This is a genomic window from Georgenia phoenicis, from assembly GCF_047302425.1.
GTDB lineage: Bacteria > Actinomycetota > Actinomycetes > Actinomycetales > Actinomycetaceae > Oceanitalea.
Genome location: NZ_CP154855.1, coordinates 2759885 through 2817288, shown reverse-complemented (window position 1 = coordinate 2817288; position 57404 = coordinate 2759885). Strand labels below are relative to the sequence as shown.

Below are 57404 nucleotides of genomic sequence, written 5' to 3'. Positions count from 1 at the left end.
CGGCGATCCACTCGGTGGCCGGCACCTTCGACGCCGGCGGGGGGCTGCTGCGCCGCCCGCCCTTCGAGGACCCGCACCACACGGCCACCGCCCAGGCCATCGTCGGGGGCGGCTCGGGGGTGCCCCGTCCCGGCGCCGCCTCCCGCGCCCACCGCGGGGTGCTCCTGCTCGACGAGGCCCCGGAGTTCGCCCGCCGGGTGCTCGACTCCCTGCGTCAGCCGCTGGAGCACGGGGAGATCGTCGTCCACCGTGCCCGCGGCGCCGCACGCTACCCCGCCCGCTTCCAGCTCGTCCTCGCCGCCAACCCCTGCCCGTGCGGCAAGGCCACCGGCAAGGGGCTGGCGTGCACGTGCACGCCGCTGGAACGGCGCCGCTACCTCGCCCGGCTCTCCGGCCCGCTGCTCGACAGGGTGGACCTCCAGATCGACGTCCCCGCCGTCACCCGTGCCTCCGCGGCGCTGGGCTCGCTGGGCGAGAGCAGCGACGTCGTCTCCGCCCGGGTCGCCGCGGCGCGCGAGGTGCAGCGCCGGCGGCTGGCGGGCACGCCGTGGCAGAGCAACGCCGAGGTGCCCGGTTCCTGGCTGCGCGCGCCGGAGCAGGGCCTGGGTGCCCGCCCGCGGGCCGTCCTCGAACGCGCCCTCGACTCCGGGACCCTGAGCCTGCGCGGCATGGACAGGGTCCTCAAGATCGCCTGGACGCTCGCCGACCTCGCCGGGCGTCCCCACCCCGACCTCGACGACGTCGGGACCGCCATGAGCTTGCGCACCCGAGGAGGCACCGGTGCCTGACCTGCCCTTCGACACCACCGACGTCCGGTTCGCCGCGGCCGCGTGGACCCGCGTCGCCGAGCCGGGGGACCCCGTCGCCGGCGTGCTCCGTGCCCGCCTCGGCCCGGGCCCCGCGCTCGAGTGGCTCTGCCACGTCCGGCGCTCGGACGCGAGCTCACCGGTCCCGCCCGGCGGGCTCGACGACGGCGTCACCGCCGACGAGTGGGGCAAGGCCGTGGCCCGGTGGGTCCCCCGCCTCGAGGACCTCGACATCCGTCGCGAGCTCGCCGTGCTTGAGGCTCTCGGCGGTCGCCTCCTCCTGCCGGGCGACGCCGAGTGGCCCGCCCCGCTGGGCGACCTCGGCGCCCGCGAACCGGCGGCCCTGTGGCTGCGGGGCAACGGGCGCCTGGACCACCGGCGCCCCACCGCCGCGATCGTCGGGATGCGGGCGAGCACCGGGTACGGGGAGACCCTCGCCGCCCAGATGGCCATCGAGCTCACCGAACGGGGCGTCGTCGTCGTCTCGGGCGGCGCCTACGGGATCGACGCCGCCGCGCACCGCGGCGCGCTCAGTGGCGACGGCGTCACGTGGGCGGTGCTCGCCGGGGGAGTGGATCGCCTCTACCCGGCGGGCAACACCCGCCTGCTCGAGGCGGTCATGGAGGACGGCGTCGTCCTCTCCGAGCCGGCGCCCGGGTCCGCGCACAGCCGCCACCGCTTCCTCGACCGCAACCGGATCATCGCGGCACTCGGGCGGGTGTGCGTCGTCGTCGAGGCGGGGTGGCGGTCCGGGGCGCTCAACACGGCCCGCCACGCCGAGGACCTCCTGCGCCCGGTCGCCGCCGTGCCCGGGGCGGTGGGCTCGATGTCCTCGGTCGGGTGCCACCGCCTCATGCGCGAGCGCGGCGCGGTCTGCGTCACCGACGCCGCGGAGGTCCTCGAGCTGCTCGCCCCCAGCGGGGAGGACCTCGCCCCGGACCGGCCCGTGCAGCCGGGGCTGCTCGACGGGCTCGACCCCCTCGGGGCCCGCGTGCTCGACGCGCTGCCGGCGAGGTCGGGGGCCTCCCTCACGAGCCTGGCGCGCGCGGCCGGGCTGAGCGAGCAGGAGGTGCGCGCCGGTGTCGGGCGCCTCGAGCTGAGCGGCCACGCCGAGCGCAGCGGCAGCGGCTGGCGGCGCAGCCAGAGGTCTACGTGAGCCGCGTCACAGTGGGGTAGCGTGGCGGGACGACGACGTCGTCGTCCGGCCGCTCCACCGACGCGACGTAGCGCCCGCGGCCGGCTCAGCACAGAAGGGCAGGAACATGGCAGGAAACCGCGCAGTCGCCTACAAGGGACCCGGCAAGGTCGAGGTCATCGACACCGAGTACCCGACCTTCGAGCTGCAGGACGGGCCGGGCGTGAACCCGGCGAACGTGGGACGCCAGGTGCACCACGGCGTCATCCTCAAGACGGTCGCCACCAACATCTGTGGCTCCGACCAGCACATGGTCCGCGGCCGCACGACCGCGCCGAGCGACCTCGTCCTCGGTCACGAGATCACCGGCGAGGTCGTCGAGGTCGGCCGGGACGTGGAGTTCGTCAAGAAGGGCGACCTCGTCTCCGTGCCGTTCAACATCTCCTGCGGCCGCTGCGTCAACTGCAAGAAGCGGCGCACCGAGATCTGTCTCAACGTCAACCCCGACCGGCCCGGCAGCGCCTACGGCTACGTCGACATGGGCGGTTGGGTCGGCGGGCAGGCCGAGTACGTGCTCGTGCCCTACGCCGACTGGAACGCCCTCGTCTTCCCGGACAAGGACCAGGCGATGGAGAAGATCCTCGACCTCGCGATGCTCTCCGACATCCTGCCCACCGGGTACCACGGTGCGGTGAGCGCGAAGGTCGGGACCGGCTCGACCGTCTACGTCGCCGGAGCAGGCCCCGTCGGGCTCGCCGCCGCGGCCTCGGCGCAGCTGCTCGGGGCTGCCGTTGTCGTCGTCGGCGACTTCAACACCGACCGGCTGGCCCAGGCCCGCAGCTTCGGCTGCGAGACCATCGACCTCAGCAAGGGGGAGCCGCACGAGCAGATCGAGGACCTGCTCAAGGTCCCCGAGGTCGACGCCGCCGTCGACGCCGTCGGCTTCGAGGCCATGGGCCACGGTGGCAAGGAGGCCCCGGCGACGGTGCTCAACAGCGTCATGAGGGTGACCTCGGCTGGCGCCTCGGTCGGCATCCCCGGCCTCTACGTCACCGGTGACCCGGGCGGTGTCGACGAGGCGGCCCAGCGCGGGGCCCTGTCGATGGACTTCGGGACCGGCTGGGCGAAGGCCCTCACCTTCGTCACGGGCCAGACGCCGGTGATGAAGTACCACCGCGGCCTCATGCAGGCGATCCTCAACGACCGGATCCACATCGCCAAGGCCGTCAACGCCGAGGTCATCAGCCTCGACGACGCACCGCGCGGCTACGAGGAGTTCGACAAGGGTGCGGCGAAGAAGTACGTCATCGACGCCCACGGCTCCATCCGCTAGAGCTGCGACGCGCCCGGCGGTGAGGCTTGCCCTCACCGCCGGGACGCGCCACGGTGAGCGCGTGCCCGACTCCGACGCGCTCCTCGACGCCTTCGGGCGGCACCTCTCCCTGCAGCGCGGGCTCTCGGAGCACACCGTGCGCGGCTACCTCTCCGACGTCCGCTCCCTCCTCGACACGCTCCGCGACGAGGACGACGGCGACGACGTCGACCTTGCCCGGCTCGACCTCACCGCGCTGCGCGCGTGGCTGGCCGGGCAGGCGCGCGAGGGGCGCTCGCGGGCGACGCTCGCGCGACGCTCGGCGGCCGCCCGCACCTTCTGCACGTGGGCCGTGCGCCAGGGCCACCTGGCCGAGGACGTCGGCGTGCGCCTGCAGAGCCCCCGCGCCGACAAGCGGGTGCCGCAGGTGCTCGCCGTCGACGAGGCGAGCGTCCTGCTCGACCTCGCCGAGCAGGTGGCCGACGACGGCGACCCCGCCCACCTGCGGGACTGGGCCGTCCTCGAGATGCTCTACGCGACCGGGGTGCGGGTCGCCGAGCTCGTCGGCATCGACCTCACCGCCGTCGACCGCCGCGAGCGGACCGTGCGGGTCCTCGGCAAGGGCGGTGCCGAGCGCATCGTCCCCTTCGGCGTCCCGGCCGACCGGGCGCTGGGGGAGTGGCTCGAGCGCGGCCGCCCGCAGCTGCTGACCCCGACGTCGCCGCCGGCCCTCTTCCTCGGGGCACGCGGCGGCCGGCTGGGCGTGCGGGCGGTGCGGGAGCGGGTCCACCGACTGACGGCGCTCGCGGGCGTGCGGGACCTCGCGCCCCACGGCCTGCGCCACAGCGCCGCCACCCACCTCCTCGCCGGCGGCTCGGACCTGCGCACCGTCCAGGAGGTGCTCGGCCACGCGTCGCTCGCCACCACCCAGCGCTACACCCACGTCACCCCCGAACGCCTCCGTGCCGCCTACACGCAGGCCCACCCCCGCGCCTGACCCACTCGCCCCGTCCCGCCCCCTCGCCGACAGCACACTTACCGCCGACAGCGCACTTACCGCCGAGAGCGCACTTAGCGTCGACAGCCGGATTCTCCAGGTCGGAGGCTCACCCGTGCCGGGGAAGCAGCCGGATGACGACGTCCTCGGCGAGGAGGCTCAGCGGGTCGACGTAGTCGTCCTGGCCCCGTCGCGCTCCCCAGTGCAGGCACGGCTCGTCCGGGCAGTGGTGCCCGGCAGGCTCGAGCACACCGACCACCTGTCCCGCCGTCACCTGAGCGCCGCGAGCGACCGTCGCCTCGACCGGTTCGTAGGTGGTGCGGAGCCCGTCGGCGTGGTCGACGGACACGACACCGCGGCCGGCGACCCGACCGGCGAAGGCGACGACGCCGTCGGCGGCTGCCCGGACGTCTGCGCCTGCCGGGAGGGCAAGATCGGCGCCGCGGTGGCCCGCCAACCAGCGTTCCGGCGGCGCGGCAAAGGGGCGGACCAGCTCGGCCGGGGCCCCTGTCGGCCACTCGTACCGAACCCGACCGGCCGACTCGGCTGCGCTCGTCGCGACGACTGTTGGCGGCGCCGCCGGCTGCGGTGCCAGGAGAAGTGCACCGCCCAGGACGGCGAGCACACCCGCCGTCGCCACCGCACCGCTGCTCAGTCCCATGGCACCAGGCTTCCGGGAGCACGTCGGTGTCGTGGGACGCCGGACGGTTCCTGGGGACGGCGGTTCCGCGACGGTGACCGGTGGACCGGAAAAGCCGACTGTCGGCGGTAAGTGCACTGTCGGCGGTAAGTGCACCCTCGGCGACAAGTGCACTCTCGGCGGTAAGTGTGCTGTCGGCGATAAGTGCACTCTCGGCGGTGGGTGTGGTGTGGGCGGGGACTCGGTTGTCGGCGACGAGTCGGTTGTCGGGGGTGCGGTAGAGTTGTCCCCGCAACCGGAGCGATCTGGTTGACATCGCGTGCCCACATGTCGCAGTCGCAGTCCTCGGACCCAGTGACGCGAGGCAGCCGGCGCGGTCCCGCCCAGGCGGGTGCCGGCAGTCGTGAGCACCAGGAGTGGCGGCCACCCGGTCGACCACTGGACAACCGAGTAGCGGACCAGGCAGCGGCACGCCCGCGCCTGCCCGCCCGACGTGCGGAGCACCCGCACCGGAAAGGACGAGCCATGGCCGTCGTCACCATGCGCCAGCTCCTCGAGAGCGGCGTCCACTTCGGGCACCAGACCCGTCGCTGGAACCCCAAGATGAAGCGCTTCATCTTCACCGAGCGCAACGGCATCTACATCATCGACCTGCAGAAGTCGCTGACGGACATCGACCGTGCGTACGAGTTCGTCAAGGAGACCGTCGCCCACGGCGGCAGCATCCTCTTCGTCGGCACGAAGAAGCAGGCCCAGGAGGCCGTGGCCGAGCAGGCCGCGCGCGTCGGCATGCCCTACGTCAACCAGCGCTGGCTGGGCGGCATGCTCACCAACTTCAGCACCGTGCACAAGCGGCTCCAGCGCATGAAGGAGCTCGAGCAGATCGACTTCGACGACGTGGCGGGCTCTGCCTTCACGAAGAAGGAGCTGCTCATGATGCGCCGCGAGAAGGAGAAGCTCGAGCGCACCCTCGGCGGCATCCGCGACATGGCCAAGCTGCCCTCCGCCGTGTGGATCGTCGACACGAAGAAGGAGCACCTCGCGGTCGCCGAGGCGCGCAAGCTCAACATCCCCGTCGTCGCCATCCTCGACACCAACTGCGACCCGGACGAGGTCGACTACGGCATCCCGGGCAACGACGACGCCATCCGCGCCGTCGGCCTCCTCACCCGCGTGATCGCCGACGCCGCCGCTGACGGTCTCGTCACGCGTCACGGTGGCGGCTCGGGCAACGCCCCGACCGAGGCCGAGCCGCTGGCCGAGTGGGAGCGCGAGCTCCTCGCCGCCAACGAGGCCGACCAGAGCGCCCAGGCCTCGGCCGTCGTCGCCGACCAGGGTGACGCCGCCGTCGACGCCGCGCAGCACGCCGCGGGTGTCACCAACGACGCCGAGCAGGTCGCGGCCGCCGCCGAGGCCGGCGAGGAGTCCGCTCCCGTCGTCAGCGGCGAGGGCCCCGACACCACGCAGGTGGCCGACAACGCCCCCGCGACGGACGCCCCCAAGGCGGACGAGCCCCCCGCCAGCCAGGCCTGATCCCCGCAACTAGGAGACACACACATGGCGAACTACACCGCCGCTGACATCAAGGCGCTGCGCGAGAAGACCGGCGCCGGCATGATGGACGTCAAGAAGGCGCTGGACGAGGCCGACGGCGACGCCGAGAAGGCCATCGAGATCATCCGCGTCAAGGGCCTCAAGGGCGTCGCGAAGCGTGAGGGCCGTGCGGCCTCCGACGGCCTCGTCGCCGTCGAGGTCGTCGCCGACGGCGAGGGCGAGACCGGCGTCATGGTCGAGCTCAACTCCGAGACCGACTTCGTCGCGAAGAACCAGGTCTTCATCACCCTCGCGGAGAAGGTCCTCGCGGCCGCCGTCGCCTCCGGCGCGGCCGACGTCGAGGCCCTCCTCGCCGCCCCCGCGGGCGACACCACGGTCGGCGCCCTCGTCGACGAGCACGCCGCGACCCTCGGCGAGAAGCTCGTCGTGCGCCGCGTGGCCCGCCTCTCCGGCGCGAAGGTGGCCCACTACCTGCACCGCACCGCCAAGGACCTGCCCCCGCAGGTCGGCGTGCTCGTGGCCACCGACGCCGCCGGCGCCGAGGTCGCGCGCGACGTCGCGATGCACATCGCGGCCTACAGCCCGCAGTACCTCACCCGTGAGGACGTCCCCGCGGACATCGTCGCCAACGAGCGTCGCATCGCCGAGGAGACCTCCCGCAACGAGGGCAAGCCCGAGGCTGCGCTCCCGAAGATCGTCGAGGGCCGCATGAACGGCTTCTTCAAGGAGTCGGTGCTCCTCGACCAGGCCTACGCCCGCGACCCGAAGACCACGGTCGGCAAGGTTGTCGAGGGTGCAGGCGGCACGGTGACCGGCTTCGTCCGGTTCCGCGTCGGCGCCTGACCCCACGTAGTCCGGTGGCCCCGGCCCGCAAGGGCCGGGGCCACCCGCACACCATCACCCGGAGGTCTGCATGAACGTCCCGTCCGACTCTCACCAGACCGGGGCCCCGCCCCGGCGGGTGCTCCTCAAGCTGTCCGGCGAGGTCTTCGGCGGCGGCTCCATCGGTCTCGACGCGGACGTCGTGGCCGGGGTCGCGCGGCAGATCGCCGAGGCCAACGCCGCGGGCGTGCAGATCGCCATCGTCGTCGGCGGCGGCAACTTCTTCCGCGGCGCCGAGCTCTCCCAGCGGGGCCTGGACCGCTCCCGCGCCGACTACATGGGCATGCTCGGCACCGTGATGAACGCCCTGGCCCTCCAGGACTTCCTCGAGCAGGCCGGCGTGCGCACCCGTGTGCAGACCGCCATCACGATGGGTCAGGTCGCCGAGCCCTACATCCCGCTGCGCGCCGTGCGCCACCTGGAGAAGGGGCGCGTCGTCATCTTCGGCGCCGGCGCCGGCATCCCCTTCTTCTCCACCGACACCGTCGCCGCCCAGCGCGCCCTCGAGACGCACTGCGACGAGGTGCTCGTGGGCAAGAACGGCGTCGACGGCGTCTACACCGCCGACCCGCGCCTCGACGAGACGGCCACCCGCCTGGACCACGTCACCTACGGCGACGCGCTGCGCCAGGGACTGCGCGTGGTCGACGCGGCGGCGTTCTCCCTGTGCATGGACAACGGCCTGACCATGCGCGTGTTCGGCATGACCACGCCCGGCAACGTCACGCGTGCGTTGATGGGTGAGAAGATCGGCACACTGGTGACGGTCGACGGCGGTGGCGACACCCCGGCGCCCGGAGACGACATGAAGGAGACACGGTGATCGACGAGATCCTCCTCGAGGCCGAGGAGAAGATGGACAAGGCTGTCGAGGTGGCCGGCGAGAACTTCGCCTCGATCCGCACCGGCAGGGCGAACGCGGGGATGTTCTCCAAGATCCTCGTGGACTACTACGGCGCGCCCACGCCGCTGCAGCAGCTCGGCTCCCTGACGATCCCCGAGGCTCGCACCGTCCTCATCCAGCCCTACGACCGCGGCGCCTCGAACGCGATCATCAAGGCGCTGCGCGAGTCGGACCTCGGCGTCAACCCCACCGACGACGGCAACGTCATCCGCGTCGCGCTGCCCGCCCTCACCGAGGAGCGCCGCCGCGACTACGTCAAGCTCGCCAAGACGCAGGCCGAGGACGCCCGTATCTCCATCCGCAGCGTCCGCCGCAAGGCCAAGGACGAGCTCGACCGGATGAAGAAGGACGGCGAGGTCGGCGAGGACGAGGTCGACCGCGCCGAGAAGGAGCTCGAGGCGCTGACGAAGAAGCGCGTCGACGCCGTCGACGACCTCCTCGCCGGCAAGGAACGAGAGCTGCTCGAGGTCTGAGTGGGCGCTACCGGCGGTGACCCTCCGCTCACCCGCCGCCAGATCCGCGAGATCCAGGAGGGGGCGCGGCGCGCCATCGTCGCGCAGCCGCCCCCGAAGCCCGGCGGTCGCGCCGGGCGCAACCTGCCCGCGGCCATCGCGGTCGGTGTGGGGCTCCTCGGCCTGCTCCTCGTGTGCCTGTTCGTGCGCGAGGAGGCCTTCGTCGTGCTCGCGCTCGTCGCGACGAGCGGTGCGCTGTGGGAGTTCGCCCGCGCCGTCGGCACCCGCGGGGTCGCGATCCCGCTGCTGCCGCTGTGGGTCGGCAACGCGGGCATCCTCGTCTCCGCGTACGCGGCCGGGCCCGGCGCGATGCTCGTCGCCTTCTTCCTCACCGCGGGCGGGGTGCTCGTGTGGCGGGTGCTCGACGGCGGTGGGCCCGACGCCGTGCGCGACGCCTGCGCCGGCATCCTCGCCTCCGCCTACGTCTCCTTCCTCGCCGGCTTCGCCGTCCTCCTCCTCACCGAGGACCGCGGCCCCTGGCTCGTGCTCACGCTCGTGCTGTGCGCCGTCGCCAACGACACCGGCGGCTACGTCGCCGGGGTGCTCGTCGGACGCCACCCGATGGCCCCGTCGATCAGCCCGAAGAAGTCCTGGGAGGGGGCGGGCGGCTCGCTCCTCCTCGCGGCCGCCGTCGGCGTCGGGCTGGCCCTGCTCGCGCTCGACGCGCCGTGGTGGGTCGGCCTCGTCCTCGGTGCGGGCGCCGTCGTCACCGCGACGGTCGGCGACCTCGCCGAGTCGCTCCTCAAGCGTGATCTCGGACTCAAGGACATGGGCACGCTCCTGCCCGGCCACGGCGGAATCCTCGACCGGCTGGACTCCCTGCTCATGACGGCGCCGGCGAGCTACCTGCTGCTGACGACGTTCGTCAGCTGATTCCCAGGAACGTCTGGAACAATCGGCCCCGACATGTCGACGACCGCACCCCTCCCTCCGACGCCAGGCGCTGCCGGTGAGCGGCCCCAGCTGACCTTCACCGCGCGCCGCCGCGGCAAGCCCCCGCGCCACCTCGCCGACCTCACCCGTGAGGACCGCGCCGAGGTGCTGCGCGAGAAGGCGCTGCCCGCGTACCGCGCCGACCAGCTCTCCCGCCACTACTTCAGCCACCTCACCCGCGACGACGCCGCGATGAGCGACCTGCCGGCCAGCGGCCGCGGCGAGCTCGTCGCCGAGCTGCTGCCCGAGCTCCTCACCGAGGTCCACACCCTCCAGGCCGACGACGGCGCCACCCGCAAGGCGCTGTGGAGCCTCTTCGACGGCGCCAAGGTCGAGTCGGTGCTCATGCGTTACTCCGAGCGCGCCACCCTGTGCGTGTCCTCCCAGGCCGGCTGCGGCATGGCCTGCCCCTTCTGCGCCACCGGCCAGCAGGGCCTCACGCGCAACCTGTCGACGGCGGAGATCGTCGAGCAGGTGCGCGTCGCCGCCGCGGCCTGCCGCGACGGCCTGCTCACCGGGGGCCCGACCCGCCTGACGAACGTCGTCTTCATGGGCATGGGGGAGCCGCTGGCGAACTACCGCGCCGTCGTCAACGCGGTGCGCCGGATGGTCGAGCCCAGTCCCGCGGGCTTCGGGCTGTCGGCCCGCAACGTCACCGTCTCGACGGTCGGCCTCGTGCCCGCGATCGACAAGCTCGCCAAGGAGGGCCTGCAGGTGACGCTGGCGGTCTCCCTCCACGCCCCGGACGACGGCCTGCGCGACGAGCTCATCCCGATCAACTCCCGGTGGAAGGTCGGTGAGCTGCTTGACGCGGCCCGCCGCTACTTCGACGCGACCGGCCGCCGGGTGAGCATCGAGTACGCCCTCATCCGCGACATCAACGACCACCAGTGGCGCGCCCAGCTCCTCGCCGACGAGCTCCTCGCCCGCGGCAAGGGCTGGATCCACGTCAACCCGATCCCGCTCAACCCCACCCCCGGCTCGAAGTGGACGGCCTCGGACCCGGACGTCGAGGACACCTTCGTCCGCACCCTGCGCAAGGCGGGGATCCCGACGACGGTCCGCGACACCCGCGGCAGCGACATCGACGGCGCCTGCGGCCAGCTCGCCGCCGAGGTGCTCGCCACGTCCGCCCCCAAGGTCGGTGTCCCCGAGGAGACCACGCGATGAGCACCCTGTTCCCGGTCGTCGGACGCATGAGCACCGGCTACGACCGTGAGCAGGTCGACGAGTTCTTCGCCCGGGCGCGGGAGGCCTACGAGGCGGCCCGCGCCGGGAACGTCGGGGCGCTCACCGAGTCCGAGGTCCGGCAGGTGGCCTTCGACCTCGTGCGCGCCGGCTACGCGACCGGCTCGGTCGACTCCGCGCTGGACCGCCTCGAGGCGGCGCTCGTGCAGCGCCGCCGCGACGTGTTCATCGCCGCCCACGGGCAGCAGGCCTGGATGGACCGCATCGCCGAGCGCGCCACCACGCTCTACCCGCGTCTCGTCCGGCCGGCCGGGGAGCGCTTCGCGCCGCCGGAGCGCGGGCACGGCTACGACCGCCGGGCCGTGGACGCGCTCATGGACCGGCTCGTCGCCTACTTCGACGCCGACGGCGACCTCACCGCCGCCGAGCTGCGCTCGGTGACCTTCCCCTCCGCCCGCCGCGACAAGGCCTACGCCGAGGGCGTGGTCGACGCCTACCTCGACCGCGCCGTCGAGGTCCTCCTGGCCGTCGAATGACCACGCTCACCCTCCTCGGCTCGACCGGGTCGATCGGCACCCAGGCCCTCGACGTCGTCTCCCGCGGCGGCTACGAGGTCACCTCCCTCGCCGCCGGTGGCGGGAACCTGCGCCTGCTGGCCGAGCAGGTCCTCGACCACGAGGTCCCGCTCGTCGCGGTCTCCCGCGGCAGCGCCGCCGAGGTCCGCGAGGCCGTCGCCGCCGTCGCGGACGAGCGGGGCGTCCCCGTCCCGCCGCTCGAGGTGCTCGTGGGGGAGGACGCGGCGACCGAGCTCGCCGGCGCGGGCAGCGACGTCGTCCTCAACGGCATCACCGGCTCGGTCGGCCTGGAGCCCACGCTCGCGGCCCTGCGCGCCGGGTCGAGCCTCGCGCTGGCCAACAAGGAGTCGCTCGTCGTCGGCGGCGCGCTCGTGCGCGCGGCGCGGCAGCGGCCCGACCAGATCGTCCCCGTCGACTCCGAGCACTCCGCCATGGCCCAGGCGCTGCGGTCCGGCACCCACGCCGAGGTCGCGCGGCTCATCCTCACCGCCTCCGGCGGCCCCTTCCGCGGCAAGCGCCGCGAGGACCTCACCGGGGTGACCGCCGCCGAGGCGCTCAAGCACCCCACGTGGGCCATGGGCCCCGTCGTCACGGTCAACTCCGCCACCCTCGTCAACAAGGGCCTGGAGCTCATCGAGGCCCACCTGCTCTTCGACGTCGCGGTCGACGACATCACCGTCGTCGTCCACCCGCAGTCGATGATCCACTCGATGGTCGAGTTCGTCGACGGCTCGACGATCGCCCAGGCCTCCCCGCCCGACATGCGCCTGCCCATCGCGCTCGCCCTGTCCTGGCCGGCGCGCCCGCAGCGGGCCATCGCGCCGTGCCGCTGGGACGAGGTGACGAGCTGGACCTTCGAGCCGCTCGACGAGGACACCTTCCGCGGGGTGTGCCTGGCCCGGCAGGCGGCCGCCGCCTCGGCCACCCACCCGGCCGTCCTCAACGCCGCCAACGAGGAGTGCGTCGCCGCCTTCCTCGACGGCCGCCTCGGCTTCCTCGCCATCACCGACATCCTCGAGCAGGTCCTCGCCGAGCACGACGGCGCCGCCGCCGACCGCCTCGACCTCGCCACCGTCCACGCGGTGGAGGACTGGGCGCGGCGGCGGGCCCGGGAGCTGGCAGGCGCGCGATGAGCTTCCTCGTCGGCGTCCTCGTCCTCGTCGTCGGGCTCGTCGTGTCGATCGGGCTCCACGAGGTCGGGCACCTGCTGCCCGCCAAGCGCTTCGGCGTCAAGGTCAGCGAGTACTTCGTCGGCTTCGGCCCCACGCTGTGGTCCAGGCGGCGCGGGGAGACGGAGTACGGGGTCAAGGCCGTGCCGCTGGGCGGCTACGTGCGGATGGTGGGCATGTACCCGCCCGCGCGGGCCGGGCGGACCGTGCGCCGCCGTCGTGACGGGCGTGCCACCCTCGTCGAGGAGGCCCGCGAGTACGCGCTGGCGGAGGTCGGGCCGGGGGAGGAGCACCGCACCTTCTACGCCCTGAGCGTGCCCAAGAAGCTCGTCGTCATGCTCGGCGGCCCGGTGATGAACCTCGTCATCGCCGTCGTGCTCCTCGCCGTCATCCTCGTCGGCGTCGGTGTGCCCACCTACACGGCCACGCTCGGCAACGTCCAGGAGTGCCTGCCGGAGGACCCCGCCGCCACCGAGTGCACCGCCACCGACCCCGCCGCACCGGGCTCCGTCGCCGGCCTGCAGCCCGGTGACACGGTCGTGTCCTGGGGCGGGACGCCGGTGGAGAGCTGGGACGACGTCCGCGCCGCCATCGCGGCGTCCGGGCCGAGCCCGGCGACCGTCGTCGTCGAGCGCGACGGGCAGGAGCGCACGGTCACGGTGACGCCCGCGATGAGCGAGCGGCCCGTCGTCGAGGACGGCGAGGTGGTGACCGGCGAGGACGGCGAGCCGCTGACCGAGCCGCAGCCCTTCGTCGGGATCGGCCCGGTGGCCGAGCTCGTGCCGCAGCCGGTCACCGCGGTGCCCGGCCGCGTGGCCGAGGCGCTGGGCGCGACCGTCAACGTCGTCCTCACCCTGCCGCAGCGGCTCGTCGACGTCGCGCAGGCCGCCTTCGGCGAGGAGGAGCGCGACCCGGGCGTCGTCGGCCTCGTCGGCGTGGGCCGCTTCGCCGGCGAGATCGCCTCGATCGAGAGCGACCGGTACGGCGTCGTCGAGCGGGCGGCCGACCTCCTCGGCCTGCTCGCCTCCCTCAACCTCGCGCTGTTCGTCTTCAACCTCATCCCCCTGCTCCCGCTCGACGGCGGGCACATCGCCGGTGCGCTGTGGGAGGGGCTGCGGCGCCGGGTCGCGGCGTGGCGCGGGCGCCCGGACCCCGGCCCCGTCGACGTGGCGCGGATGCTGCCGCTCACCTACGTCGTCGTCGTCGCGATGGTCGGCATGAGCCTGCTGCTCGCCTACGCCGACATCGTGCGACCTGTCACCCTGACCGGCTGAGCCGTGCACACAGGCGGTGCGGTGGGCGATACTGGCGGGGTGAGTACTCCGATCTCCCTCGGCATCCCGACCGTCAAGGAGCAGCCGCCCGTGCTGGCTCCCCGTCGGCCCACCCGCAAGATCCGGGTCGGCAACGTCGAGGTGGGTGGTGACGCGCCGGTCAGCGTGCAGTCGATGACGACGACGAAGACCCACGACATCAACGCCACCCTCCAGCAGATCGCCGAGCTCACCGCCTCCGGTTGCGACATCGTCCGCGTGGCCTGCCCCACGGACAAGGACGCCGAGGCGCTGCCGATCATCGCCAAGAAGTCCCAGATCCCGGTGATCGCCGACATCCACTTCCAGCCGAAGTACGTCTTCGCGGCCATCGAGGCCGGCTGCGGCGCGGTCCGGGTCAACCCCGGCAACATCCGCAAGTTCGACGACAAGGTCAAGGAGATCGCCCAGGCCGCCTCGGACGCCGGCGTCTCCCTGCGCATCGGCGTCAACGCCGGGTCGCTGGACCCGCGCCTGCTCAAGAAGTACGGCAAGGCCACCGCGGAGGCGCTCGTCGAGTCCGCCGTGTGGGAGGCCTCGCTCTTCGAGGAGCACGGCTTCCACGACTTCAAGATCTCGGTCAAGCACAACGACCCCGTCGTCATGGTGCGCGCCTACGAGCTGCTCTCCGAGCGCGGGGACTGGCCGCTGCACCTCGGTGTCACCGAGGCCGGACCGGCGTTCCAGGGCACGATCAAGTCGGCCACGGCCTTCGGTGCGCTGCTGTCCAAGGGCATCGGTGACACCATCCGCGTCTCGCTGTCCGCGCCCCCCGCCGAGGAGGTCAAGGTCGGCAACCAGATCCTCGAGTCGCTCAACCTGCGCCCGCGCAAGCTCGAGATCGTCTCCTGCCCCTCGTGCGGCCGCGCCCAGGTGGACGTCTACACCCTGGCCGACGAGGTCACCGCCGGCCTCGAGGGCATGACCGTCCCGCTGCGCGTCGCCGTCATGGGCTGCGTCGTCAACGGCCCGGGCGAGGCCCGCGAGGCCGACCTCGGTGTCGCGTCCGGCAACGGCAAGGGCCAGATCTTCGTCAAGGGCGAGGTCATCCGCACCGTCCCCGAGGACCAGATCGTCGAGACCCTCATCGCCGAGGCCAACCGGATCGCCGAGGAGATGGGCCTCGAGTCCGACCCCTCCGGCGGCCCCGTCGTCTCGGTCGGCTGAGCGGGACCCACGTGCTGGGCAGGTGGCTCCATCCCGTGGGTGCGCGGGTGCGACCCCTCCGCGAGGAGGACCGCGCCGCGGCCCTGGAGCTGTGCGCCGCCGACCCCGTCGGCAACGTCCTGGCCGCCGTCCAGGTCGAGATGCTCGGGCACCGGCGCCTGCCGGGCGCCGAGCTGCTCGGCGTGTGGCGTGACGGTGCGCTGCGGGCGCTGTGCTGGTCCGGTGCCAACCTCGTGCCGGTCGCGGTGGACGAGCCCGAGCTGCTCGACGCCGTCGCCGACCACGTTCGCAACCGCGGGCGGCGCGCGTCCTCGATCGTCGGGCCCGCCGAGCAGGTCCTGTCGCTGTGGGACCGGCTGGGCCCGGGCTGGCTGCCCCCGCGCGAGGTGCGCGGCAACCAGCCGTCCATGGCGATCGCCGATACCCCCGCCGTCGAGCCCGACCCTCGCGTGCGGCTGAGCCGGCTCGACGAGCTCGACGTCGTCGTGCCGGCCTGCGTGGCGATGTTCACGGAGGAGGTCGGATACTCGCCGCTCGCCTCCGGTGGCGCCTACGCGGCGCGGGTGCACGAGCTCGTCTCGACCCAGCGCTCCTACGTGCGCATCGAGGACGCGCCGGAGGGCCGGCGGGTCGTGTTCAAGGCCGAGGTCGGTGCCTGCGCCCTCGGCGTCGCGCAGGTCCAGGGCGTGTGGGTCCACCCCGAGCACCGCGGGCAGGGGATCGCGGCGCCGGCGATGGCCGCCGTCGTCGAGGACGTGCGGCAGCGGACCGCGCCGACCGTCTCCCTCTACGTCAACAGCTACAACACCGCCGCGATCGCCACCTACCGCCGGGCCGGCTTCGAGCAGGTCGGCACCTACGCCACCGTCCTCTTCTGAGGCGTTCGGCACGCCCCCGCGCCTGCCGCGCGGCGGCCCCGTGCACGGCGGCGTGCCACAAACGAACCGTCCGCCGTCCGCCGAGCGGCGACACGCCGGGCGACACGCCCACCGGCAGCCCGCCCCCACGAGCGGTGGGTCGCTTTGTGGCACGCAGCCGCTGAGGAGCCGTCGGGCGCGGCGGTGGGAGGCCGCGCGTCCGGTGGGCGGGCGGGGCGGGGGAGTGGGGCGCGATACGCTGGCGCGCGTGCTGATGCGGATGTCGACCCTGTTCCTGCGGACCCTGCGTGAAGACCCGGTGGACGCCGAGCTGCCGAGCCACCGGCTGCTCGTGCGGGCCGGCTACATCCGCCGCGCCGCCCCCGGGATCTACACCTGGCTGCCCCTCGGGCTGCGGGTGCTCGGCAAGATCGAGCAGGTCGTGCGCGAGGAGATGGCCGCCGCCGGCGCCCAGGAGGTCCACTTCCCGGCGCTGCTGCCGCGCGAGCCCTACGAGGCCACCGGCCGCTGGACCGAGTACGGCCCCAACCTCTTCCGCCTCCAGGACCGCCGCGAGAACGACTACCTCCTCGCGCCCACCCACGAGGAGATGTTCACCCTCCTCGTCAAGGACCTGTACTCCTCGTACAAGGACCTGCCGCTCACGCTCTTCCAGATCCAGACGAAGTACCGCGACGAGGCCCGCCCCCGCGCCGGCCTCCTGCGCGGGCGCGAGTTCATCATGAAGGACGCCTACTCCTTCGACATCGACGACGCCGGTCTCGAGCGCTCCTACCAGGCCCAGCGGCAGGCCTACGAGCGGATCTTCACCCGCCTCGGCCTCGAGTACGTCATCGTCGCCGCGACGAGCGGCGCGATGGGCGGCTCCCGCTCCGAGGAGTTCCTCTTCCCGACGCCGTCGGGCGAGGACACCTTCGTCCGCTCGCCCGGCGGGTACGCGGCGAACGTCGAGGCCGCCCTCACGGCCGTGCCCGAGCCTGTCGACGCGAGCGGCCTGCCCGCGGCGGAGGTCCGCGACACCCCCGACTCGACGACGATCGACACCCTCGTGGCCCAGGCCAACACGCTCTACCCGCGCCCCGACCGCCCCTGGACGGCGGCGGACACGCTGAAGAACGTCGTCCTCGCCCTCACCCACCCCGACGGCAGCGAGGAGCTCGTCGTCGTCGGCCTGCCCGGTGACCGCGAGGTCGACCTCAAGCGCCTCGAGGGCGCCCTCGAGCCCACCCTCGTGGCCCCCGCCACCGACGAGCAGCTCGCCGCCCGCCCCGAGCTCGTCAAGGGCTACATCGGCCCCTCCGTCATCGGCCCCAACACCGGCGACGACGGCGAGGAGCGCACCTCCCTGCGCTACCTCCTCGACCCCCGGGTCGTGCAGGGTACGAGCTGGATCACCGGCGCGAACGCGGAGGGCAAGCACGTCTTTGGGCTCGTCGCCGGCCGCGACTTCACCGCCGACGGCACCATCGAGGCCGCCGAGGTCCGCGCGGGCGACCCTGCGCCGGACGGCTCGGGCCCCCTCGAGCTGGCGCGCGGCATCGAGATCGGCCACGTCTTCGCCCTCGGCCGCAAGTACGCCGAGGCGCTCGGCCTCAAGGTCCTCGACGAGAACGGCAAGGCCGTCACGGTGACGATGGGCTCCTACGGCATCGGCGTCAGCCGCGCGCTGGCCGCCGTCGCCGAGGCCACCTGCGACGACTCCGGCCTCGCCTGGCCGATGACCCTGGCCCCCTTCCACGTCCACCTCCTCGCCACCGGCAAGGACCCCGAGGTCTTCGCCGAGGCCGAGCGCATCGCCGCCGAGCTCAGCGCGCAGGGCGTCGAGGTGCTCCTCGACGACCGGCCCAAGATGTCCGCCGGCGTGAAGTTCGCCGACTCCGAGCTCCTCGGCGTCCCGCTCGTCCTCGTCGTCGGCCGCGGGCTGGCCGAGGGCAAGGTCGAGCTGCGCGAGCGCACCACCGGCGAGCGGCGCGAGCTGCTCGTCGGGGAGGCCGTGGAGACCGTGGCGGCGGCCGTGCGGGCCGCACTCGGGCGCTGACCGGCACCGTGCGTGCCCGTCTGGGGGCCGCGCTCCTCGTCGCGCTCACCCTGACGGGGTGCGGGGTCCGGCTCGAGACGCCGCCGCCCGAGGTGCCGACGGCGGACGCGGTCGAGCAGGCCCGGCAGGACGCCGCCCTGGTGGCCGCGCAGCTGCGCGACGCCCCCGGCGCGGCGTCGACAGACGCGGACGTGCAGGAGGTCCTCGAGGTGGTCGGGTCCGCCTCGGCCGAGCACGCCGAGGCGCTCGGCGGCGTCTGGGAGCCGTGGCCCGGAGCCGGCCCCGACGCGACCGCCTACCCGCAGGACCCGGCCACACCCGAGCCCACCGCGACCGCGAGCCCCGAGGAGGTGCTCGACCTCCTGGAGGAGGGCGCCGCCACGGCCCGCGAGGACGCGCTCACCCACGACGGTGAGCTCGGCCGGCTCCTCGCCTCGGTGGCGATCTCCCGCACCTGGCTCGCCACCGACCTCGCCCGGGCGCTCGGGACCGAGGCGGAGCGGCTGCCCGCCGAGCCGTTGCCCGCCCCCGAGCCGGGCACGGTCGACCCCGCGACCTCCCGCGCCGTCGACGCCGCCCGCTACGCCTTCGAGGTCGTCGCCGCCCGCAGCAGCGGCGCCCAGCGCGAGGCCGCCGTCGAGCGCGCCGAGCAGCTCGCCCGGGTGGCCGGCGCCGTCGCCCCCGAGGAGGACGAGCGCGACGTCGCCTACGACGTCAGCGGCGCGACGTCGGAACGTGCGCTGGCCGGCGCGGCCGAGCTCGACGTCGTCGGCGCCTACGTCGCCCTCCTGGGCACGCCGGCCGCGGACCGGGAGGCGGTGCTGAGCGCCGCCAGCTACGCCGCCGGGCAGGCGCGCTCGTGGGATACCGCACTGCCGGCCCTGCCGGGCCTCTCCTGAGTCCGGGCGGCCCCCGGCCCCCGGGTAAGGTGTGGGAGTTCCGCAGCCGAGCCCCCAGGAGAGCACCATGGCACGCCCGTCGGACGTCGCAGCCCAGCTGCGCCGCGTCCTCGAGCCCGTCGTCACCGACGCCGGCCTGTACCTCGAGGACGTGAGCGTGAGCGCGGCCGGCCGGCGCAGCGTCGTGCGGGTCGTCGTCGACCTCGCCGACGGGCCCGGTGGGGTGGGCTCGGACCTCCTCGCGGACGTCTCGCGCCAGGTCTCCGCCGCCCTCGACGACGTCGACGTCGTCGCCGGGGCCTACACCCTCGAGGTCTCCACCCCGGGGGTGACCCGCCCGCTCACGACGGCGCGGCACTACCGGCGTGCGGAGGGCCGCCTCGTCCGCCTGCGCACGACGTCCGGCTCCGTCCGTGGGCGCGTGCTCGCGGTCGACGGCGAGGACGTCGTCATCGACACTGAGGGCACGCGTCAGGTCGTGGCGCTCTCCGACATCACCACGGGCACGGTCGAGCCCGAGCTGGGGCGTCCGGCGGACACCGCCGGAGAGGGCTGAGGAGGACACATGGACATCGACATGACCGCGCTGCGCCTGATCGAGAGCGAGCGCGAGATCCCCCTCGACGTGCTGGTCGGCGCGATCGAGGAGGCGCTCCTGCTCGCCTACCAGCGCACCCCGGGCGCCGCCGAGCGCGCCCGCGTCGAGCTGGACCGCCGCAGCGGGCGCGTCACCGTGCTGGCGACCGAGCTCGACGAGGAGGGCAACGCCGTCGGCGAGTACGACGACACCCCCAGCGGCTTCGGCCGGATCGCCACGTCGACCGCCCGCAGCGTCATCGTCCAGCGGCTGCGTGACGCCGAGGACGACCAGGTCATGGGCTCGCTGCGGGACCGCGCCGGCACCCTCATCGCCGGCGTCGTCCAGCAGGGCCGCGACCCGCGCGTCGTCCTCGTCGACATCGGCGAGCTCGAGGCCGTGCTGCCCGCCCACGAGCAGGTGCCGACCGAGACCTACCGTCACGGTGACCGGCTGCGCGCCTACGTCCTCGAGGTCACCCGCGGCGCCAAGGGCCCCTCGGTCACCCTCTCGCGCACCCACCCCAACCTCGTGCGCGAGCTCTTCGCCCTCGAGGTGCCCGAGGTCGCCGACGGCAGCGTCGAGATCAAGGCCCTCGCCCGCGAGGCCGGGCACCGCACGAAGATCGCCGTCGCCTCCACCGTCCCCGGCCTCAACGCCAAGGGCGCCTGCATCGGCCCGATGGGCCAGCGCGTGCGCGCCGTCATGAGCGAGCTCGACGGCGAGAAGATCGACATCGTCGACTACAGCGAGGACGCCGCGACCTTCGTCGCCAACGCCCTCTCGCCGGCGCGCGTGACGAGCGTCGAGGTCGTCGACCCCGAGGAGCGCTCCGCGCGCGTCGTCGTCCCCGACTTCCAGCTGTCGCTCGCGATCGGCAAGGAGGGGCAGAACGCCCGCCTCGCTGCGCGGCTCACGGGCTGGCGCATCGACATCCACTCCGACACCGAGGGCGAGCAGGCCGAGGGCTGAGCCCCGCGCGAAGGGCGTGTGAGCAAACACACCACCCCCTGCACCGGGGGCCCTCGCTGTCCCCGAGTGGCCCGTGGGGGTAGACTTCCCGACGGGCCACAGCCCGATATCCCATGACGATGCCACCCCCCTCACCTCGCGGCGGGGGACAGGTGCGCACATGTGTGGGGTGCCGGACCAAGGCCCCACGGTCCGCCCTCGTGCGGGTCGTCCTGGTGCCTCACCCGCCTCGCGCGGTGGTGGACGAACGGACGGACGCCCCTGGGCGGGGGGCCTGGTTGCACGCTGACCGGGCCTGCCTGGACCTCGCCGAACGCCGGCGGGCCTTCCCCCGGGCCCTGCGCTCCGCAGGGCCGGTGGACACCACCGCCGTCACGGAGTGGTTCAGCACGAGAACGCCGGGTCAGACCTGAGCCGGCACGAGTCATCGACGAAGAAAGCGGGTTGGAAGCCGATGGGCACCCGATGAGTACCCAGCGATGAGTTCCAAGCACTAAGACGGCCCCACCCTGTCCCGGGCGGGCCGAGACAGGAGAGATGTGGCAAAGCTTCGCGTCCACGAGCTCGCAAAGGAGCTCGGCGTCGACAGCAAGACGGTCCTCGCCAAGCTCGGCGAGCTCGGAGAGTTCGTCAAGTCGGCGTCCTCGACCGTCGAGGCGCCGGTCGTGCGCCGCCTGCGGGAAGCCATTCCCGCGCCGACGGCCTCCGAGGAGAAGCCGGCACCCAAGAAGCCGAGCAAGCCGAAGGCACCCGCCAAGGCAGCCGAGCCGGCCCCCGAGGCCCCCGCCGAGCAGGCCGCCCCCGCGGCCCCGGCCCCGGCCCCCGCCCCGGCCCGCCCGCAGGCGCCCGCCGCCGAGCGGCCCGCGGCGCCCAAGCCCGGTGCACCCGCGCCGAGCGCCCCCGAGAGCACCCCGGCCGCTCCGGAGGCCCCGCCCGCCGCGCAGCCGGCGGCCAAGGCTGAGCGTCCCGAGGCCCCCAAGCCCGCCGCGGCCGGCCCCAAGCCCGGTGCCCCGCGCCCCGGCAACAACCCCTTCGCCACGAGCCAGGGCATGCCCCGGCCCGGTGGCAGTGGTGGACCCCGTCCCGGTGGTCCGCGTCCCGGCGCCCCGCGCCCGGGCAACAACCCCTTCGCCACGAGCCAGGGCATGCCCCGGCCCGGTGGCAGCGGCGGCCCCGGTGCAGGCGGCCCCCGCCCCGGCGGTCCGCGTCCCGGCGGTCCCCGCCCCGGTGCGGGTGCCGGCACGGCCGGCCCGCGTCCGGGTGGCGCCCCGCGCCCCGGTGGCGCGCGTCCCAGCCCTGGCATGATGCCCGGCCGTAGCTCGGTCGGCACGCCCGGCGCCCCCGCACGTGGTGGCGGCCGTGGCCGTCCCGGTGGCGGTGGCCCCGGTGGTCCCGGTGGCGCAGGCGGTCCCGGTGGCGGCGGTCGTCCGGGCGGTTTCGCCGGTCGCGGCGGCCGTGGTGGCCGCGGCGGCACGCAGGGTGCCTTCGGGCGTCCCGGCGGCAAGCCGGTCCGCGGGCGCAAGTCCAAGCGCGCGAAGCGTCAGGAGTTCGAGCAGCAGGGCGCGCCGAGCCTCGGCGGCGTCCAGGTTCCCCGCGGCGACGGCAGCACCGAGGTGCGGATCCGCGCCGGTGCCAGCCTCGCGGACTTCGCCGACAAGATCGACGCGAACCCCGCAGCGCTCGTGACGGTGCTCTTCCACCTCGGCGAGATGGCCACGGCCACCCAGTCGCTGGACGAGGACACCTTCCAGGCGCTGGGTGACGAGCTCGGCTACGTCGTCAAGATCGTCTCGCCCGAGGACGAGGACCGTGAGCTGCTCGGCGGCTTCGACATCGACCTCGACGCCGAGCTGGCCGGGGAGACCGACGAGGACCTCGCGGCCCGTCCGCCGGTCGTCACCGTCATGGGTCACGTCGACCACGGAAAGACCAAGCTGCTCGACGCGATCCGCAGCACCGACGTCGTCGCCGGCGAGGCCGGTGGCATCACCCAGCACATCGGTGCCTACCAGATCTGGACCGAGCACGAGGAGCAGGACCGCGCGCTCACCTTCATCGACACCCCCGGTCACGAGGCCTTCACGGCCATGCGTGCCCGTGGTGCGGACGTCACCGACATCGCGATCCTCGTGGTCGCGGCGGACGACGGCGTCATGCCCCAGACGATCGAGGCGCTCAACCACGCGCAGTCGGCCGGTGTGCCGATCGTCGTGGCGGTCAACAAGGTGGACAAGGAGGCGGCCAACCCCGCCAAGATCCGCCAGCAGCTGACCGAGTACAACCTCGTGGCCGAGGAGTACGGCGGCGACACGATGTTCGTCGACGTCTCCGCGCTCCAGCGCAAGGGCATCGACGAGCTCCTCGAGGCCGTCCTCCTCACGGCGGACGCCGCGCTGGACCTGCGGGCAAACCCCGACAAGGACGCGCGCGGCGTGGCCATCGAGGCCAACCTCGACAAGGGCCGGGGCACGGTCGCGACCGTCCTCGTCCAGTCCGGAACCCTGCACGTCGGGGACGCCATCGTCGCCGGCACCGCCCACGGGCGCGTCCGGGCCATGTTCGACGAGCACGGCGAGGCGGTCGAGGAGGCCGGCCCCGCGAGGCCGGTGCAGGTCCTCGGCCTCACCTCGGTGCCGCGCGCCGGCGACACCTTCCTCGTGGCCGGCGACGACCGGACCGCGCGGCAGATCGCCGACAAGCGGGCCGCCGCCGAGCGCGCCGCGACGCTGGCCAAGCGCCGCAAGCGCGTCTCGCTGGAGGACTTCACCGAGGCGCTCCAGCAGGGCCGGGTCGAGACCCTCAACCTCGTCCTCAAGGGCGACGTCTCCGGTGCCGTCGAGGCGCTGGAGGACTCGCTCCTCAAGATCGAGGTCGGCGACGACGTCGCGCTGCGGATCATCCACCGCGGCGTGGGTGCCATCACCCAGAACGACGTCAACCTCGCCACGGTCGACAACGCCATCATCATCGGCTTCAACGTCAAGCCCGCCGAGCGCGTCAACGAGCTGGCCGACCGCGAGGGCGTCGACATCCGGTACTACTCGGTCATCTACCAGGCGATCGACGACGTCGAGCAGGCGCTCAAGGGCATGCTCAAGCCGGAGTACGAGGAGGTGCAGCTGGGTACTGCCGAGGTGCGCCAGGTGTTCCGCTCCTCCAAGGTCGGCAACATCGCCGGTTCGATCGTCCGGTCCGGCACCATCCGCCGGAACACCAAGGCGCGCGTCCTGCGGGACGGCGTCGTCGTGGGGGAGAACGTCACCATCGACTCCCTGCGTCGCGAGAAGGACGACGTCACCGAGGTCCGCGAGGGCTTCGAGTGCGGCATCAGCCTCGGGTCGTTCAACGACATCACCGAGGGCGACGTCATCGAGACCTTCGAGATGCGCGAGAAGCCGCGTAGCTGACCGGGCACCAGCCCGACGGCGTGGCGCGCACCATCCCTGGTGCGCGCCACGTCGCGTCCGCCCCGACAGGAGGGAACCATGGCCGACACCCCGCGCATGCGCCGCGTGAGCGACCGCATCCAGCAGATCGTCGCGTCGATGCTCGAGTCCCGCATCAAGGACCCGCGCCTCGGCTTCGTCACCGTGACGGAGGTCCGGGTCACCGGTGACCTCCAGAACGCCACCGTCTACTACACCGTGCTCGGCGACGAGCAGGCGCAGCGCGACACCGCTGCCGCCCTCGCCTCCGCGCGCGGCCACATCCGCTCGGAGGTCGGCAAGCAGCTCGGCCTGCGGCTCACCCCGACGCTCGAGTTCACGGCCGACGCCGTGCCCGAGACCGCCGCGGACCTCGAGCGGGCCCTGCGCGAGGCCGCCGAGCGCGACGCCGAGCTGGCCCGTCTCGCGGCCGGCGCCACCCCCGCCGGGGACGCCGACCCGTACCGTCGCCCCGCCGCGGACGACGACGACCAGGCCGGCGACACCGCCGACGACGCCCGCTGATCATGCAGGTGAGCATCCCGCGGCTCGGCGCCGCCGGCGTCGCCGTCGGGGTGCTCTCCGGGCTGCTCGGGATCGGCGGGGGAGTGGTCCTCGTCCCGCTTCTCGTCCTCCTCCTCGGGATGGCGCAGAAGCGGGCCCAGGCCACGTCCCTCGCCGCGATCACCCTCACCGCCGTCGCCGGTGCGGTGAGCTACGGGCTGGCGGGCGACGTCGTCCTCGTGCCCGCGCTCGTCGTCGCCGCCGGTGGGATCGCCGGCACGCTCATCGGGGCCGAGCTCGTCCACCGCATGTCCGAGCGGGCGCTGCGGCTCGTCTTCGCCGTCGTCATGATCGCCGTCGCCGTCCGTATGGCCCTCGCCCCGCCGGTCGAGGGCGCGGGCGAGCTCGCCCACCTCGACCCGCCGGTCCTCGCCGGCTACGTGGGCGCCGGGCTGCTCATGGGGCTGCTCTCCGCGATGGTCGGGATCGGCGGCGGCGTCGTCATGGTGCCGCTGCTCGTCATCGGCTTCGGCTTCTCGCCCCACGAGGCGCAGGGCACCTCGCTGGCCGTCATGGTGCCGGTGTCCCTCATGGGGGCCTGGCGCCACGCGCGGCGCGGGTACACCGACTGGCGCGCGGGGCTGATCCTCGGTGCCGGCGGCGTGCTGGGTGCCCCGCTCGGGGCGCTGCTCGCGCAGGCGGTTCCCGAGGAGTGGCTGCAGCGGCTCTTCGCCGTGCTCCTCGTCTACTCCGCCGTCCAGCTCGTCCTCAAGGCCCGCAAGCGCTGACGGCTGCCGCCGGCCCCGCCCCGCCCCCGTGTGCCGACAGCCGGATTCTCCGCGCTCGACGACGTCCCCGATGCCCCCGGGTAGCGCCGAGAGTCGGATCTTCCGCGGTCGACGACGTCTCCGACGCTCCCAGTAGCACCGAGAGTCGGATTCTCCGCGCCGCAGCGACGAGCGCCGCCGGAGAATCCGGCTGTCGGCGGAGGGGGCGCGCCGCGCCGCCGGAGAATCCGGCTGTCGGCGGAGGGCGGGGGCGAGCGCTGCTAGCGTCGCCGGGTGACTGAGCGACGTTCCCCCTCCGGTTCCGCCGAGCCGACCGACGGCCTCCTCGTGGTCGACAAGCCGCCGGCGTGGACGAGCCACGACGTCGTCGGGCGGGTGCGCCGCCTGGCCGGCACCCGCAAGGTCGGCCACGCCGGCACCCTCGACCCCATGGCCACCGGGGTGCTCGTGCTCGGCGTCAACCGCGCCACCCGGCTGCTCACCTACCTCGTCGGCGCCGACAAGGAGTACACCGCCACCGTGCGCCTCGGCCAGGCCACCGTGACCGACGACGCCGAGGGGGAGGTCACCGACGCCCCCGGGGCCGCCGCCGTCGACCCCGACGCGCTCTCCGCCGCCGTCGCCGCGCTGCGCGGGCCGATCGAGCAGGTCCCCAGCTCCGTCAGCGCGATCAAGGTCGACGGCAAGCGCTCCTACGCGCGCGTCCGCGGCGGCGAGGAGGTCGCGCTCCCCGCCCGGCCGGTCACCATCCACCGCCTCGACGTGCTCGCGCAGCGCACGACGACGGCGCAGGACGGCACCGCCGTCACCGACCTCGACGTCGTGGTCGGGTGCTCCTCGGGCACCTACGTCCGTGCCCTCGCCCGCGACCTCGGCGCCGCGCTCGGCACCGGGGGCCACCTCACGGCGCTGCGCCGCACCTACGTCGGCCCCTTCGCCCTCGACGGCGCCGCGGACCTCGAGGCCCTCGGCGCCGCGCACGCGGAGGGCCGGCCCGTGCGCCTGCTCTCGATGACCGACGCGTGCCGCGCCGCCTTCACCGTCCGCGAGCTCACCGAGCGCGAGACGACCGCGGTGCGCTACGGCCAGCGCGTGGACGCCACCGGCCAGGACGGCCCGGTCGCCGCGCTCGCCCCGGACGGCCACGTCGTCGCCCTCCTCGAGGACAAGGGCGCCCAGGCGCGCCCGGTGCTCGTCCTCGACCCCGCCTGAGCCGCCCGCCTCTCCGCGCGAGGCCCGCCCGGGTGTGCCACCCTGCCCGGACGGCGTCACGCGACGAGAGGGGGAGCGGTGCTCCAGGTGCTGTGGGGAGTGGGCGGCATGGTCGTCGTCCTCGGGATCGCGTGGCTGCTGTCGGTCGACCGACGGCGGATCAGCTACCGCACCGTCTCCCTCGCGCTGCTCGTCCAGATCGTCTTCGGCGTCCTCGTCCTCTACGTGCCCGCCGGCCAGCGGGTCCTCGAGTCGGTGACCTCGGGCGTGCAGTCGGTCATCAACTCCTCCGCGGAGGGGATCGCCTTCCTCTTCGGCCCGATCCTCCCCGAGGAGGGCTCGGTCTTCGCCTTCCAGGTGCTCCCGGTCATCGTCTTCTTCGCGGCGCTGACCGCGGTGCTTTACCACGTGGGCCTGCTCCAGCTCGTCACGCGCTGGATCGGTGGCGCGCTGGCCAAGCTGCTCGGGACCACCGGGCCGGAGTCGATGAACGCCGCCGCGAACATCTTCGTCGGCCAGACCGAGGCACCCCTGGTCATCCGTCCCTACATCAAGCACATGACGCCCTCGGAGATCTTCGCGGTCATGGCCGGCGGCCTCACGACCGTCGCCGGCTCGGTCCTCGTCGGCTACTCGCTGCTCGGCGCGAACCTCGAGTACCTCATCGCCGCCAGCTTCATGGCCGCCCCCGCCGGCCTCCTCATGGCCAAGATGCTCGTCCCGGCCGGCGCCCTCGCGGACCTCGGCCCCAACGCGCGGACGGACGCGACCGCCGTCGCCACCGACGACGACGTGACCCCGCCCGCCCGCCGCGGCGGCAGGCTGGCGGCGGCCTTCCGTCGCGGCTCCCGCCGGGGCGGCACCCACGAGGGCCGCGACGAGCTGGTCCGCCGGGCGCGCGGTGAGGACGCCCCTGAGGAGGACGAGGAGGAGCCGCCGATCAACGTCATCGACGCCGCCGCCCGCGGCGCGTCCGACGGCCTGTCCCTCGCGCTCAACGTCGGCGCGATGCTCCTCGCGTTCATCTCCCTCATCGCCCTGGCCAACATCGTCGTCGGCGGCATCGGCGGGTGGTTCGGCTACGAGGACCTGTCGGTCGAGGAGATCCTCGGCTACGTCTTCTCCCCGGTCATGGCGGCCGTCGGGGTGCCGCTCCACGAGGCCGTCGACGCCGGCTCCTTCCTCGGCCAGAAGGTCATCCTCAACGAGTTCGTCGCCTTCTCCGACTTCGCGCCCCGGGCGGACGACTACAGCGAGAAGTCCCAGGCGGTCATCACCTTCGCGCTCACCGGCTTCGCCAACCTCGGCTCCCTGGCCATCCTCCTCGGCGGGCTGGGCGGCATCGCACCGACACAGCGCAGCGTCATCGCCACGCTCGGTCTGCGCGCGGTGCTCGCCGGCACGCTCGGCAACCTCCTCTCCGCGGCCATCGCCGGGATCCTCATCGGCTGAGCCGGGGTACTCTCGCCTGGGCCCACGACAGTCGACGACAGAAGGAGCACCAGCGTGCAGGTGTGGCACGGCATCGAGCAGATCCCCGACGATCTCGCCGGCAGTGTCGTCACCATCGGCAACTTCGACGGCGTCCACCGCGGCCACCGCGCCGTCCTCGCGAGGACGACCGACCGCGCCCGTGCCCTCGGCGTCCCCGCCGTCGCCCTCACCTTCGACCCGCACCCCGCGCAGGTCCACCGCCCCGGCAGCACGCCGCCGCTCCTCACCGGCCTCACCGACCGCCTCGAGCTCCTCGCCGGGCTCGGCGTCGACGCCACGCTCGTCGTCCACTACACCCTCGAGCTCTCCCGCCTCACCCCCGAGGAGTTCGTCACCGGCTACCTGCGCGACGCGCTGCGGGCGCGGGCCGTCGTCGTCGGCCACGACACGCGCTTCGGCCGCGACAACTCCGGTGACCAGCACACGATGGCGGCCCTCGGCGAGGAGCACGGCTTCGCCGTCGACGTCGTCGCGGACGTCGGCGCCGACCGCCGCTGGTCCTCGAGCTGGGCCCGCGAGCTCGTCGAGGCCGGGGACGTCGCCGCCGCCGCGACCGTCCTCGACCGCCCCCACCGCATGCGCGGCGTCGTCGTCCGCGGCCAGGCCCGCGGCCGCGACCTCGGCTTCCCGACGGCGAACCTCGCCCCGTCCGCGACCGGCACCATCCCCGCCGACGGCGTCTACGCGGGCTGGCTGCGCCGGCACGGCGGCACGGGGGAGCGGCTGCCTGCCGCGATCTCCGTGGGCACCAACCCGACCTTCGGCGACATTGCCGAGCGCATCGTCGAGGCCCACGTCATCGGCCGCGACGACCTCGACCTGTACGACGAGGAGGTGCTCGTCGAGTTCGTCAGCCGGCTGCGGCCCACGCTGCGCTACGAGGGCATCGAGCCGCTCATCGCCCAGATGCGCGTCGACGTCGCCGACGCGCTGGCCGTCCTCGGCGTCTGATAGCATCGGTCCTTGCCGTAGATCGGCCGCGGATGCGTCATGCCCGGGTGGACATGCCCCGGTGCTCCGCGCAACGACACCCCAAGGAGAACCCGTGCCCCTCGCTGCAGACGTCAAGCAGTCCATCATCGCCGAGTACGCCACCCACGAGGGCGACACCGGTTCGCCCGAGGTCCAGATCGCGCTCCTGAGCCGTCGGATCCTCGACCTCACCGAGCACCTGAAGTCGCACAAGCACGACCACCACAGCCGTCGTGGTCTGCTCCTGCTCGTCGGCCAGCGCCGCAACCTGCTCAAGTACCTGCAGCGCGTCGACATCGACCGGTACCGCGCCCTCATCGGGCGCCTCGGACTGCGTCGCTGACACTCGAGCCGGCTCGGACCCACACGGGTCCGGGCCGGCTGTGCATGTCCGCCGGTCACGGCGGACGACAACTCCACACACACCACCACCGCGCAGGACGTACCGTGCCGGTTTTCGGTAGTGGCCCCCGGAACGCCGCATCGTCGGCAGGTCCGTGGGCCTCGATCGAAGGCCGCCGGACACCGCGCGGACGACCACGAAGGAGGGCGCCCCATGGAGGGACCCGAGATCACGTCCGCCGAAGCTGTCATCGACAACGGCAGCTTCGGTACCCGCACCATCCGCTTCGAGACCGGCCGCCTGGCCCGTCAGGCCGCCGGCTCCGCCGTCGCGTACCTCGACGAGGACACGATGCTGCTGTCGGCCACCACGTACGGCAAGAACCCGAAGGACCACTTCGACTTCTTCCCGCTCACCGTGGACGTCGAGGAGCGCCAGTACGCCGCCGGCAAGATCCCCGGCTCGTTCTTCCGCCGCGAGGGCCGCCCCTCGACCGAGGCGATCCTCGCCTGCCGGCTCATCGACCGCCCGCTGCGCCCGTCCTTCGCCAAGGGCCTGCGCAACGAGGTCCAGGTCGTCGAGACCGTCCTCGCGATCCACCCCGACGACTCCTACGACGTCCTGGCGATCAACGCCGCGTCGATGTCGACCCAGATCTCCGGACTGCCCTTCTCCGGGCCGATCGGCGGCACCCGCATCGCCCTCATCGACGACCAGTGGGTCGCCTTCCCGCGCTACTCCGAGCTCGAGCGGGCCGTCTTCTCGATGGTCGTCGCCGGCCGCGTCGTCACCGACGCGCAGGGCAACGAGGACGTCGCGGTCATGATGGTCGAGGCCGAGGCCACCGACAACGCCTGGACCCTCATCCAGGACGGCGCCACCGCGCCGACCGAGGAGGTCGTCGCCCAGGGCCTGGAGGCCAGCAAGCCGTTCATCCTCGCGCTGTGCCGCGCGCAGAGCGAGCTCGCGGAGAAGACCTCCAAGCCGACCACCGAGCTGCCCCGCTTCCTCGACTACACCACCGAGGAGTACGAGGCCGTCGTCGCGCACGCCGCCAAGGACCTCGCCGAGGCCATCGCCATCGCGGGCAAGCACGAGCGGGAGAACCGTCTCGACGAGGTCAAGAAGGCCACCCTCGAGGCGCTCGCCGGGCAGTTCCTCGACGCCGAGAAGAACCTCTCCGCCGCCTTCCGCGCCGCGACGAAGCACTTCGTGCGCCAGCGGGTCCTCAAGGACGGCGTCCGCATGGACGGCCGCGGCCTGCGCGACATCCGCACCCTGTCGGCCGAGGTCGACGTCCTGCCGCGCGTCCATGGCTCCGCGCTCTTCGAGCGTGGCGAGACGCAGATCATGGGCGTCACGACCCTCAACATGCTCCGCATGGAGCAGCAGCTCGACACGCTGTCGCCGCAGACGCGCAAGCGCTACATGCACAACTACAACTTCCCGCCCTACTCGACCGGTGAGACCGGCCGCGTGGGCTCGCCCAAGCGCCGCGAGATCGGCCACGGCGCCCTCGCCGAGCGCGCGCTCGTGCCCGTCCTGCCCTCCCGCGAGGAGTTCCCCTACGCGATCCGGCAGGTCTCCGAGGCCCTCGGCTCCAACGGCTCCACCTCGATGGGCTCGGTCTGCGCCTCGACGCTGGCCCTGTACAACGCCGGTGTGCCGCTGCGCGCGCCCGTCGCCGGCATCGCCATGGGCCTCATGAGCGACGAGGTCGACGGTGAGACCCGCTACGCGGCGCTCACCGACATCCTCGGCGCCGAGGACGCCTTCGGCGACATGGACTTCAAGGTCGCCGGTACCCGCGAGTTCGTCACGGCCATCCAGCTCGACACGAAGCTCGACGGCATCCCGTCGTCCGTGCTCACCGGTGCCCTGTCCCAGGCCCGCGACGCGCGTCTGCACATCCTCGACGTCATGACCGAGGTCATCGACGCCCCCGACGAGATGGCCCCGACGGCGCCGCGCGTCATCACCGTCAAGGTCCCCGTCGACAAGATCGGTGAGGTCATCGGCCCCAAGGGCAAGATGATCAACCAGATCCAGGAGGACACCGGCGCGGACATCTCCATCGAGGACGACGGCACCGTCTACATCGGCGCGACCGACGGCCCCTCGGCCGAGGCCGCCCGCCAGGCGGTCAACGCCATCGCCAACCCGCAGATGCCCGAGGTGGGCGAGCGCTTCGTCGGCACCGTCGTCAAGACGACGACCTTCGGCGCCTTCGTCTCCCTGTCCCCGGGCAAGGACGGCCTGCTCCACATCTCGCAGATCCGCCGTCTCGTCGGTGGCAAGCGTGTGGAGAACGTCGAGGACGTCCTCTCCGTGGGCCAGCAGGTCCAGGTCGAGCTCGCCGAGATCGACCCGCGCGGCAAGCTCTCCCTCCACGCCGTCGTCGACGACGAGGAGCAGGGCGAGGCCGCCGAGGGCGAGCAGGCCGAGGCCGCCGAGGCGCCCGAGGCCGAGCAGGCCGAGCGCACCGAGCGTCCGCGCCGCGAGGGTGGCGGCCGCCGTCGTGAGCGTCGTACCCGTACGCGGGAGGACGGCGACAGCGCCGGTGCCTGAGGCACTTCCCCTGGGCCCGGCCGGTGAGCCGGGTACCGAGATCTCGCTGGAGCAGGACGGCAGCGTCATCCGACGCTCCGTCCTGCCCGGCGGGATCCGCGTGCTGAGCGAGGCCATGCCGGCCCAGCGCTCGGCCACGATCGGGGCCTGGGTGGCCGTCGGCTCGCGCGACGAGACCGACGGCCACCACGGCTCCACCCACTTCCTCGAGCACCTGCTGTTCAAGGGCACCCCGCGCCGGGACGCCATGGACATCGCCGTCGCCTTCGACGCCGTCGGCGGGGAGGCCAACGCGGCCACCGGCAAGGAGCACACCTGCTACTACGCGCGGGTGCTCGACGCCGACCTGCCCATGGCGGTCGACGTCATCACCGACATGGTCACCTCCGCCCTGCTCGACGCCGAGGAGTTCGAGACCGAGCGCGGTGTCATCCTCGAGGAGCTCGCGATGGCGGGGGACGACCCCGTCGACGTCGCCCACGAGCAGTTCGCCACCGCGGTCCTCGGCCCGCACCCCCTCGGGCGACCCATCGGCGGGACGCCCGCGACGATCCGCGGCGTTCCCCGTGAGGCCGTGCTCGAGCACTACCGGCGCACCTACGTGCCCAGCGAGCTCGTCGTCACCGCGGCGGGCGCCGTCGACCACGACGAGCTGTGCCGACAGGTCCTCGACGCCGTCCGTGCGGGCGGCTGGGAGCTCGACCCCGCCGGCCGGCCCGCCGAGCGCCGCACCGCCGGAGACGACGCGCTGCCCGACGAGGGCCGCGCCCTCACCCTGCACCGCACGACCGAGCAGGCCAACGTCATCCTCGGCTGCCAGGGCCTGCCCGCCGGCGACGACCGCCGCTGGGCGCTGTCGGTCCTCATGACCGCCCTCGGTGGCGGGATGAGCTCGCGCCTCTTCCAGGAGATCCGCGAGCGGCGCGGCCTGGCCTACTCGACCTACGCCTTCGCCTCCTCCTACGCCGAGGCCGGCGTCGTCGGCCTCTACGCGGGCTGCGCGCCGGAGAACACGACGCAGGTCGTCCAGCTCCTCGGCGAGGAGCTCGACCGCATCGCCGCCGAGCCGCTGCCGGACGAGGAGCTCGAGCGGGCGATCGGCCAGCTCAGCGGCAACCTCGTCCTCGGCCTCGAGGACACCGGCTCGCGCATGTCGCGGCTCGGGCGCGCGGAGATCGTCCACGGCGAGCTGACGACCGTTGCCGAGACCCTCGAGCGCGTGCGCGCGGTGACGGCGGAGCAGGTCCAGCAGCTGGCCGCCGAGCTCGCCGCTCGGCCCCGCTCGCTCGTCGTCGTCGGCCCCTTCGACCACGACCTCGCCACCGAGCTCCTCAACCGATAACCGCCAGCCGCCGACACCTCACTTACCGCCGACAGCTGAGTTGTCGCCGACAGCTGAGTTATCGGTGAGAGAGGGGCGGGCGCGACCGGGTGACGGGACCGTCCGACCCCGCCTCGCACGCCCCGCTTATGCTCGCTCGCATGAGTGACTCCATCAGGGTGGCCGTGCTGGGAGCGGACGGGCGCATGGGCGCCACGGTCTGCCGCGCCGTCGAGAACGCGCCGGGCCTCGAGCTCGTCGCCCGTCTCGAGCGGGACGACGACGTCGCCTCGCTGGCCGGGCGGGCGGACGTGGCCGTCGACTTCACCGTCCCCTCCGTCACCGAGGCCAACGTCCACGCGCTCCTCGACGCCGGGGTCCACGCCGTCGTCGGCACGACCGGCTGGGACGACGCCGCCCTCGCCCGCGTGGAGGAGCACCTCGCGCGCACCGACGGGCTCGGGGTGCTCATCGCCCCGAACTTCGCCCTGTCCGTCGTGCTCGCCATGCAGTTTGCAGCCACGGCGGCCCGCTACTTCGAGTCGGCCGAGGTCGTCGAGCTGCACCACCCGAACAAGGTCGACGCGCCGTCGGGCACGGCGGTGGCCACGGCGCGCGGCATCGCCGCCGCCCGCCGCGAGGCCGGCCTGGGGGACATGCCCGACGCGACCGAGACCCAGCTCGACGGCGCACGCGGCGCCGTCGTCGACGGCGTCCACGTCCACGCGGTGCGCCTGCGCGGGCTCGTCGCCCACGAGGAGGTCGTGCTCGGCAACCCGGGGGAGCAGCTGACGATCCGCACCGACTCCTTCGACCGGGAGAGCTTCATGCCCGGGGTCCTCCTCGGCGTCCGCGAGGTCGGCGGCCGCCCCGGCCTCACCGTCGGCCTGGAGCACCTCCTCGACCTCGGCTGACCGCCGTCCCGGGAGGCGGCCTCGCCGAACGCTGCGCAGAATGGCGGGCGTGACTCGTCTCGCGGGCAGGTACGAGCTCCGGCACGTCGTCGGGCGTGGCGGGATGGGGCGTGTCTGGGCGGCCCACGACGTGGTCTCCGGCCGCGACGTCGCCGTCAAGACCGCGCTCCCCGCGCAGACCGAGGGACTGCGACGGGAGGCCGACCTCGCGGGCTCGGTCGACCACCCGGGCGTCGTCGACGTCCACGACGCCGGCCACGAGGGCACCACCGCCTACCTCGTCATGGACCTCCTGCGCGGCCCCGACCTCGCGGCGGTGCTGGACGAGGGCCCGGTCCCGCCCGCGGAGGCCGTGCGCGTCGCCCACGGCGTGGCGGACGCGCTGGCCGCCGTCCACGAGGCAGGGGTCGTCCACGGGGACGTCAAGCCGGCGAACGTCGTCCTCGAGGGCGACGCCGTCGTCCTCGTCGACTTCGGCGTCGCCGCTGCCGCGTGCGACGACGGCGGCCCGGTCACCTTCGGCACCGCGCCCTACATGGCGCCCGAGCGGGTGGTGTCCGCGCCGATGACCGGCGCGAGCGACGTCTACGCCCTCGGCTGCCTCCTCACGGCGATGCTCGCCGGCCGCCCGCCGTTCACCGCCGACACCGCGACGGACGTGCTCCACCGCCACGTGCGGGCCTCGGCCCCGCGGCTGCGCGACCTCGTCCCCGACGTCCCCGAGCGGCTCGACGCGCTCGTGGCGGCGATGCTCGAGAAGGAGCCGGGCACCCGGTGCACGGCGGCCCAGGCGCGGGACGTGCTCGCCGGGCTGCGCGCCGACCACCCGCTCCTCGCCCGGCCGCTGCGTGCCGTGGGCGACGGCGGCACGCGGCTCGACCCGGACGCCACCCGCCCGGTCCTCGAGGTCCTGCCCTCCGCGGCCTGAGCCGCGGGCCGGCTAGCGCCCGAGGGCGGCGAGAGCCGCGACCGTCATGTCCCACAACCGCTCACGGTCCAGGCCGACGGCCACGGAGGTCCGCAGCGGGCGCCCGAGGTCGCCGTCGAAGTCGGTGACGGTCATGCCGGTCGTCCATCGTCCCGCCGTCTCGACCGTGACGAAGGCGTCCCGGTAGCTCATGATCTCGGGGTCGAGCGCCGCGGCCACCGCGCACAGGTCGTGCACGGCGGGCGCGGGGAAGCCGCGCCGCGCGTAGGCACGGGTGAAGAACTCGAGCAGCTCGTCGACGAAGGCGGCCAGGGGAGTGCCGAGCTCCCGCACCCGCGCCCGGAAGGCGTCGTCGGCGAGGGCCTGGTGGGTGAGGTCCAGGCCCACCATGGTCACCGGCCAGGAGGCGGCGAAGACCGCGTCGGCCGCCTCCGGGTCGACGAGGATGTTGAACTCCGCGGCCGGCGTGCGGTTGCCGCGGGTGTAGCTGCCGCCCATGAGCACCACCCGCTTGACCAGGTCCGCGAGCCGCGGCTCGCGGGCGAGCGCGAGGGCGATGTTTGTGAGCGGGCCGGTCGGCACGAGCGTCACCGTGCCCGGCTCGTGCGCGAGGACCGTCTCGACGATGAGCTCGGCGGCCCGCCGCCCGTCCAGGCCCACGGCGGGCTCCGGCAGCTCCGGCCCGTCCAGGCCGCTGTCCCCGTGGTAGTCCGGCGCCACGATCGGCTCACGGACCAGCGGCCGTGCGGCGCCCTGCGCCACCGGCACGTCGACCCCGGCCACGGTGCACACCGCGCGGGCGTTGCGGGTGACCTTCTCGATCGTCTGGTTGCCGGCGACGGTCGTGATGCCCAGCAGCTCGCAGCGCGGGTCGCCCGCCGCGAGGAGGATTGCCAGCGCGTCGTCGTGCCCCGGGTCGCAGTCGAGGATGATCTTCTCGGTCATGGCCCGAGTGTGGCCCCCGGCTCAGACCTGGGCGAACCAGCAGCTCTCGACGACCTCGCCCGCACCGGTCGCCAGCACCCGGCGCGGACCGGCGGGGGCGAAGCCTGCCGAGGAGAGGAACCGGGTGCGGGCGTCGTCGGTCTGCCCGGCCCAGGTGAGCAGGGAGGTCGCCCCGGCATCCCGGGCGAGGTCCACGCAGGCGGCGAGGAGGCGCGAGCCGTGACCCTCGCGGGTGTGGGAGGCGGTGACCTCGAGGGCGAGCACCTCGAGCGGCACGTCGCCCGCCGCGTCCGGCAGGTCCACGCCCTCGACGGGCGCGAAGGCGAGGAAGCCGACGACCTCGGCGCCGGCGCAGGCCGTGAGCACCCGGTGGCGCGGCGAGGGCGGCTCGGTGACGGCGGCCCGCCACTGGGCGGTCACCGCCGCGGTGTCGACGGCGCCGAGCTCCTCCTCGGTGATGATCCCGCGCGCGCGCCAGGCCGCCAGCTGCAGCCCGGTGATGAGCCCGGCGTCCTCCGGGACGGACGGACGGACCGAGAGGTCCGCCGTCGGGCCGTGGTCGTGACCCGCGTGCGGGTCGTCGTCGGGCATCGCGCCGGCTGCCAGGGCACCGAGCAGGTCGTCCGCGTCGTGCGGTCCGCTGTCCATCCTCACCCGTGCAGGCTACCGGCGCCGGGCGGTCACGGGGCGGACCGCCGCAGTCCGTCGGCCGCGTGGACGGTACCGTCGTCCCCATGAACGCTGCCGCACCCTCGCGCACCTTCGGCTCGGTGTCGGTCGCCATGGTGACCCCCTTCCACGCCGACGGCTCGGTCGACGTCCCCACAGCGCAGCAGCTGGCCGTCGACCTCGTCGACGCCGGCTGCGACAGCCTCGTCGTCAACGGGACGACCGGGGAGTCCTCGACCACCCACCAGCCCGAGAAGGACGCGCTCGTGCGCGGCGTCGTCGAGGCGGTGGGGGACCGCGCCATGGTCATCGCCGGTGCCGGCTCCAACGACACCGCCCACGCCGTGCGCATCGCCAAGAGCGCCGAGCGCACCGGCGCCCACGGGCTGCTCGTCGTCACCCCGTACTACAACCGCCCCTCCCAGGCGGGTGTCGTCACCCACATCGAGACCATCGCCGACTCCACCGGTCTGCCGGTCATGCTCTACGACATCCCCGGCCGCACCGGCGTCGCCATCGGCGACGAGGCGCTCGACCGGCTCGCCGAGCACCCCCGCATCCTCGCGGTCAAGGACGCCACCGGGGACGTGCCGCACGGCTTCGAGCGCATGGCCCGCACCGGCCTGGAGTTCTACTCCGGCGACGACGGGCTGAACTTCGCGTGGCTCGCGCACGGCGCCTCCGGCGTCGTCAGCGTCGTCGGGCACCTCGCGGCCGGTGCCTACGCCGAGATGGTCGCGGAGGTCGACGACGGCGACCTCGTCGCCGCCCGCGCCGTCGCCAACCGCACCCGCGGCCTGGTCAATGCCATCATGGGAGGTGGCCAGGGCGCCGTCATGGTCAAGGAGGCACTTCACCTCCAGGGCCGACTGCCCAGCCCGGCCGTGCGGCTGCCGCTCGTGCGCGCCGCGGAGAACGAGATCGTGGCACTGGAACAGGTGCTGCGCCAGGAAGGACTTCTGTGAGCCACACCCACCCCGACCTCGCGCCCCCCGCGCCCCTCGCGCCGGGTGCGATGCGCATCGTCGCCCTCGGCGGCCTGGGTGAGGTCGGCCGCAACATGGCCGTCCTCGAGTACGAGGGCCGTCTGCTCGTCATCGACTGCGGCGTGCTCTTCCCCGAGGACGACCAGCCCGGCGTCGACCTCATCCTCCCGGACTTCGACTACATCGCCGACCGGATGGGGGACATCGAGGCGATCGTCCTCACTCACGGCCACGAGGACCACATCGGTGCCGTGCCCTACCTCCTGCGCCTGCGCCAGGACATCCCGCTCATCGGCTCCCAGCTCACGCTCGCGTTCATCGAGGCCAAGCTCAAGGAGCACCGCATCACCCCCCGCACCCGTGCGGTGAAGGAGGGGCAGGTCGAGCGCTTCGGGCCTTTCGAGACCGAGTTCGTCGCCGTCAACCACTCGATCCCCGACGCGCTGGCCGTCATGGTCCGCACCGGGGCCGGCAACGTCCTGCACACCGGTGACTTCAAGATGGACCAGCTGCCGCTCGACGGCCGCATCACCGACCTGCGCGCCTTCGCCCGCCTCGGCGAGGAGGGCGTGGACCTGTTCATGACCGACTCGACCAACGCCGAGGTTCCCGGGTTCACGACGGCGGAGGCCGAGATCGGCCCCGTCCTCGACTCGGTCTTCGCCGACGCGACGCAGAAGATCGTCGTCGCCTCCTTCGCCTCGCACGTGCACCGCGTGCAGCAGGTGCTCGACGCCGCCTACGCACACCGCCGCAAGGTCGCCTTCGTCGGCCGCTCGATGGTGCGGAACATGAAGATCGCGGCGGACCTCGGGTACCTGCACGTCCCGGAGGACACCGTCGTCGACATCAAGCAGGTCGACGACCTGCGGGACGACGAGCTCGTCCTCATGGCGACGGGCTCGCAGGGTGAGCCGATGGCGGCCCTCAGCCGCATCGCCAACCGCGACCACCGCGTGTCGGTGGGCCCGGGGGACACGGTGATCTTCGCCTCCTCCCTCATCCCGGGCAACGAGAACTCGGTCTACCGGGTCATCAACGGGCTCACCCGCCTCGGCGCGAAGGTCGTCCACCAGGCCAACGCCCGCGTGCACGTCTCGGGCCACGCCAGCGCCGGTGAGCTGCTCTACTGCTACAACATCGTCAAGCCGCGCAACGTCATGCCGGTGCACGGGGAGATCCGTCACCTCGTGGCCAACGGGGCGCTCGCCGTCAAGACCGGCGTGCCTGCCGAGCGGGTCGTGCTCGCCGAGGACGGCGTCGTCGTCGACCTCGTCGACGGCAGGGCCCGCATCGTCGGGGCCGTCCCCAGCCGCTACGTCTACGTCGACGGCTCGAGCGTCGGGGAGATCACCGAGGCCGAGCTCAAGGACCGCCGGATCCTCGGCGAGGAGGGCTTCATCTCGATCTTCGCCGCGGTGGACTCCGCGACCGGCGCGGTCGTCGCCGGCCCGCACATTCAGGCGCGCGGCATGGCCGAGGACGAGTCGGTGTTCGACGCGATCCTGCCCAAGGTCGCCGAGGAGCTGACCAACGCGGCCCGCGGCGGCACCACCGACACGCGCCAGCTGCAGCAGGTCATGCGCCGGGTGGTGGGCCGCTGGGCCTCCAGCCGGCTGCGCCGCCGGCCGATGATCATCCCGGTGGTCGTCGAGGCGTAGCCCGAAGGAGTGTGACGATGGCCGCGACGCTGATCATCCTCGTCGCGGCCATCGTCGCCTTCGTCTCCGGACGGATCCCGCTCGCCGTCGTGGCGGTGGGGGTGGCCCTGGCGCTGTGGGCCACCGGGGTGCTCGAGCTCGACGAGGCCCTCTCCGGCTTCGGCGACCCGACGGTCCTGTTCATCGCCGCGCTCTTCGTCGTGAGCGAGGCGCTGGAGGCCACCGGGGTGACGGCGTGGGCCGGCGGCCAGGTCGTCCGCCGGGCCGGCACGACGCGCACGGCGGTCCTCCTCGCCGTCTGCCTCCTCGTCGCGGTCCTCACGGCCTTCATCAGCGTCAACGGGGCCGTGGCCGCCCTCATCCCGATGGTCGTCGTCGTGGCCACCCGGGCCGGGATCCCGGTGTCGCACCTGCTGCTCCCGTTCGCGTTCACGGCGCACGCCGGGTCGATGCTCCTGCTCACCGGCACCCCGGTGAACATCATCGTCAGCGAGGCCGCGCAGGACGCCGGCGAGCGGGCCTTCGGCTTCTTCGAGTTCGGGCTGGCCGGTGTCCCGCTGCTCCTCGGGACCCTGCTGATCATCGTGTTCCTCGGGCCCCTCCTCCTTCCGAACCGCACGCCCAGCGAGCTGCCCAACGACCTCACCGCGGTGACCGGAGCGCTGCGCGAGCAGTACGCGCTGCCCGCCGACCAGCGGCTGACGAGCGCCGAGCGCGGGGTCGCGGAGGTCATCGTCGCGCCCCGGTCCACGCTCGTCGGTCTGCACGTCTTCCCCGGCATGGCGACACCGAGCGGAGACCTCGTCGTCGTCGCGGTCCAGCGGGGCGGTGAGGACCTCACCGACCCGGAGTCCGCCCTGCGGCCGGGGGACACCCTGCTCGTCAGCGGCACCTGGGAGGACCTCGAGCGGCACACCTCCGGGCCCGACGTGCTCGTCGCGACCCCGCCGGACGAGCTGCGCCGCGGCGTCCCGCTGGGGCGTGGGGCCCGGCGCACGGTGGCCGTCCTCCTGCTCATGGTGCTGCTTCTCGCCACCGGTGCGGTGCCGCCCGCGGTCGCCGGGCTCCTCGCGGCGTGCGCGCTCATCCTGTCCGGTGTGCTCACCCCCGTCCAGGCCTTCCGGAAGATCGGCTGGTCCACCGTCGTGCTCGTCGCGGGCATGATCCCGCTGTCCACCGCCTTCATCACCACGGGCACGGCGGACCGGATCGCCGAGGAGCTGCTCGGCGTCGTCGGGCAGAGCTCCCCGCGCGTGGCGCTGCTCGCCATGTGCGTGCTCACCGTGGTGCTCGGGCAGCTCATCTCCAACACCGCGACCGTGCTCATCCTCGTGCCGGTCGCCGCCGCGCTGGCCACCGACCTCTCGGTCTCGGTCCTGCCCTTCATGATGGCGCTGGCGGTCTCCGGTGCCGCCTCGTTCCTCACGCCGGTGGCCACCCCGGCCAACACGATGGTGCTGGAGCCGGGCGGGTACCGCTTCGGTGACTACGGCAGGCTCGGACTGCCCCTCCTGCTGCTCTTCCTCGCCGTCGCCGTCCTCTGGGTACCGGTCGTCCTGCCCTTCAGCTGACGTGAGGGGCTGCCGCAGCGGCCCCCACCGTCGCTATGCTGAGCCGCGTCGCGGGTGCCTGCGAGGGCGGAGAAGCGGGTGCGCGCGAGCGGATCTGCGAACGGGGCGCGCATGGCGACCACCGAGAAGAAGACCTCCGAGGCGTCGGGGTTTCTCGACTGGATCGAGCGAGTCGGCAACAAGGTGCCGAACCCGTCGATCATGTTCGTCTACCTCATCGGGGTCGTGGCCGCCTTGTCCGCGCTGCTCGCCTGGGCGGGCGTCAGCGTGACCGACGAGGTCGTCATCCCAGTCCCGCGCGACGAGTTCAACCAGATCAACGAGCACCTCGGTGGGACGTACTCGATCTACGACTCCACGACGGGTGAGCCGGCGACGCTGCCGGACTACATCGTCGCGGAGGAGACCTTCGAGGTCCGCAGCCTCCTGTCGGTCGAGGGCCTGCGCTACTTCTTCTCCTCCTTCGTCGACAACTTCGCCGGCTTCGGCGTCGTCGCCACCGTGCTCATCGCGATGGCCGGTGTGGGCGTCGCCGAGCACGCGGGCCTCATGGCCGCGCTCATCCGCAAGGTCGTCAAGGTGGCGCCGCCCCGGTGGCTGGCCTTCGTCCTCATCTTCGTCGGCGTCCTGTCCTCGGTCGCCACAGACGCCGGCTACCTCATCCTCGTGCCGCTGGCTGCCGCGGCCTTCCTCTCGGTGGGTCGCCACCCGCTGGCCGGCCTCGCCGCCGCCTTCGCCGGGGTCGGCGCGGTCTTCGGCGCGAACCTCCTCATCACCCCCTCGGACAGCATGCTCACCGAGATCACCAACGAGGTGCTCTCGACCGCGGGCATGGACACGATCGAGGTGACGCAGAACTTCTACTTCGCCGTCGTCTCCTCGGTCGTGCTCGCCGTCGTCGTCCTCCTCGTCACGGTGCTCGTCACCGAGAAGCGGCTCGGGACCTACGAGCCCACGGACGGGAGCGGGGCCGAGGAGGAGGCGGAGGTGGACGAGGCGGCGGTCTCCCGCGGGCTGCGCTTCACGCTGTGGGCGCTGCTCGGGTACGTCGTCGTCGTCGCGCTGCTCACCGCACCGCCCGGCGCGCCGCTGCGACACCCGGAGACCGGCGCCATCATCGGCACGACCCCGTTCATGGCGAGCCTCATCTTCATCATCTCCCTCGCCTTCCTCGTCGCCGGGGTGGCCTACGGGGCGGGGGCGCGGACGCTGGTCGGCGGGGACGCCGCCGTGGGGGCGATCGGCACGACCTTCGGCAGCCTGGGCGGGCTGCTCATCATGTTCCTCATGATCGCCCAGTTCATCGCGCTCTTTAACTGGAGCAACCTGCCCACGGTGGCGGCCGTCTCCGCGGCCGAGCTGCTCGAGCAGGCGAACGTGCCCGCGATCGTCCTGCTCCTCGCGTTCGTCCTCGTCATCGTCGTCCTCGACGTCATCCTCCCCGGCCTCGTGCCGAAGTGGGTGATCTTCGCGCCGGTGTTCATCCCGATCTTCGCCACCCTCGACGTCGCCCCGCAGACCCTGCTCGCGGCCTACCGGGTGGGCGACTCGCCCGTCAACGTCCTCACGCCGCTCATGGTGTACCTGCCGTTCATGGTCACCGTCGCGCAGCGCTACAAGAAGGACGCGGGCATCGGGACGATCATCGCGCTCATGCTGCCCTACGCCGTCGCGGTCCTCGTCGCGTGGACGGTGCTCTTCGTCCTGTGGTTCGTGCTCGGCATCCCCTGGGGCCCGGGCTCGCCCGTCAACCTGCCGGGGTGACCCGGCACCCGCCCCCGAAGGAGTCCTCGTCATGAGCACCACCACCCTCGACGACACCCTCGCCCGGATCGTGCCCTCGCTGCACGCCGCGCCCACGGCCACCGTCGTCGCCGACGGCGGGAGCGTGGACGCCGACGCGCTCGCCGTCCCCGTCGCTCGCGACGGCGAGGTCCCCGAGGTCCTCGGTGTCGGCCTGGCGGCCCTCGAGCGCGCCGGCTTCACGCCCGAGGTGGGCACGGCCATCGCCTTCCCGTCCTCGCAGGCGCCCGTGCTCGTGGCGGTGGGCCCCAGCGGAACGCCAACCCCTGGCACTACGAAACCTACTGGCCGGACGCGACCGCCATCGTCGACGCCTTCCAAGCCCAGACGACGGCAGCGAGTCCCGCAGTGGACCTGGTCTCACTACCGGACCAGCAGGCGGCCAATCGCTTCGGACGTGCCCCCTGCGCGGGCGAGGTGTCCACCGGAGCCATCAGCCCCCAGGGCTGGGCGAACCCGACCAGCGGCCACCTGACCTCCCCGTTCGGATACCGAACCCACCCGATCACCGGTCAACACCACCTCCACACGGGCTCCGACGTCGCCAACGCCTGCGGGTCCACTCCCGTGTACGCAGCAGCCGACGGGGTCGTCATCTGGCAAGGAGCCGGCGGCTACCAGGGCCGCACCGGCAACCAGATCGTCATCGACCACGACGGCACCGGAGGAGTGATCACCCGGTACGGACACGTCCTGACCGGCTCGATCCTGGTCCGCACCGGCGACCACGTCACCGCCGGCCAGCAGATCGCCAGCATCGGCGGAGACCCACAGCTCGACCCTCAGGGCGCCGGAGGCTCGACCGGCTGTCACCTCCACTTCGAGGTCAACCTTCTCGGTGTCCCGGTCGACGCCCGCGACCATCTCGCATCCTTCGGCGTACAGCTGGGGTCATGATCGGTTCGTCTCATCGAGACTCAGCATCTTGTCGGGTTCTTCGGAGTCGGGTCGCCAAAGCATGATCGACCCGGCCCGGTCTCCCCGCTGGGGCGCCTCCCGCCGGCGGCGGCACCGACGCCGGGGCCCCGTGTGGGATGCCGATCTTCGCTTCCGCTGACGCCGCGGTCTACGCCCGGGCCCGGCCCCCACCCGCGCTTGGGGCTGACGGGGGCACGTGGTTGTCATCGACCACGGCGCCGGGAGACAGACGAGCCACAACCACATGTACGCGGGCGGAGTGGGGTGCGCGTGTGGGGCAGCGGGTGGATGGCGGACAGGTGATCACGGCCGTGGGAAACGACCGCAACTTCACCGGCTGTCACTTGCACTTCGGGGTCTACGACCGTGGTGGGTACACCGACCCGATGCTGTTCCTGGCGGGCCCGGACGTGCCCGTGTGGGATGAGCGGCCGGTGGTCAGGTGAGCTGGAGGGTGGTCAGGCAGGTGGCGCCCTCGTCGGTGGTGGTGAAGTCCGTGGCACCGGTCCGCCCGTCGTAGCTGACCTCGACGGTGCCCTGGACGTCGCGGGGCAGCCAGAGTCCGACGAAGCCGTTGTCGAAGGTGGTCATCTCCTCTTCGAGGAGGACCTCTCCGTCGTCGTTGACGATCCGCACGTCGAGGTCCTGGCCGGTGAGCTCACCTTGGCAGGTGGTGAGGCTGTGGTAGAAGCACTCGTGGGTCTGGTCGACGTAGGGGGCCACGGACAGGTAGAAGCGGTCTTCGGGCATGTCCAGGGCCAGCTCCTGCTGCCCGTCGGAGAAGACCAGTTCGTCGGGGCGGATGGAGGCCATGAGGTCGGTGGGCCGGTCGGTGCCGCCGAGCCGGTCGAGGTGGTCGATGATCTCGGTGACGTCCATCCCCGCCAGGCCGTGGGCGTCGAGGAACTCGGCCTGGGCGCCGGTGGCTGCCTGCTCGGCGGGGGTGTCCGTGGTTGAGCACCCGGCAAGGACGAGCACGAGTGCCCCGATGGCTACGGCGAGTCGTTTCACGTTCTGCTCCTGTGTGGTTGTCCCGGCGGTTCGCAGGGGCATTCGGAACGGGATGAGGTGGGGGTTGCGCGGTCGGGGTGGGATTGGCTGACGCTGGTTAGAAGGCGTAGCCGTGGACGGTCTCGGTGAAGAGGTTGACCACGAAGTAGTTGATGAGCACGAGCACGAAGCCGGACAGGCCGAGGTAGGCGGCTTTGCGGCCGTCCCAGCCGCGGGTGGCGCGGGCGTGGAGGTAGGCAGCGTAGGTAACCCATACGACGAAGGTGCCGACCTCCTTGGGATCCCAGTCCCACGGGCGGCCCCAGGCGTGCTCCGCCCAGATCGCGCCGGCGATGAGGGTGAAGGTCCACAGCAGGAAGCCGACGGCGTTGAGCCGGTAGGCGTAGCGCTCGAGCTCACCGGAGCCCGGGAGCACGTCAGCCAGCCGCCCCCAGAACCCGCGCTCCACTGCTTCGGCGTGGTCACCGGAGGTTGCGGCGCCGCTTGTCCCGGTGAGCCCGCCGGCGCGGGCGACGGCGGGCTCACGCTGCTTGTGGCTCTCCAGGGCGGTCTGCTCCCCGCGCTGCTTGACCAGCTGGACCACCGACAGTACGGCGGCCACGGCGAAGACGCCGATCGCCATCGTTGCGACGGAGACGTGGATGACGAGCCAGTAGTGGTCCAGGGCGGGACTGACGCCGTCGGCCTTGACGTAGAACACGGACACCGCTAGCCCGAGGGCGAGCAGCGTGGGCGTGATGACCATTGCGCCGAGGTAGCGCAGGTCGCGCCAACGCTGGATGGCCAGGAACGTGCCGACCGCGACGAGGGTGAAGACGAGGGTGAACTCGTACATGTTCGCCCAGGGCACCCGCCCGGCGGCGATACCGCGGGTGACCACGCCAATGGCGTGCAGGGCCAGGCCGGCGGTCGTCGTGGTCATCGCGATGCGGGCGGCGCGGCGGGGTCGGCCTGCGGGGCCGCGGTCGCGCAGCGCGGACAGGTCGATGCCGAAGGCGATCATCGCGAGGGCGTAGGCGGCCATGGCGCCGTAGATCACCAGCAGGCTGAGCTGGCCGAGGTCGTTCACGTGTCCTCCTGTTGGGTGGGGGTGGTGGCCCGAACCGCGGTCATGACGCGCTCGAGCTCGCGCGGAAGGCCCGGGTCGTCGCCGCGGGCCAGGGCGGCGGCCTCGACGAGGGTGTGGCCGGTGCCGTTCGGGGTGGTCTTGACCCACAGCCGGCGGCGGGGGGCGAACAGTGAGGCGGACAGGCCGGCCATGGCCGCGAGGGAGGAGACCAGCAGGAGGGGGAGGGTGGGGTCGTAGCGCAGGTCGATGGCCGCGAAGCGGGGCAGGGACTCGAAGGAGATGGTGCCCAGCCCGTCGGGGAGCTCGACCTCCTCACCGGGTGCGATGAGGATCTTGACCTCTTCGGCGCCGTCCATCACCTGGGTCATGTTGTCGGTGTCGAGCTGGTAGACGTTCTGCGGGATGCCCTGGTCCAGGCCGAGGTCACCGGTGTAGACCTCCAGGACGATGAGCGGTGCGTTGGGTTGGGGGTGCACCGAGCGCAGCCCGTCCTCCTCGGACATGGCAGTGGGCAGCAGGTAGCCGGTGAAGCCGAGCTGGTCCAGGCCGGGGGAGACGTCGGGGACCTTGACCACACCGCGGGAGGTGTAGAAGTCGTCCTCGGGCAGGAAGGGCACCGGCTGGGAGAACGCCACCTGCCCCTCGGCGTCACGCACGGTCAGGTGGGGGGCGAAGCCGTTGCCGGCCAGGTAGATGTTCGCGCCGGCTGCGTTGATCGGGTAGTTGACCCGGATGGTGTCCTCGTAGCGCCGGCCGTCAGGCTCGGTGACCACGACCCGGGCGGCGAAGTCGCGGGCCTGGGCGTCGACGGTGAACCGGGAGGTGAGCTCGGTCAGGGAGAAGGTGAAGGGCTCGAGGTCGTCGCCCGTGACCAGTGTCCCGGGGGTGAAGGTGTCGTAGTCGACCAGGGCGTTGGCGAAGGTGCGACCCTCGACGACGACGGCCTGCCCGCGGTAGGCGACCAGCTGCGCGGCACCCAGGGCGACGAGCACCCCGATCAGGGACAGGTGGAAGACGATGTTGCCGGTCTCGCGCAGGTAGCCACGTTCGGCGCTGATCCCTTCCGCGGTCACGGCCACCCGGAAGCGGCGGCCCAGCGCCGAGCGGACCGCCCCGGTCACCTCCTCGGGGGACGCCGTCGTCATGTGCGTGTCACGGACCGGGAAGCGGGTCAGGCGGCGCGGGACACGGGAGGGTGCCGCGCGCAGCGCGGTGATGTGGGCCTTGGTGCGCGGCAGGATGCAGCCGATGAGGGAGATGAACAGCAGCAGGTAGATCGCGGCGAACCAGGGCGCGGCGTAGATGTCGAGCAGGCCAAGGCGCTCGAGCCAGGTGGCGAGCTGGGGCCGGTCGGCGCGCAGGGTGGCCACGCCGGCGGGATCCTGCGGGATCTGCGGGATGAACGCCCCGGGCAGCGCGGCCAGGGCGAGCAGCATGAGCAGCAGCAGCGCCACCCGCATCGAGGTGAGCTGGCGCCAGGCCCAGCGCAGCCAGCCGCGCACACCGATTCCGCCGGGAGCCGGGGGCTGGGACGGAGTGCCCGGTGCCTCATCCATCGTCCGTAGACCGGCGGGACGGTAGACCATCACACAGTCCTCACGTAAGCCGACGACCGGGGACCCGTGCACACACGGGGACGCTAACCCACCGTCCTGAAAGACCGGGAATGCCGGTTAAGGTTTGATTAAGATGCGTCGGTTTCGGTGTGGCGACGCGACGGTCGGGGCTGTGGTGCGGGCGTCGTCAGCCGATGGTGGCGAGGAGCTCGGTGCAGGCCTGCTCGCAGGCACGGCAGGCCTCGGCGCAGATGCGGCAGTGCTCATGGTGGCCGGCATGGGCAGCGCACTCATCCCCGCAGGAGCGACATGCCTGGATGCAGGCCTGGAGCAGGGCGCGGGTGAGGTTGGCGTCATAGCCGGTGTGCCGGGACAGCACGCGGGCTGTGGTGTCGCAGATATCGGCGCAGTCGAGGTTGGTCCGGATGCACTTGCGCAGCTGGTCGACCATGTCCTCGCTGAGGCAGGCGTCCGCGCAGGCGGTACAGGCCTGGGAACACGCCACCAGGGCCTCGATCGCCCGCGCGAGCGGGTCGACGTCGAGGCCGATCTCGCCGGGGTGGGTGGTGATCATCTCCGCGGTTCTCATTGTCTTCCTCCATCTCTGATTGCTTGCCCCGTGTCGGTGCGGGCTTGCGACGTTACGCGGGGTGCCCGGGGGGTGCCTGGGCAGGAGTCGTGATGTTGATGAAGGTTTGATGAACTCTTCCCGTAGGGCCGTTATCGAACCGTGATCCTGGGGTTGGCGTGTGTAGCGTCGCTTCTGCTTCTTGCCCCCTTCATCGCAGAAGCTCACGTGCGGACGCCGAGCCCTGCCACCGCACTGTGGTCCTCGATCGTCCGTGGCAGGGACGGGGAACCCGATGTGGGCCTGCGTGCAGGTCCTTGGGGTGAAGCTCGATGCCTGAGCCGGGTGTGCTCCTACCCGAACCCGACAGCTGACCTCGTAGGCGCCCTGGAGAGGTTTACCCGTGACATCTAGCCACACCCGTGGTCGGCACCGTGCCGAGGGCCGTCCCGTTACCGTTTTCTCATCACTGGGTCCGTGCTTGACGGGTCCGGCCGCGCGTCGTGCCGCGCTTGCCGCGGCTTCCTCCGGTTTGGTGCTGACCATGGCCACGACCACCGCCTCTGCGATGGAGCCGGTCCACCCCGACCCGCCGGTGGTCGGCACCCAGGCCAGCGATACCCCGACGGCGAGTGCGCAGGCCAGTGGTACCGAGACCGCGGAGGTCACCCACACCGTCGTCTCCGGTGACACCGTGTGGAAGCTGGCGCAGCGCTACGACAGTACGATCTCGGCGATCGTCACCGCCAACGGTCTGAACGCGCAGGCGCTGATCCGTGTCGGTGAGGTGCTGACGATCCCCCAGGGGCAGGCGAGCGTGTCGGCGACGACGTCGACGGCGGTCACTGAGCGGGAGGCTGCTTCGGCCTCGCGCTCGGCTTCCCGCAGCGAGGCCCCGCCGGCCAACACGTCGGGCAATGCTGTCCTTGACATCGCCTACCGGTACGTCGGCACCCCTTACGTGTGGGGCGGGTCGACCCCGGCGGGCTTTGACTGCTCGGGGTTCACCCAGTACGTCTACGCCCAGGCGGGCATCTCCATCCCGCGGTCCTCCGCGGCGCAGCGCAACGCGGGCACGCAGGTCTCCGCCTCCCAGGCCCAGCCCGGTGACCTGGTGTGGTGGCCCGGGCACGTGGGGATCTACGTGGGTGAGGGGCAGTACATCGCGGCCTTCAGCCCGGGTAACCCGCTGTCGGTGCGTGACATCTACAAGGCCAACCCGACGTTCATCCGGGTGGGCTGAGCAGCGGTGGTGGCCCGCAGCTGGCTGCGGGCCACCACCGGCCCGGGTCAGACGAGGGTCTGGAAGTTGGCGACGAGGCCCTGCAGGTAGCCCGACACCCAGATCCACAGCCCGGTGACCATCGCGAGTCCGAGCAGGACGAGCAGCCCGCCGCCGAGGCGTTGGAACGCGCGGCGGTGGCGGCGCAGGAAACCCAGTGCGCGGGTCGAGCGGGACAGCAGCATCGCCCCGGCGACGAACGGGACACCGAGGCCGAGGCTGTAGGCGAACACGAGGACCCCGCCGCGGGCGGGATCGGCCTCGCTGAAGGCGAGGCTGAGGACCGCGGCCAGGGTGGGGCCCATGCAGGGCGCCCAGCCCAGCCCGAACACGACACCGAGGAGCGGCGCTCCCCACAGGCCCTGCCGGGGGGTCAGGTGCAGGCGGCGGTCGCGTTGCATGAATGGGACGTAGCCCATGAAGGCCAGGCCCATGAGCACGACCAGCGCGCCGAAGATGCGGGTGGTGAGGTCGAGCCAGGGCGCGAGCAGGATCCCCAGCCAGGCGAAGACGACGCCGAGCAGGACGAACACGGCGGTGAAGCCGGCGACGAAGAGCAGTACCCCGGCCAGGAGCCGCCCGTCACGGACCTTGGTCTGCTGCCCGCCAGGCAGGCGGGCGCCGGGGGTGGTGGCCCCGGCCATGCCGCTGAGGTAGCCGACGTACCCAGGCAGCAGGGGCAACACGCACGGGGAGGCGAAGGAGATAAATCCGGCGATCGCGGCCACGGGGAGCGCGGCGAGCATGGGGCCGGTGAGCACGGTGCCGGCGAAGAAGGAGCCGAGCTGGTCCATCGCTCAGGCCGTCTCGGCGAGGGTGTCGTCGATGAGGCCGCGCAGCATGGTGGGGTCGATCTGGCCCATGATGCGGGCCGCGACCCGGCCCTGGCGGTCCAGGACCACGGTGGTGGGCATGGCCTGGAGTGGCACGAGTCCTTGGAAGGCGGCCACGGCCGCGGCCCCTTGGTCGTGGATGGAGGGGTAGGGGACCTGGAAGGTGCGCTCGAAGGCCTGGGCGGTGGCCGCGTCGTCGCGGGGGTTGACCCCGAGCAGCTGCACCCCCTGGGGGGTGTAGTCCTCGTAGATGGCCCCCAGGTCCCCGGCCTCGGCGCGGCACGGCGGGCAGGCGGCATACCAGAAGTTGACCACCACCACCTCCCCGCGCCACTGGCTCAGGTCGACCTCCTCGCTGTCGTAGGTCTGACCGATGAGCTCGATGGCGCCGTCGCGCTGCTGCGGCTCCCAGGTCGCCAGGGACCCGTCTCCGGCGATGTAGCCGGCGCCGGAGTCTTGTCCCGCGTCGGTCTGGGCGGTGGCGGCACAGCCGCTCAAGGCCACGACGGTGGCCAGGGCGGCCGCCGTGAGCACGCGCCTGAGGGGTGCCCGACGCCTGGAGGGTCTCACGCTTGTCACCTTTCCCAACCGAAACCCCGCCCGGGGCTCACTGATCGCTGCACTGGTCCGGCGACCATCGTCGCCGCTTTGGTGGGAAGTTCCCCAACCGGGGGGCGACCGGGCCGGTTCTTAACCGAATCTTCACCGTTCACCAGGCGGTGCCGCCGGTGCGGCGACCCCTTCGGGAACCGCGAGGATCCACGCGTTTTCGGAGCACGCTTGCCGTGCCAGCACCATAACCCGGCCACTTGTCCAGCGTACCCCCAGGGGGTATAAAAAGATGGTGCCGTCCTGGCACGCACCACCGATCAAGGGGAGGCCCTCATGGCTACCAGTACCTTCAGCGTTACCGGCATGACTTGCGGCCATTGCGTCGGCTCCGTGGCCGAGGAGGTCGGCAAGATCGCCGGCGTCCAGAACGTCGAGGTCGACCTGGTCGCCGGTGGAGAGTCGACAATCAAGGTCTCCAGCGCCGGCGACGTACCGGTGGATGAGGTCCGAGCGGCCGTGGACGAGGCCGGCTATGAGCTCACCCGGACGCCTGCGTGAGGAGCAGTGCCAAGTTGACCGGGTTCGCGTTGGTCCTGGCCCTGGCGCTGGGCGCCGGCTATGGGCTGGGGTCGGTGCTCGGCCCGGATGAGCCCGACGCCGCCGCGGGCCCGGGTGTGGTGGAGCTGGAGGAGGCCGCCGCCCGCTGAGGTCGGTGGCCCAAGGGGATGGAGGTGAGTCGATGAGTCAGCAGGTCATCGAGCTGGAGATCGGCGGGATGACGTGCTCCTCGTGCGCGGCCCGGGTGGAGAAGAAGCTCAATCGGATGCCCGGGGTCGAGGCGAGCGTGAACTTCGCAACCGAGCGGGCCAAGGTCGCCCTACCAGAGGGTGCCTCCGTCCAGGACGCGCTGGCCACGGTCGAGGCCACCGGGTACACCGCGCGGCTGCGTGAGGATCCCGGGACGGCCCCGGCCGAGGAAACGGCCCGGGACGCCGAGCCTGACGCCGTGGCCGAGCTGCGGCGGCGGGTGATCATCTGCGCGCTCCTGACGCTGCCGGTGCTGGCCTTCATGTTCCGGCCGCTGCAGTTCGACAACTGGCAGTGGCTCTCCCTGACCCTTGCCGCCCCGGTCGTGGTGTGGGGGGCCTGGCCCTTCCACCGGGCCGCATGGATCAACGCCAAACACGCCGCCGCGACGATGGACACCCTGATCAGCATCGGGGTGACCGCAGCATTCGGCTGGTCCCTGTACGCCCTGTTCCGGGGCGGGGCCGGTCACCCGGACATGCGCATGGACTTCCACCTCATCCCCGAACGGGGTGGCGGCTCCAGCGAGATCTACCTCGAGGTCGCCGCCGCGGTGACGACGGCGATCTTGCTCGGCCGCTACTTCGAGGCCCGCGCCAAGCGCCAGTCCGGGGCCGCGCTGCGTGCCCTGCTGGAGATGGGCGCCAAGGACGTGGCCGTGGTCCGCGACGGCCGCGAGGTACGGATCGCAGTGGACCAGCTGGCGGTGGGCGATGAGTTCATCGTGCGACCGGGAGAGAAGATCGCCACCGACGGTGTCATCGTCGAGGGCGCCTCCGCGGTCGATGCCTCCATGCTCACCGGCGAACCGGTCCCGGTCGAGGTCGGACCGGGTGACGGCGTGGTGGGAGCGACCGTCAACGCCGGCGGCCGGCTCCTGGTACGCGCCACTCGGGTGGGCGCCGACACCCAGCTGGCCCAGATGGCCCGCCTGGTGGAGGAGGCCCAGACCGGCAAGGCCCCCGTCCAGCGGCTGGCCGACCGCATCTCGGCGGTCTTCGTCCCGATTGTCATCACCCTGTCGGTGGCGACGCTGGGCTTCTGGCTGGGCTACGGGGCGGGCGCCGAGCTGGCGTTCACCGCCGCGGTGGCCGTGCTCATCATCGCCTGCCCGTGCGCGCTGGGCCTGGCCACCCCGATGGGCCTGATGGTTGGCACCGGCCGCGGCGCCCAGCTCGGCATCCTCATCAAGGGCCCAGAGATCCTGGAGTCCACCCGCCGGGTGGACACCATCGTGCTGGACAAGACCGGCACCGTCACCACCGGGCAGATGCGCCTGGTGGACGTCGTGCCCGCCGCCGGCGGCGAGGCGGACACGGTACTGCGGCTGGCCGGCGCACTGGAGAACGCCTCCGAACACCCGATCGCCGCGGCCATCGCCGCCGGAGCGCGCGAGCGGCTCGGTGACCTGCCGGCCGTGGAGTCCTTCGCCAACACCCAGGGCCTGGGAGTGTCCGGGACCGTCGAGGGACATGCCGTCATCGCCGGTCGGGCGCGGTGGCTGACCGAGCAGTCAGCCCAGCCACTACCGGCCGAGCTCGCCGCCGTCCTGGAGGAGGCGGAGGGCGCCGGGCGCACCGCGGTGGCCGTGGGCTGGGACGGGCGCATCGGCGGGATCCTCATCGTGGCCGACACCGTCAAGCCCACCTCCGCCCAGGCCGTGGCCGAACTCAAGGGGCTGGGCCTGCGCCCGATCCTGCTCACCGGTGACAACACCCGCGCGGCCCGCCAGATCGCCGCCGAGGTGGGGATCGAGGAGGTGATCGCCGAGGTCATGCCCGAGGACAAGGTCCGCGTCGTGCGGGAGCTGCAGGACTCCGGCCGGGTGGTGGCCATGGTCGGGGACGGCGTCAACGACGCCGCGGCACTGGCCCAGTCCGACCTGGGCATCGCCATGGGCACGGGCACCGACGTGGCCATCGAGGCCTCGCCCCTGACCCTGGTCAGGGGCGACCTGCGCGCCGCGGTGGACGCGGTACGCCTGTCGCGGCGCACCCTGTCGACCATCAAGGGCAACCTGTTCTGGGCCTTCGCCTACAACGTCGCCGCGATCCCGCTGGCGGTCGCCGCCCTGCTCAACCCCCTCATCGCCGGGGCCGCGATGGCGTTCTCCTCAGTCTTCGTGGTGACCAACAGTTTGCGGCTGCGCGGCTTCCGGGCCGTGTCCATCGACCGGGCCAGGCCCGCCGGCCGGCCCTCACCGGCCGCTGAGCCGGCGCGCTCGGCCGCATGACCACCTCACCACGACCCGGACCGATACCCCCCGCGGGTACGATCAGAGTGGAACGATTGGGCTCGGAGAAGGCGGCGGAGACGGTGAACGGGTACACCTCACAGAAGGATGACCACCTGCTGCGGTTGCGGCGCATCGAGGGCCAGGTCCGCGGGATCGCCAAGATGGTCGAGGAGGACAAGTACTGCATCGACATCCTCACCCAGGTCTCGGCTGCCTCCCGGGCACTGCAGTCCTTCGCGCTGGGCTTGCTCGATGAGCACATGGCCCACTGCCTGGTGGAGGCCGCCCGGGCGGGCGGTGAGGAGGAGGCGACCAAGCTGAAGGAAGCCTCCGATGCCATCGCCCGACTGGTTCGCAGCTGACCCACCTTGACCGACGCCTTCCATGGTCCGCACGGGCGATGAAGAGTCGATGAAGAATCGCCGTGGGGCCGCTGCTGGGCTGGGTGTCGCTGAGGCGGGCGTGGTTAGCCTCCGTTAGCCCCACACGATGGGTCGGCCGTTGGCTACGGCTGGGGCCTTGCTGCCCGTCGATGACCTTGAGCAGATGGAGACGCCCGTGACACTCAGGACCCGACTCGCCGCCGTTGCCGGCGGGATCGCGCTGACTTTCTCCCTTGCCGCGTGCGGCGACGGCGAACAGACCACTCCGGAGGAGCCGGCTGCGGGCACCGCCGCGGAGGAGAGGACCGACAGCACCTCGCAGACGGAGGCCGAGGACGTGCACAACGACGCGGACACGATGTTCGCCCAGATGATGATCGTGCACCACGAAGGCGCCATCGAGATGGCCGACCTGGCCGTGGAGCAAGCCGGCAGCGAGGAGGTGCGCTCCCTCGCGGAGCGGATCTCCGCCGCGCAGGGGCCGGAGATCGAGCAGATGACGTCCTGGCTCGAGACGTGGGGGGAGGAGACCTCCCCGATGGGCGGCATGGAGGGTATGGACCACGGCGGCATGGACATGGAGGGCATGAGCCAGGAGGAGGCCATGGGCGAGCTGGAGTCGCTGTCCGGTTCCGAGTTCGATCAGCGGTTCCTGGAGCTGATGATCGCCCACCACCGTGGCGCGGTGGACATGGCCCAGGCCGAGCTCGACGGCGGGGAGAACCCCCAGGCGCTGGACCTGGCGCAGACGATCATCGATGACCAGCAGGCCGAGATCGCCGAGATGGAGGAGCTCCTCCAGGGCCTGTGACGTTGATCCGCCGGCGGGCGAGCCACCTGCATTCCCCCCAGGTTCGCCCGCCGGCTCAGCGAGATGGAGCAGCTGTTGGAGACGCCGCCATTCCTCGGGACGGGCCGAGGAATGCACAGGCGAGTGAACGATGAGGATCACTGCCCTGATGGAGAGGAGAGTGTTTGGCGATGGAAGAGCACGAACACCCGAACGAGGACCACGACAGCAGCTCGCGCAACATGAACGTGAAGATGTACCTGCGGTTCGCCGCGATGCTCTTGACGGCGATGGTCGTCATGTACTGGGTGATGTTCGTCGGCTCGTGGGAGTGGGGCCACGTGCGCTTCAGCCAGAGCCGCATCTTCATGGCGGTGACCATGGGCGGCGCGATGGGGTTGGTCATGCTCGCGTGGATGCTCAACATGTACAAGAACGCCAAGGCGAACGTCATCGTCGTCGTGGTCAGCCTCGGGCTGCTGGCGGGCGGGACCGCGCTGGACCGCAGCCAGGCCACGGTGGACGACTCCGCGTTCATGCGCGCGATGATCCCCCACCACTCCCTGGCCATCACGCGGTCGGAGCGAGCCGGGATCGAGGACGTCCGGGTGTGCGAGCTCGCCGTGGAGATCAGCGAGGCTCAGCGGCGCGAGATCTTCGAGATGGACTGGCTCATCGAGGACATCGCGGAGAACGGGGTGGCCGCGACCCCGGAGGAGGCCGAGGCGCGCCCGGTGCCGGCCTTCGACGAGCCCGCAGAGCGGCTGTGCGCCACGGACTGAGGACATGTCATAGACCAACTTTTGCCCACCTCCCCATCGACGGCGCCACTGTCAGCCCGTGAGCGGATGGCTCGCCCATGGACAAGGTCTGGGTGTCGGTCGGCACCGGGTGGACCGCATCCAGTGGCGCTGTCAGCGGAGCCTTGTTTGTGCCTCGTCCAGCAGGTCCTGGGGGGCGAGCCACATGGAGGGGTAGTCGCCCTGCCAGACCTGGTTGCCCTCGGCGTCGATGAGGACGAACCCGTGCCCGGGGACCCCGGGGTGCATCCCGGTCCCGAGGGTGCCGTAGGCCTCGGAGACCGTGCCATCGTCGAGCAGGTAGGGGGTGGTGGCCCCGTAGCGGCGCATGTCGAGGCGGATCTGCTCGGCGGTGTTCATGACGATCGGCAGGACCGTGATGCCGGCCTCGGCGAAGCCGGGCTCCTTCTCGATCTCGGCCATCTGCACGGTGCACGAGGCGCAGCCGGCGCCCTCGTTGAAGTACAGGATGACCGGTTCCCCGCGGAGCTCGGACAGGGTTACGGTGGTCCCGGCCGTGGTGGGCAGGGTGAAGTTCGGGGCGCGGCGAGTCTCCTCGGAGCTGGCCGTCCCGGAGGTGGCCAGGGCGTAGACGGCGGCCGCGACCACCACGAGGAGCGCGCAGATTCCCAGGATCCGCCGGCGGCGGGCCTTGCTTGCGGCTGCTTGGGCCCGTGCCTTCTCCTCGGCGTGCTTGTGCCGGACCCGGTCCTTCGCGCTGGGGTGGAGGGTGGAGCTGGTGGTCATCGGGGCAGTCCTTCGGTGTCGTGGCTGTCGTGGCAGGCGGGCGCCTCGGCGGGGAACTCAGGATCGGCAGTGGCCGGGTGGGTCCGGGTGCGTCGGTCGCGCAGGGTGAAGAGCACGAACACGCCCGCCAGGGCGAGGAGGCCCGCGCCGAGGAGGGGCTCGGGCACGGGGCTGAGCCAGTCCTGCAGCCGGCTCAGCGTGGTGGCGAGCCAGTCACCGATCGTGCTTTGCACCGCCCCGCCGCCGGTCATCTCGGCGTTGCCGGCCAGGGTGATGACCCAGATGCCCATGACGGCGAAGGCGATCGCGACGGCGAGGTTGACGGTGTTGGTGACCAGGGTGCGTGCACCGAGGCGGATCTTGATGAGCCGTGCTTGGAAGAGGCGGCGGTCCCCGAGGCGGGCCTTGTCCCAGATCAGGGCCATGACGAAGAGGGGGAAGACCATCCCGAAGACGAACGCCAGGCCCAGTGCCACGCCGCCGGCGGCGGACCCGGAGAGCACCGACAGTGTCATGACGCCGGCCAGGACGGGGGCGCAGCAGCTGGAGGCGATCCCGGAGAAGACGCCGAGGGCGAAGAAGCTGGCGCCGTCGCCGCGGCTGGTGTCCGGTGCGCGCAGGAAGCGGGGCAGGGACCACATGGTGCCCGAGAGGGACAGCCCGGCCAGGGCGATCATCAGCAGGCCACCGGCCCAGTAGAGCTGGGTGTGGTACTGGTTGATGGCCCCGGACAGCATGCTGACGCCGAGGGTGATGGGGACCAGCACCAGGGCCAGGCCTGCGGCGAACACGAACGTCAGGGGCAGGATCCGCCACCGGCGGTTCTTCACCGCCCCGGCCAGGTAGCTGGGGGCGAGGAAGACGATGCAGCACGGTGCGAACAGGGCCACGCCGCCGGCGAAGAAGGCGGCCAGGACGCTGCCGGTGGTCAGGAGCTCACTTCCCACGGCCCGGGTCCCTTCTCACGCCGCGGCCGCGCGCAGCTGGAGAAGCTTCTCCAGCCGCCGCCGCGGGAGGCGTCCGCTGCTGAAGAACTCCTCATCGACCAGGACCAGCGGCGCCATGGGCGGCCGGTGCCGCAGGATGAGCCTGCGTCCCTCGTCGGAGTCGCGCGCCAGGGTCCGCACCAGGAAGTCGAAGCGGGCGCTGAGCTCGGCCAGGGCCGCGGCTGCGTCCTCGCAGTAGTGACAGGCGGGCGCCTCGACGACGGTGATCACGGTGGGGTTGTTTGTTGCTGCCACGAGTCCTCTTCCATTGATTTCCGTGTTGCCAAGAGCATCGGCCGCCCGCCCGGGGC

The 57404-nt window shown here is 72.6% G+C and carries 55 protein-coding genes, 1 pseudogene and 1 riboswitch (1 of these 57 cut by a window edge); of the genes and pseudogenes, 44 read left to right on the top strand and 12 right to left on the bottom strand.

The window, feature by feature from the left end; translation table 11 throughout:
• The 4 genes from AA0005_RS13395 to AA0005_RS13380 form a co-directional block, all read left to right on the top strand.
• Window positions 1–788, top strand: the 3' portion of a protein-coding gene (locus AA0005_RS13395) for a YifB family Mg chelatase-like AAA ATPase (protein ID WP_413450640.1). The gene continues 748 nt to the left of window position 1, outside the view; the window shows 788 of its 1536 coding nt (coding positions 749–1536); its start codon lies beyond the left edge, outside the window; it ends in the stop codon at window positions 786–788.
• Window positions 781–1962 carry a DNA-processing protein DprA gene (gene dprA / locus AA0005_RS13390; protein ID WP_413450639.1) on the top strand — a complete coding sequence of 394 codons (1182 nt, stop codon included), beginning with the start codon at window positions 781–783 and terminating at the stop codon, window positions 1960–1962. Before AA0005_RS13395 ends, dprA begins: the two co-directional genes overlap by 8 nt.
• A gap of 106 nt (window positions 1963–2068) precedes the next feature.
• Window positions 2069–3274, top strand: coding sequence for a formaldehyde dehydrogenase, glutathione-independent (gene fdhA / locus AA0005_RS13385; protein WP_413450638.1), 1206 nt, complete (start codon window positions 2069–2071; stop codon window positions 3272–3274).
• A gap of 61 nt (window positions 3275–3335) precedes the next feature.
• Window positions 3336–4250, top strand: coding sequence for a tyrosine recombinase XerC (locus AA0005_RS13380; RefSeq protein WP_413450637.1), 915 nt, complete (start codon window positions 3336–3338; stop codon window positions 4248–4250).
• Window positions 4251–4359: 109 nt separating this feature from the next.
• Here AA0005_RS13380 and AA0005_RS13375 read toward each other — a convergent pair whose 3' ends face one another.
• Window positions 4360–4911, bottom strand: a complete 552-nt coding sequence (locus AA0005_RS13375) for a M23 family metallopeptidase (protein ID WP_413450636.1) — start codon at window positions 4909–4911, stop codon at window positions 4360–4362.
• 504 nt (window positions 4912–5415) lie between these two features.
• Between AA0005_RS13375 and rpsB the strand changes: the two genes are divergently transcribed.
• The 27 genes from rpsB (at window position 5416) to AA0005_RS13240 (ending at window position 34920) form a co-directional block, all read left to right on the top strand.
• Window positions 5416–6423 (top strand): 30S ribosomal protein S2, encoded by a 1008-nt coding sequence (gene rpsB, locus AA0005_RS13370; RefSeq protein ID WP_413450635.1) that lies wholly within the window; start codon window positions 5416–5418, stop codon window positions 6421–6423.
• Between the two features lie 24 nt (window positions 6424–6447).
• Window positions 6448–7287 (top strand): translation elongation factor Ts, encoded by an 840-nt coding sequence (gene tsf / locus AA0005_RS13365; protein WP_413450634.1) that lies wholly within the window; start codon window positions 6448–6450, stop codon window positions 7285–7287.
• Between the two features lie 70 nt (window positions 7288–7357).
• Window positions 7358–8149: a UMP kinase gene (gene pyrH, locus AA0005_RS13360; protein WP_413450633.1), complete on the top strand. Its 792-nt coding sequence runs from the start codon at window positions 7358–7360 to the stop codon at window positions 8147–8149.
• Window positions 8146–8703: a ribosome recycling factor gene (gene frr / locus AA0005_RS13355; protein ID WP_413450632.1), complete on the top strand. Its 558-nt coding sequence runs from the start codon at window positions 8146–8148 to the stop codon at window positions 8701–8703. Before pyrH ends, frr begins: the two co-directional genes overlap by 4 nt.
• Window positions 8704–9615, top strand: coding sequence for a phosphatidate cytidylyltransferase (locus tag AA0005_RS13350; RefSeq protein ID WP_413450631.1), 912 nt, complete (start codon window positions 8704–8706; stop codon window positions 9613–9615).
• Window positions 9616–9648: 33 nt separating this feature from the next.
• On the top strand, window positions 9649–10845 hold the full coding sequence (gene rlmN / locus AA0005_RS13345; RefSeq protein ID WP_413450630.1) for a 23S rRNA (adenine(2503)-C(2))-methyltransferase RlmN: 1197 nt from the start codon (window positions 9649–9651) through the stop codon (window positions 10843–10845).
• On the top strand, window positions 10842–11399 hold the full coding sequence (locus AA0005_RS13340) for a DivIVA domain-containing protein (RefSeq protein ID WP_413450629.1): 558 nt from the start codon (window positions 10842–10844) through the stop codon (window positions 11397–11399). Before rlmN ends, AA0005_RS13340 begins: the two co-directional genes overlap by 4 nt.
• Complete coding sequence (gene dxr, locus AA0005_RS13335) at window positions 11396–12571, top strand: 1-deoxy-D-xylulose-5-phosphate reductoisomerase (protein WP_413450628.1); 1176 nt, start codon at window positions 11396–11398, stop codon at window positions 12569–12571. The genes AA0005_RS13340 and dxr overlap by 4 nt, the downstream gene beginning before the upstream one ends.
• Window positions 12568–13881 carry a M50 family metallopeptidase gene (locus tag AA0005_RS13330; RefSeq protein ID WP_413450627.1) on the top strand — a complete coding sequence of 438 codons (1314 nt, stop codon included), beginning with the start codon at window positions 12568–12570 and terminating at the stop codon, window positions 13879–13881. The genes dxr and AA0005_RS13330 overlap by 4 nt, the downstream gene beginning before the upstream one ends.
• A 39-nt stretch (window positions 13882–13920) precedes the next feature.
• Window positions 13921–15087 carry a flavodoxin-dependent (E)-4-hydroxy-3-methylbut-2-enyl-diphosphate synthase gene (gene ispG / locus AA0005_RS13325; RefSeq protein ID WP_413450626.1) on the top strand — a complete coding sequence of 389 codons (1167 nt, stop codon included), beginning with the start codon at window positions 13921–13923 and terminating at the stop codon, window positions 15085–15087.
• Window positions 15088–15134: 47 nt separating this feature from the next.
• A complete protein-coding gene (locus AA0005_RS13320; RefSeq protein ID WP_413450625.1) occupies window positions 15135–15965 on the top strand; it encodes a GNAT family N-acetyltransferase in 831 nt (276 codons plus the stop codon).
• 247 nt (window positions 15966–16212) lie between these two features.
• Window positions 16213–18003: a proline--tRNA ligase gene (locus AA0005_RS13315; protein ID WP_413450624.1), complete on the top strand. Its 1791-nt coding sequence runs from the start codon at window positions 16213–16215 to the stop codon at window positions 18001–18003.
• A gap of 8 nt (window positions 18004–18011) precedes the next feature.
• Entirely contained in the window at window positions 18012–18902 is an 891-nt protein-coding gene (locus tag AA0005_RS13310; RefSeq protein WP_413450623.1) for a hypothetical protein, read from the top strand.
• A 67-nt stretch (window positions 18903–18969) separates the two neighbouring features.
• Entirely contained in the window at window positions 18970–19458 is a 489-nt protein-coding gene (rimP, locus tag AA0005_RS13305) for a ribosome maturation factor RimP (protein WP_413450622.1), read from the top strand.
• Window positions 19459–19467: 9 nt separating this feature from the next.
• On the top strand, window positions 19468–20451 hold the full coding sequence (gene nusA / locus AA0005_RS13300) for a transcription termination factor NusA (RefSeq protein ID WP_413450621.1): 984 nt from the start codon (window positions 19468–19470) through the stop codon (window positions 20449–20451).
• 113 nt (window positions 20452–20564) lie between these two features.
• Window positions 20565–20864, top strand: coding sequence for a YlxR family protein (locus AA0005_RS13295; RefSeq protein ID WP_413450620.1), 300 nt, complete (start codon window positions 20565–20567; stop codon window positions 20862–20864).
• Between the two features lie 126 nt (window positions 20865–20990).
• The gene (infB, locus tag AA0005_RS13290; protein WP_413450619.1) at window positions 20991–23858 is read left to right on the top strand and encodes a translation initiation factor IF-2; all 2868 of its coding nucleotides are present in this window, start codon (window positions 20991–20993) and stop codon (window positions 23856–23858) included.
• Window positions 23859–23936: 78 nt separating this feature from the next.
• Window positions 23937–24401: a 30S ribosome-binding factor RbfA gene (rbfA, locus tag AA0005_RS13285; protein ID WP_413450618.1), complete on the top strand. Its 465-nt coding sequence runs from the start codon at window positions 23937–23939 to the stop codon at window positions 24399–24401.
• An 8-nt stretch (window positions 24402–24409) separates the two neighbouring features.
• On the top strand, window positions 24410–25168 hold the full coding sequence (locus tag AA0005_RS13280) for a sulfite exporter TauE/SafE family protein (RefSeq protein WP_413450617.1): 759 nt from the start codon (window positions 24410–24412) through the stop codon (window positions 25166–25168).
• 273 nt (window positions 25169–25441) lie between these two features.
• A complete protein-coding gene (gene truB / locus AA0005_RS13275) occupies window positions 25442–26380 on the top strand; it encodes a tRNA pseudouridine(55) synthase TruB (protein ID WP_413450616.1) in 939 nt (312 codons plus the stop codon).
• 78 nt (window positions 26381–26458) lie between these two features.
• Window positions 26459–27832 carry a NupC/NupG family nucleoside CNT transporter gene (locus AA0005_RS13270; RefSeq protein WP_413450615.1) on the top strand — a complete coding sequence of 458 codons (1374 nt, stop codon included), beginning with the start codon at window positions 26459–26461 and terminating at the stop codon, window positions 27830–27832.
• Between the two features lie 54 nt (window positions 27833–27886).
• A complete protein-coding gene (locus AA0005_RS13265; protein ID WP_413450614.1) occupies window positions 27887–28825 on the top strand; it encodes a bifunctional riboflavin kinase/FAD synthetase in 939 nt (312 codons plus the stop codon).
• 94 nt (window positions 28826–28919) lie between these two features.
• Window positions 28920–29189, top strand: coding sequence for a 30S ribosomal protein S15 (gene rpsO / locus AA0005_RS13260; RefSeq protein WP_413450613.1), 270 nt, complete (start codon window positions 28920–28922; stop codon window positions 29187–29189).
• 213 nt (window positions 29190–29402) lie between these two features.
• A complete protein-coding gene (locus AA0005_RS13255) occupies window positions 29403–31757 on the top strand; it encodes a polyribonucleotide nucleotidyltransferase (RefSeq protein ID WP_413450612.1) in 2355 nt (784 codons plus the stop codon).
• A complete protein-coding gene (locus tag AA0005_RS13250) occupies window positions 31750–33099 on the top strand; it encodes a M16 family metallopeptidase (RefSeq protein ID WP_413450611.1) in 1350 nt (449 codons plus the stop codon). The genes AA0005_RS13255 and AA0005_RS13250 overlap by 8 nt, the downstream gene beginning before the upstream one ends.
• Before the next feature lie 140 nt (window positions 33100–33239).
• A complete protein-coding gene (gene dapB / locus AA0005_RS13245; protein WP_413450610.1) occupies window positions 33240–33992 on the top strand; it encodes a 4-hydroxy-tetrahydrodipicolinate reductase in 753 nt (250 codons plus the stop codon).
• A gap of 49 nt (window positions 33993–34041) precedes the next feature.
• Window positions 34042–34920: a serine/threonine-protein kinase gene (locus tag AA0005_RS13240; RefSeq protein WP_413450609.1), complete on the top strand. Its 879-nt coding sequence runs from the start codon at window positions 34042–34044 to the stop codon at window positions 34918–34920.
• Window positions 34921–34932: 12 nt separating this feature from the next.
• Here AA0005_RS13240 and AA0005_RS13235 read toward each other — a convergent pair whose 3' ends face one another.
• Both AA0005_RS13235 and AA0005_RS13230 read right to left on the bottom strand, forming a co-directional pair.
• Window positions 34933–35865, bottom strand: coding sequence for a nucleoside hydrolase (locus tag AA0005_RS13235; protein ID WP_413450608.1), 933 nt, complete (start codon window positions 35863–35865; stop codon window positions 34933–34935).
• A gap of 21 nt (window positions 35866–35886) precedes the next feature.
• On the bottom strand, window positions 35887–36513 hold the full coding sequence (locus tag AA0005_RS13230) for an N-acetyltransferase family protein (RefSeq protein ID WP_413453098.1): 627 nt from the start codon (window positions 36511–36513) through the stop codon (window positions 35887–35889).
• Between the two features lie 86 nt (window positions 36514–36599).
• Between AA0005_RS13230 and dapA the strand changes: the two genes are divergently transcribed.
• The 6 genes and pseudogenes from dapA to AA0005_RS13200 all read left to right on the top strand — a co-directional run.
• Window positions 36600–37499 (top strand): 4-hydroxy-tetrahydrodipicolinate synthase, encoded by a 900-nt coding sequence (gene dapA / locus AA0005_RS13225; protein ID WP_413450607.1) that lies wholly within the window; start codon window positions 36600–36602, stop codon window positions 37497–37499.
• Entirely contained in the window at window positions 37496–39181 is a 1686-nt protein-coding gene (locus tag AA0005_RS13220; RefSeq protein WP_413450606.1) for a ribonuclease J, read from the top strand. Before dapA ends, AA0005_RS13220 begins: the two co-directional genes overlap by 4 nt.
• Window positions 39182–39198: 17 nt before the next feature.
• Window positions 39199–40752: an SLC13 family permease gene (locus AA0005_RS13215; RefSeq protein ID WP_413450605.1), complete on the top strand. Its 1554-nt coding sequence runs from the start codon at window positions 39199–39201 to the stop codon at window positions 40750–40752.
• A gap of 111 nt (window positions 40753–40863) precedes the next feature.
• Entirely contained in the window at window positions 40864–42516 is a 1653-nt protein-coding gene (locus AA0005_RS13210) for an AbgT family transporter (RefSeq protein WP_413450604.1), read from the top strand.
• Window positions 42517–42903: 387 nt separating this feature from the next.
• Entirely contained in the window at window positions 42904–43452 is a 549-nt protein-coding gene (locus tag AA0005_RS13205) for a M23 family metallopeptidase (RefSeq protein ID WP_413450603.1), read from the top strand.
• 122 nt (window positions 43453–43574) lie between these two features.
• A pseudogene (locus tag AA0005_RS13200) lies at window positions 43575–43919 on the top strand (M23 family metallopeptidase); the annotation flags it as partial.
• On the opposite strand, the gene AA0005_RS13195 reads toward AA0005_RS13200, so the two are convergent.
• The 4 genes from AA0005_RS13195 to AA0005_RS13180 all read right to left on the bottom strand — a co-directional run bounded on the left by AA0005_RS13195 (window position 43912) and on the right by AA0005_RS13180 (window position 47698).
• Window positions 43912–44484: a CueP family metal-binding protein gene (locus AA0005_RS13195; RefSeq protein WP_324653680.1), complete on the bottom strand. Its 573-nt coding sequence runs from the start codon at window positions 44482–44484 to the stop codon at window positions 43912–43914. The pseudogene AA0005_RS13200 and the gene AA0005_RS13195 sit on opposite strands and share 8 nt — an antisense overlap.
• Window positions 44485–44581: 97 nt before the next feature.
• Window positions 44582–45553: a c-type cytochrome biogenesis protein CcsB gene (gene ccsB, locus AA0005_RS13190; protein WP_413450602.1), complete on the bottom strand. Its 972-nt coding sequence runs from the start codon at window positions 45551–45553 to the stop codon at window positions 44582–44584.
• Window positions 45550–47109, bottom strand: a complete 1560-nt coding sequence (locus tag AA0005_RS13185) for a cytochrome c biogenesis protein ResB (protein ID WP_413450601.1) — start codon at window positions 47107–47109, stop codon at window positions 45550–45552. The genes ccsB and AA0005_RS13185 overlap by 4 nt, the downstream gene beginning before the upstream one ends.
• 187 nt (window positions 47110–47296) lie before the next feature.
• Window positions 47297–47698 carry a four-helix bundle copper-binding protein gene (locus AA0005_RS13180; RefSeq protein WP_324653686.1) on the bottom strand — a complete coding sequence of 134 codons (402 nt, stop codon included), beginning with the start codon at window positions 47696–47698 and terminating at the stop codon, window positions 47297–47299.
• Between the two features lie 204 nt (window positions 47699–47902).
• A riboswitch (cyclic di-AMP (ydaO/yuaA leader) is annotated at window positions 47903–48077 on the top strand.
• 144 nt (window positions 48078–48221) lie between these two features.
• On the opposite strand from AA0005_RS13180, the gene AA0005_RS13175 reads away from it, so the two are divergent.
• Window positions 48222–48920: a C40 family peptidase gene (locus tag AA0005_RS13175; protein ID WP_413450600.1), complete on the top strand. Its 699-nt coding sequence runs from the start codon at window positions 48222–48224 to the stop codon at window positions 48918–48920.
• Between the two features lie 47 nt (window positions 48921–48967).
• Here the strand turns inward: AA0005_RS13175 and AA0005_RS13170 are convergent, their stop codons facing one another.
• Together AA0005_RS13170 and AA0005_RS13165 are read right to left on the bottom strand one after the other, a co-directional pair.
• Window positions 48968–49753, bottom strand: a complete 786-nt coding sequence (locus AA0005_RS13170) for a cytochrome c biogenesis CcdA family protein (protein WP_413450599.1) — start codon at window positions 49751–49753, stop codon at window positions 48968–48970.
• Between the two features lie 3 nt (window positions 49754–49756).
• Window positions 49757–50362: a TlpA family protein disulfide reductase gene (locus AA0005_RS13165; protein WP_413450598.1), complete on the bottom strand. Its 606-nt coding sequence runs from the start codon at window positions 50360–50362 to the stop codon at window positions 49757–49759.
• A 315-nt stretch (window positions 50363–50677) separates the two neighbouring features.
• Here AA0005_RS13165 and AA0005_RS13160 point away from each other — a divergent pair, with 315 nt between their 5' ends.
• The 6 genes from AA0005_RS13160 to AA0005_RS13135 all read left to right on the top strand — a co-directional run bounded on the left by AA0005_RS13160 (window position 50678) and on the right by AA0005_RS13135 (window position 55342).
• The gene (locus tag AA0005_RS13160; protein WP_413450597.1) at window positions 50678–50902 is read left to right on the top strand and encodes a heavy-metal-associated domain-containing protein; all 225 of its coding nucleotides are present in this window, start codon (window positions 50678–50680) and stop codon (window positions 50900–50902) included.
• A gap of 14 nt (window positions 50903–50916) precedes the next feature.
• Entirely contained in the window at window positions 50917–51051 is a 135-nt protein-coding gene (locus AA0005_RS13155; protein WP_413450596.1) for a hypothetical protein, read from the top strand.
• A 32-nt stretch (window positions 51052–51083) separates the two neighbouring features.
• Complete coding sequence (locus tag AA0005_RS13150; protein WP_413450595.1) at window positions 51084–53384, top strand: heavy metal translocating P-type ATPase; 2301 nt, start codon at window positions 51084–51086, stop codon at window positions 53382–53384.
• Window positions 53385–53467: 83 nt separating this feature from the next.
• The gene (locus tag AA0005_RS13145; protein ID WP_308203200.1) at window positions 53468–53749 is read left to right on the top strand and encodes a metal-sensitive transcriptional regulator; all 282 of its coding nucleotides are present in this window, start codon (window positions 53468–53470) and stop codon (window positions 53747–53749) included.
• Window positions 53750–53945: 196 nt separating this feature from the next.
• On the top strand, window positions 53946–54581 hold the full coding sequence (locus AA0005_RS13140; protein ID WP_413450594.1) for a DUF305 domain-containing protein: 636 nt from the start codon (window positions 53946–53948) through the stop codon (window positions 54579–54581).
• A gap of 170 nt (window positions 54582–54751) precedes the next feature.
• Complete coding sequence (locus AA0005_RS13135; RefSeq protein ID WP_413450593.1) at window positions 54752–55342, top strand: DUF305 domain-containing protein; 591 nt, start codon at window positions 54752–54754, stop codon at window positions 55340–55342.
• A gap of 132 nt (window positions 55343–55474) precedes the next feature.
• Here the strand turns inward: AA0005_RS13135 and AA0005_RS13130 are convergent, their stop codons facing one another.
• From AA0005_RS13130 to AA0005_RS13120, 3 genes are read right to left on the bottom strand one after another with little or no spacing between them, the layout of a single operon-like run.
• The gene (locus AA0005_RS13130; protein WP_413450592.1) at window positions 55475–56107 is read right to left on the bottom strand and encodes a peroxiredoxin family protein; all 633 of its coding nucleotides are present in this window, start codon (window positions 56105–56107) and stop codon (window positions 55475–55477) included.
• A complete protein-coding gene (locus tag AA0005_RS13125) occupies window positions 56104–57054 on the bottom strand; it encodes a cytochrome c biogenesis CcdA family protein (RefSeq protein ID WP_413450591.1) in 951 nt (316 codons plus the stop codon). The genes AA0005_RS13130 and AA0005_RS13125 overlap by 4 nt, the downstream gene beginning before the upstream one ends.
• A gap of 15 nt (window positions 57055–57069) precedes the next feature.
• Window positions 57070–57348: a glutaredoxin gene (locus AA0005_RS13120; protein WP_413450590.1), complete on the bottom strand. Its 279-nt coding sequence runs from the start codon at window positions 57346–57348 to the stop codon at window positions 57070–57072.
• Window positions 57349–57404: the final 56 nt, after the last annotated feature.

What these genes read in the sequence shown, in the direction of transcription:
- fdhA (WP_413450638.1), top strand. Translation starts at nt 2,069, where the DNA reads ATGGCAGGAAACCGCGCAGTCGCCTACAAGGGACCCGGCAAGGTCGAG.
- AA0005_RS13375 (WP_413450636.1), bottom strand. Translation starts at nt 4,911, where the DNA reads ATGGGACTGAGCAGCGGTGCGGTGGCGACGGCGGGTGTGCTCGCCGTC.
- rpsB (WP_413450635.1), top strand. Translation starts at nt 5,416, where the DNA reads ATGGCCGTCGTCACCATGCGCCAGCTCCTCGAGAGCGGCGTCCACTTC.
- tsf (WP_413450634.1), top strand. Translation starts at nt 6,448, where the DNA reads ATGGCGAACTACACCGCCGCTGACATCAAGGCGCTGCGCGAGAAGACC.
- pyrH (WP_413450633.1), top strand. Translation starts at nt 7,358, where the DNA reads ATGAACGTCCCGTCCGACTCTCACCAGACCGGGGCCCCGCCCCGGCGG.
- rlmN (WP_413450630.1), top strand. Translation starts at nt 9,649, where the DNA reads ATGTCGACGACCGCACCCCTCCCTCCGACGCCAGGCGCTGCCGGTGAG.
- AA0005_RS13340 (WP_413450629.1), top strand. Translation starts at nt 10,842, where the DNA reads ATGAGCACCCTGTTCCCGGTCGTCGGACGCATGAGCACCGGCTACGAC.
- dxr (WP_413450628.1), top strand. Translation starts at nt 11,396, where the DNA reads ATGACCACGCTCACCCTCCTCGGCTCGACCGGGTCGATCGGCACCCAG.
- AA0005_RS13330 (WP_413450627.1), top strand. Translation starts at nt 12,568, where the DNA reads ATGAGCTTCCTCGTCGGCGTCCTCGTCCTCGTCGTCGGGCTCGTCGTG.
- rimP (WP_413450622.1), top strand. Translation starts at nt 18,970, where the DNA reads ATGGCACGCCCGTCGGACGTCGCAGCCCAGCTGCGCCGCGTCCTCGAG.
- nusA (WP_413450621.1), top strand. Translation starts at nt 19,468, where the DNA reads ATGGACATCGACATGACCGCGCTGCGCCTGATCGAGAGCGAGCGCGAG.
- AA0005_RS13295 (WP_413450620.1), top strand. Translation starts at nt 20,565, where the DNA reads ATGACGATGCCACCCCCCTCACCTCGCGGCGGGGGACAGGTGCGCACA.
- rbfA (WP_413450618.1), top strand. Translation starts at nt 23,937, where the DNA reads ATGGCCGACACCCCGCGCATGCGCCGCGTGAGCGACCGCATCCAGCAG.
- AA0005_RS13255 (WP_413450612.1), top strand. Translation starts at nt 29,403, where the DNA reads ATGGAGGGACCCGAGATCACGTCCGCCGAAGCTGTCATCGACAACGGC.
- dapB (WP_413450610.1), top strand. Translation starts at nt 33,240, where the DNA reads ATGAGTGACTCCATCAGGGTGGCCGTGCTGGGAGCGGACGGGCGCATG.
- AA0005_RS13235 (WP_413450608.1), bottom strand. Translation starts at nt 35,865, where the DNA reads ATGACCGAGAAGATCATCCTCGACTGCGACCCGGGGCACGACGACGCG.
- AA0005_RS13230 (WP_413453098.1), bottom strand. Translation starts at nt 36,513, where the DNA reads ATGGACAGCGGACCGCACGACGCGGACGACCTGCTCGGTGCCCTGGCA.
- dapA (WP_413450607.1), top strand. Translation starts at nt 36,600, where the DNA reads ATGAACGCTGCCGCACCCTCGCGCACCTTCGGCTCGGTGTCGGTCGCC.
- AA0005_RS13215 (WP_413450605.1), top strand. Translation starts at nt 39,199, where the DNA reads ATGGCCGCGACGCTGATCATCCTCGTCGCGGCCATCGTCGCCTTCGTC.
- AA0005_RS13210 (WP_413450604.1), top strand. Translation starts at nt 40,864, where the DNA reads ATGGCGACCACCGAGAAGAAGACCTCCGAGGCGTCGGGGTTTCTCGAC.
- AA0005_RS13185 (WP_413450601.1), bottom strand. Translation starts at nt 47,109, where the DNA reads ATGGATGAGGCACCGGGCACTCCGTCCCAGCCCCCGGCTCCCGGCGGA.
- AA0005_RS13180 (WP_324653686.1), bottom strand. Translation starts at nt 47,698, where the DNA reads ATGAGAACCGCGGAGATGATCACCACCCACCCCGGCGAGATCGGCCTC.
- AA0005_RS13175 (WP_413450600.1), top strand. Translation starts at nt 48,222, where the DNA reads ATGGCCACGACCACCGCCTCTGCGATGGAGCCGGTCCACCCCGACCCG.
- AA0005_RS13170 (WP_413450599.1), bottom strand. Translation starts at nt 49,753, where the DNA reads ATGGACCAGCTCGGCTCCTTCTTCGCCGGCACCGTGCTCACCGGCCCC.
- AA0005_RS13160 (WP_413450597.1), top strand. Translation starts at nt 50,678, where the DNA reads ATGGCTACCAGTACCTTCAGCGTTACCGGCATGACTTGCGGCCATTGC.
- AA0005_RS13150 (WP_413450595.1), top strand. Translation starts at nt 51,084, where the DNA reads ATGAGTCAGCAGGTCATCGAGCTGGAGATCGGCGGGATGACGTGCTCC.
- AA0005_RS13135 (WP_413450593.1), top strand. Translation starts at nt 54,752, where the DNA reads ATGGAAGAGCACGAACACCCGAACGAGGACCACGACAGCAGCTCGCGC.
- AA0005_RS13130 (WP_413450592.1), bottom strand. Translation starts at nt 56,107, where the DNA reads ATGACCACCAGCTCCACCCTCCACCCCAGCGCGAAGGACCGGGTCCGG.